Source organism: Streptomyces sp. NBC_00012, assembly GCF_045040875.1.
Classification (GTDB): domain Bacteria; phylum Actinomycetota; class Actinomycetes; order Streptomycetales; family Streptomycetaceae; genus Streptomyces.
This window is the reverse complement of record NZ_CP108309.1, coordinates 7,788,444-7,846,114: the sequence shown is the minus strand read 5'-3', so window position 1 is coordinate 7,846,114 and position 57,671 is coordinate 7,788,444. Positions and strand designations below refer to the sequence as shown.

Sequence of the window (57,671 nt, the reverse complement as noted above, 5' to 3'; positions counted from 1 at the left end):
GCGAGCTGTGCGCGAGCGTGCAGACAGACCCGCTCGCCGACCGGGCGGCGTTCGCTCTCGTAGCTGTCCAGCAGCCCCGGCGGGGCCCACCCGTTGATGTGCGCCGCAAGCTTCCAACCGAGGTTGACCGCGTCCTGGATGCCGGTGTTCAAGCCCGGTGTGCCGGACACGAACAGCACGTGCGCCGCGTCACCGGCGAGGAACACCCGGCCCTCGCGATAGCGGTCGGCCAGCCGGGTGTGGTTGCCGAATCGGACCGCCCAGTGCGGCGAGTGCGCCAGACGGGGCCGTTTTCCGGTCACACGTTCGACGCTCGCCAGGACCTCGCCGGGGTCTACCTCGCCCACCGGGCCGGGCCGCTCCCGGTCGAACTCGACGGTCATCAGACGAACGGTTCCCGCCTCGATCGGAATCGCGGCGAACATCCCGGCCGGGTGCAGGCCGGAATCGAACTGTGTGAACTCCTCGCTGTCCAGCTCCACATCGGCGATCGTGCCGTAGTAGGGGATACCTTGGGCGGGAAAGCCGACGCCGGTCAGCTCGCGCACCCGGCTGTCCTCCCCGTCACAGCCCACGACGTACCGGGCGCGAAGGTCGTAGGCGCCGTCCGTCCCGCTCACGCGCAGGTCCACGCCGTTCTCGTCCTGGCGCAGGCTCTGCACCTCGTGTCCTCGGCGGATCTCCACTCCGAGTTCCACCGCGCGTTCGGCCAGCAGCTGTTCGGTGCGCCATTGCGGGAAGACGAACATCGAGTTGTCCTCGCCGGCCGCGGACAAGTCCAGCCAGAACAGCGCAAACGGAGTACGCGGCCAGGGGAACATCTGCCCGTCCGGGATGCGCTCGGCCAGACCCCGGCTGGCCAGCGTGGCCAGGGTACGGGCGTGGATGCCCATGCCCTGGGACCGTTCGGCGGGCTGTCGGCGCCGTTCCAGCACCATGGTCCTGACACCGGCGAGCCCCAGTTCACAGGCGAGCATCAGTCCGGTCGGCCCGCCGCCGACGACAACCACCTGCTCCGTCATGACACCTCGTCGAGCTGGATCGCCCGGGTCGGACACATCGCCGCCGCCCTTCTCGCCGTGTCTCGCAGGATCTCGCCGACTTCGCCGGCCAAAGGCTCGGAGGTGCCGTCGTCGTCGTTCTGTGTGAAGACCTCGGGAGCCATCACGACACACTGGCCCGTAGCCACACAGCGCGTCGCGTCCACCGTCACCCGCATGAAATCCGTGCCGCCCCTCCGTCGTTGCGCGCCCGGCGACGTCACCATGCCACCGGGAGCTCGTACAGCCCGTTCAACAGTCCGTCGTGCTTGAAGGGCAGTTGATCGAATCCGACCGCCAGCCGCAGTGACGGAACGCGCCGGAACAGCGTCCGGTACACGATCTGCAGCTCCAACCGGGCCAGCGGGGCACCGACGCACTGATGGATGCCGTGGCCGAAGGCGAGATGCTGGCCCGTGTCCCGGCCGATGTCCAGGACGTCCGGGTCCGGGTAGACCGTGCTGTCACGGTTCGCGGTGGCGATGCTGATGATCACACCCTCGCCCTGCCGGACCGGGTGACCGTTCACGTCGGCGTCGACCAGTGCGGCCCGCCTGGCCCCCATCTGCGGCACGGTGAGATATCGCAGCAACTCGTCGACGGCGTTGGCGACGACCTTCGGGTCCTCCGTGTCGCGGAGGACCGCGAGCTGTTCCGGATGCTGGAGCAGCGCGACGATACCGAGCGCGATCATGTTCGCGGTGGTCTCGTACCCACCGGACAACAGCAGTTGGGTGAGGCCGACCAGTACCTCCCTGGTGATCTCGCCCTTCTCGAGCCGCTCGACCACCAGCCGCGACAGCAGATCGTCGCCCGGGTTCTCGGCCTTCTCCGTGACCAGTTGGTCCAGCCTGTCCAGCAGTTCCATCATGGCCGCCTTGGCCTGTTCCACCGTGGTGGACCTCATGACGAACGCCGAGGTGGTGCGCTGGAAGAACTCCCGGTCCTCGTAGGGCACACCGAGCAACTCACAGATCACCAGCGACGGTATCGGCAGCGCCAGCTTCTCCACGAGGTCGGTGGGGTTCGGTCCGGCCAGGATGCCGTCGATCAGATCGTCCGTGATCGCCTGGATCCTCTGCCGCATCGACTCCACGCGCCTGACAGTGAACTCCCGGGTCACCATCCGGCGCAGTCGGCCGTGCTCCGGATCGTCCATCCGGCTGATCATCCCCGGGCTGCCCATGATCTGCTTGGTCGCGGGGCTCGGGTGGGGATGACCCGGTTTATCGGTCTCCACACTGAACCGCGGGTCCGCCAGCAGGGCTCGGGCATCGGCGTGCCCGGTCACCAGCCACGGCGCCGCCCCGTCCCACTGCCGCACCCTGGCTATGGGCTGCTCGGCCTGCAATTGCCGGTATCCCGGCGCCGGATCGAAGGGGCAGCCAGTCGCACGCGGCATGGGAAAGGCCGCGGGCTCGGGCTGGGTTTCGGTCATCGTCACCCTCCTGGTTAGCCGTGCGAGTGGGGAGCGTGCCAAGGCCGCCTAAATCCAGGCTTGGTGGCCGGCCAAGGCCCTCTTTGGCGCGCGCTTAGCCAGGACCGAGAGGGTTGCGCGCAGTCGGCCGCCCGAGCAACGGCTGGGTTCGGCGCCGTGACCTTCCGAGATCCTGCGGCGTGCGACGGCCTGCGGCGCCAAAAACCGTCCAGAGCGAGGATCCTCGTCCATGTCCGAGACCGAAGACCAGCTCCCTCCGTTCCCCATGCCCCGCACACACCCGCTGCTGCCGCCGCCGGAGTACCAGGGGTTGCGCGAAGGAAAGTGTCCGATACGGGTCCAGTACCCGTGGGGCGAGCAGCCCTGGCTGCTGACCCGTTACGAAGACGTCCGCAGCGCTCTGGCGAGCCCGAAGCTCAGCTCGGACAACGCCAACCCGTCGCTCCCCCGGGTGCACCCGATGCCGCCGGGGCCGAGCACCGTGTCGTTCACGCACATGGACGACCCCGACCACGGCCGGCTGCGTCGCACGGTCACCTCCGAGTTCACCTTCCGCCGGATCGAAGCCATGCGCGAGAAGATTCAGGGCGTGGCCGACCAGCTGGTCGACGAGATGTCGGCCGTCGGCTCACCGGTCGACCTCATCTCCTCGTTCGCCCTGCCCTTCCCGTCACTCGTGATGTGCGACATCCTCGGTGTACCGCCGGACGACCAGGAGTTCTTCCAGGCGCGCAGCCACACCGTGGCAGGCAAGGCCTCGGAGGAGGAGGTCATGCAGGCGTTCGCCGAGCTGTCGCAGTACCTGGACGAGCTGGTGACGGCCAAGGAGAAGCAGCCCACCGACGATCTGATCAGCCGGGTCGCCACCAAGTACGTGCGGAATGAAGGAAGGATCTCCCATTTCGAACTGGTCGAGATGGTCCGGATCCTCCTGATCGCCGGGCACGAGACCACGGCGAGCATGATCGGCCTCAGTGTGGTGACACTGCTTCAGCATCCCGATCAGTTGCAGGACATGCTGACGGATCCGGCGCTGCTCAGGTCCGCCGTGGACGAGTTGCTCCGCATGCACTCGATCACGATCAGCGGGGTCGTCCGGGCGGCTGTCGAGGACCTCGATGTGGGAGGGCACACCATCAAGGCCGACGACGGTGTCGCGTTCTCCCTGCTTGCGGCCAACTACGACGAGAGGGTCTTCGCGGAGCCGGAGAAGTTCGACATCCGCCGCGACGCACGCCACCACCTGGCCTACGGACACGGTGTGCACCAGTGCATCGGCAGGACTTTGGCCAACGTGGAGTTGGAGATCGCGCTCGGCACGCTCTTCCGCCGGCTGCCGGAGCTGAAGATCGCCGTCCCGTTCGAAGAGATCGCGTTCCGGCCGGACACTCGCTTCATCTACGGCATCGAGACTCTGCCGGTCACGTGGTGACCCCGGCGCACGAAGGGAGAAAAGCGTGAGCGGGCTGCACGTCGAGTACTGGGGCGAGGGCGACCGGATCGCCGTACTGGGCCACATGCAGGCTTCGTCGGCGCGGGCCTGGTGGCGGCTCGGCCCCGCACTGGCCGATGCCGGCTACCGGGTGATCGCCCCGGAGCTGCCCGGGCACGGGCGCAGTCCGCGCATGGCCGAGTACTCGGTCGAGGCATCGACAGAAGCGCTGGTCGAGGCCATCCCATCCGCCCCCGAGCTGGTGATCGCGCACTCCTTCAGCGCCATCCTCGTGGCCAGGGCACTGGATCGCATCAGGCCGTCCCGGGTGGTCTACTCCGACCCGGCCTGGCTGAAAGTGGGCAGCCGGGAGCGGTTCGCGTACTACCGCAACCTCAAGAACTGGACGCTCGACGACGTGCGCGCCGAGGCGCCCGGCTGGGCACCGGAGGGCCACCGGGCCCGGTTCGACTCCATCGCCGACTGGGACGCCGAGGCGATCGAGCAGATCGACGGATACCCCGGTTACGAGCCCGCCCGGCCGACGGTACCCAGCCTGATCGTCACGGCCGACCCGAGCGTGGTGATCCCTGCGGAGCGCGCGGAGCGGCTGCGCGGCATCGGGTTCGAGGTCCGTCCCCTGCCTGGCACGGTACACGTGCTCCACGAGGACGACTTCGCCGGATTCTGGAAGTCCCTGGACGGCTGGGTATAGGGCCGTGCCGATGAGCCCTGACGGCGTTCTCGCCCTCAGGGCTCATCGGTGTGCCCGCGTCACCGCGGCCGCAGGCCGTCGAAGACCAGCGCCAGGGCCTTGTCCTGGACCTCCTCGTCCCAGCCGACCCGCTCGGCGGCCGCGGACACACCGGCCATCAGCGCCGTGAGCTCCTTGACGTCCACGTCTTCGCGGACCGCTCCTGCCTCCTGGGCACGCCGGAGCGGGACTTCGAGTGCGGCCTGGAGCTCCAGTCCCGCTCCCCTCGTCTGCGGTGCGATGTCGATGCCGGCGGCGGCCAGCGCATCGGAGAAGGTCCGCTTGGTACGGGACTGGGTGACCATTCTCGTGAAGAAGGCGAACAACGCCGGGCCCGGGTCCGGCGCCTCGCCCAGCACCGTCGCCTCGGCGACCAGGGAGCTCAGCCGGGCCCGCATGATCGCGGCGATCAGCGTCTCCTTGGTCTGGAAGTGTCGGTAGACCGTGCCGACACCGACGCCTGCCTGTTGGGCGATCTTCTCCATCTTCGCGGCCACTCCGTCGCGCGCGAGCACGATCTCGGCGGCCTCCAGGACACGTTGCCTGTTGCGGCGGGCATCCGCGCGCAACGGCACTTCCACAGGTTCACTTGACAACCGGATTTTCCATTCCGTATCGTTTCGGAATCACGGTTCCGATTATAACCAGCCCGAGGGAATCGCACAGCATGAGTGATACGCAATCTTCCGAGACCACCATGCCCGCCGGCGCGCTCCGGCTGGTGTTCAGCGGCATCCTGATCTGCCTCTTTCTCAGCACGCTGGATCAGACGATCGTGGCCACCGGCCTGTACCGGATCATCGGCGACATCGGTCAGCAGTCCGGCGGGTTAGGCGAGGCCTCCTGGATCATCACCGCCTATCTGCTCGCGTCGATCGCCTCGACGCCGCTGTACGGCAAGATCTCGGACATCTACGGACGCAAGCCGGTCTACCTGTTCTCCATCGCCGTCTTCACGCTCGGTTCGGTGCTCTGCGGCTTCGCCCAGGACCTCCCGCAGCTGATCGCTCTGCGCGCCCTGCAGGGCATCGGCGCAGGGGGACTCCAGTCGCTGGCGTTCGTGATCGTCGGAGATGTGGTGGCGCCTCGCGAACGGGCCCGCTACCAGACCCTGTTCTTCGCCGTGTTCACCGTCGGCGGTATCGCCGGGCCGCTGATCGGCGGCGCCTTCGTCGACGCGGGGACGATCCTCGGGGCCGAGGGCTGGCGCTGGATCTTCTTTGCCAACATCCCGTTCAGCGCGGGTGCCCTCGCCCTGATCGGCCTGTTCATGCGGCTGCCCAAGCCGGGCGTCAAACACAAGATCGACTTCGTGGGTGCGGTGCTGTCCGTGGCCGGAGTGGTGAGCCTGCTGCTCGTCACCGCCTGGGGCGGACGGGAGTACGCCTGGGGTTCGGCGACGATCCTCGGGCTGGCATCGGCCGGCGTGGTGCTGCTCGCCGTGTTCGTCTGGTGGGAGCGCCGCACGCCCGAGCCGATCCTGCCGCCCCATCTGTTCCGCAACTCCATCTTCACCGTGTCCTCAGCACTGGCCCTCATCATGGGCGTGACCAGCACCGGCGTCCTGGCCTTCCTCGCGCTCTACCTGGAGGGAGCCCGAGACACCTCGCCCACCGCGGCCGGTCTGGGCCTGCTGCCGCTGATGCTCGGCCTTCTGTTCAGCTCGTTCTTCTCCGCCCGGCTCATCGCCAGGACCGGCCGCTATCGGCTCTACCCGATCATCGGGTTCGCCGTGTCGGGCATCGGCATGCTGCTGCTGTCGCAGCTCGACGAGAACACCTCGGACGTGCTGCGAGCGCTGTACCTCGCGGTGGTCGGTGTCGGCATGGGCTTCGGTGTCCAAGTACTCACCGTCGCAGTACAGAACTCCGTGGAACGCAAGGACATGGGCGTGGCCACCGCGGCCAATCCGTTCTTCCGCGCGATGGGCGGTTCCTTCGGCACCGCGCTGTTCGGCGCGATCCTGACGTCCACACTGATCAGCACGCTGACCGACAGCCTGCACGGCCGGCCCCTGCCTGGCGGCGAGCCCCTGTCGTCCATCCCCTCCGTCACCCAGGTGCACACCTGGCCCACCGCGACCCAGGACGCCTTCAAGCACGCGCTCAGCGAGGGTTGGTCGCAGGTTTGCCTGGTGGCCGCCGGGTTCCTGGCGGCCGGTTTCATCCTGAGCTTCTTCCTCAAGGAAGTCGAGCTCGCCGGCGCCCCGGCGCCCAAGCCGCAGCAACAGCGTGAGAACACAGCCGCCGAGGCCTAGATTCAGCCATCCCATTGGCCGGTGGGCGTTCACTCCTTGCAAGAGCGAACGCCCACCGGCCAATACGGCCACCCGCTCATTCGCAATGCGACACATTTTCCCGGCAGGATTCACCTGCCAGGTGACCAAAACGGTGTCACCAGCAGTCCCCGATAGATCAGATACGTAATTTTACATATTGCCCGCCACCACTCCCCCTGCGAAGCTGGATCAGGCCATTAATGCAGACAACGGCGTCGCGGAGGCCACATCCGGATCCGCCCATCAATGGGGGAAATTGGTGCGCTACGAAATCTTGGGGCAATTCCGCATAGTCGACGCGAGAGGAAGTCACTCACTCAATTCTCGACGGCTGGAGGTGCTGCTCGCGACACTGGTCATCATGCCGGGCAGGGTCATATCGATGGACCAGCTGATCGACGAGCTCTGGCCGAACAACCCTCCGCGACGGGCCGTCGCCTCACTGCATGTGTACATCTCACAGCTCCGCAAGCTCCTGGCCAAATCGGGGCGACCAAACTCAATCCATACCAGGGCGCCTGGGTACATGTTCGAGTCCAGCGACATGGAAACCGACTTGGACGAATTCCAGGACCTGATGAAACAGGGCCGAGACCATATCGAGCAAGAACAGCACGTAGCGGCTGTCACCTGTTTTCAGTCTGCCCTTCGCCTGTGGCGCGGAACAGCGCTGAGCGAAATGCGCGAGGGCCCCATAGTCGGATCTTTCGGCGCCTGGCTCGACCAGCTGCGACTGGAGTGCATAGAAAAGCTGATTGCATCCAGCCTCAAGCTGGAAAGACACGGCGAGGTGGCCCCGTTTCTGTATTCGTTGCTGGCCGAACATCCCCTTCATGAAACGTTTTACCAGCAGCTCATGACGGCCCTGTACCGCTCCGGCCGACGGGCCGAGGCTCTGAAGGTGTACCAGACAGCTCGCACCACGCTGAGGACTGAGCTGGGGCTCGAACCGTGCCGGGCGCTGCGCGAGCTGCAGCACTCAATCCTGACGACGGAGGAGACAGCGGGACCGGACAGCCTGGACCTCCTGATGCTGCCGTCGAGCGGGCTCAACGCGGCGGCCATGCATCGTTGAGCCGCCCAGAGCACGCGGGCCGTATGCGCCGGTCGCGGATACGGCCCGACCGGCATCCGGCCGGCCCCGTCTCCTGCGGATCACGGCAGATTCAACTCCATCTCGGCAATCAGCCGGACCAGGGCAGCGCGCGAGGAAACGTTGAGCTTGCGGTATATCCGGCCCAGGTGCAGGTCCACCGTACGCGGGCTCAGCACCAGCTCATCGGCGATGCGCCGGGTCCGTTTCCCGGAGCCGGCGTGCAGCGCTATCTCCCGCTCCCGGTCGGTCAGCACCGCCAGTGTCCCTGCGTCCGCAGGAGACCCGGACAGCTGTTCTTCCCACTCCTCGGCCCTGTCGATCAGCCAGTGTGCGTCATGCCTGCGTGCGGTCTCCTTGGCAGTGTCCAGCAGCGCCGTCGCCTCGGCCACAGTGCCGTTCCGAGCGAGGCAGCCCGCGGCCAGCACCAGCATCCGCGCCTCCTCGCAGCCAATCCCCAGCGCCCGGAACGCTCCGGCCGCCTCCTGGTACAGCGCCGCGGCCCGAACGTGGTCGTCCGCCGCCCTGGCAGCGTGTGCCCGTGCTCCTATGACGTATCCCCGCTGCGTCGGCAGGCCGGACTGCGCGCGGTCGGCCCGGTCCGCCCACTGGCCTGCCCGTGGATCGTTCATGTCCGCGTACATCGCGGCGAACATCTCGAAACTGGATATCCGGCCGAACCTGCTGTCCGCCAGTGGTTCCTTGCCGCCGGTCATTTCGATCAGCCGCGTGAGCGACCACCGGGTCGCGGAGCGCCCGAACCACATCGCCCGGGCGAGTGCGCTGCCGATCCCACCGGGACACCAGGAGGGGGTGCTCCACGCGACGGCCGCCGCCGTCTTGGCCAGCTTCAGCGGTTCCCCCGCGTCGCCAGGCAAGGCCCACACAGCGCTGAGCGACTGCTCCGCCGTCGCGATGGCGTACAGCTGCTGTGACCCGATGCGCTCGGCGGTCTTCCCGGCCTCCTCGGCCATCCGCCATGCCCTGGTCACCGATCCCACATGCCTGTTCAGCTGGCTCAGGGCCGCGAGGAAGACGGGCAGCACGTGGACATGGCCGGCCTTCCGCGCGATCCGCAGACCTCGGGTGAGGTGCCGGTCCGCGGCAGCGAACCGGCCGAGGGCGGACTCCGCCCAGCCGATCACGGCCAGGTACTCGATGCTGCGGGTGGCGCTCAGGTCGTCCAGCGCGTCGAACGTCGCCGCGGACTCGGCGAGGGTCCGTGCCGCGACGGCGACGTCAGCCGTGCCGAGCCCACTGATCACCCGCAGCGCCGACAGGCCGGCCAGTTCGACATCGGCGCCCTGCCCCTGCGCGAGCTCGATGGCCTGGTCGACCCGCTGGTCCGCGCCCGGACATCCCGACAGCACGTCTACGAACGCGAGCGCGACAGCGATCCGGAGCCTTCCCGGCGTGTCCGGTGTGAGGTTCGCGAGATTGGTGACCAGCAGGGCCCGCGCTTCCGCGTGGTTGCCCAGCATCAGGCTGGCCGAGGAGCACGCCGCGACAGCGGTGCAGCGTAACTCCGCGGGCATCACCGTTGCATGGTCGAGAATCTCGTGGAACTTGTCGCGGGCGGCCACCAGCTCGCCCGAGCAGACCAGGGCCTGGCCCAGCAGGACAGTCGTCTTCACACGTACGGCGTGCCATGGCTCCTCGTCCGGCATGGCCTGCAGCGCGCGCCGCAACCAGCGGGCCGCGACGACCGGATCCGACCACATCTGTTGGGTCGCACCGCGGACCAGCAGCGCCACCTCCTCCTCATCCGGAAAGGTGAGGCTGCGTTCGATGTGCTCGGCCTGGTCCCGCGCGGGTGCGCGGCGCGCGACGAGCACCGCGAGCGCCCTCCGGTGGGCGGCGGCGCGCCAGGACGACTCGATGGCCCCGTACAACAGTTCGGCGAGCACCGGATGGCGCAGCCCCAGCCAGCCACCTGTACCTGTCGGCCGCAGCAGTTCTGCGCGCATCAGTCTGCTCACCGCATGCGTCACGTCCGCCGGAGACAGATCAGCGACCGCCATGACCGCGTCCAGGTCCGCATGCTCGCCCAGCAGGGCCACGGACCAGGCAACGGTCAGATCCGGCTGTGGCAGGGAGGCCAACTCGCTGAGAGCCAGCGCCACAACGTGCTCCGGCACAGTCCCCTGCGACCGGTCCGGACCGTGCATCCGGGCGAGGAGCAATAAGTAGAGCGGGACGCCTGAGGCCCGATCGTGCACTTCACGCACCCAGTCGTCGCCCGGGTCGGAACCGAGCAGTTGCGCGGACTCGGACAGGGACAGCGGCCCCAGTTCGATGGTGCCCGCCACACTCCGCTCGACGCCCTGGGCCAACGCGCTGCGCAGCCGGGACGAGGCCTGCCGGGGGCGGTGCGCGATCACCACCAGCATCGGCGCCGGCCAGGGCCGGTGCACCAGGAACTCGACCAGGTCCAGGACGCCGTCCTCGGCCCGGTGAGCGTCGTCGATGAGCACCACGCGGGTGCCGGCCTCGGCACACCGGTCCAGGAACGACCGCGCCGTCTGCGGGCTCTCCGCGCACAGGCCGTTGAGGATTCTCAAGCCACGTCTGTTCGCCTCGGCGGCAAGCTCGGCAAGCAGGTGTGTCTTGCCCGAGCCGGGCTCGCCCACCAGCTCGATCACTGTGCCCTTTCCATCCTCCAGGTCACCGATCGCTGCCAGTATTCGTTCATATTGCGAGACCCGCGCGCGCACCCATTACCCCCCGTGCTGTACCAACCGTTCAACGATTGGCTAGAACTGTCGCGTTGAGCGTCGGTCAGGCACCGGCGGCCTCCTGGCACTCAGCGGGGAAACTGGTGTCACATGCCGGGGCACCAACCCCGGGCCGATTCATCGGCGACGACACCACCGAGCAAAGGCAACCTCCCCACCTCGCGCTTCAGGCGCGGGCCTGCCCTTGACCATACGCGCTGCTATGGCCACGGCTCCCTCGGCTTGCCAAGTCTTTACGGAGCATGGGCCTTCCCCCGAGACCGGAAGGTTGACAAACTCGCTGGTCACGCAAGTGCGTTGAAGAGGCTCAGGCGTGGCGCAACGGGGCTCGTCGGCTCTCTCGGGACTGCAGGTCTTGAGGATCTGAGAACGGGCATCCCACGGTCATGAAGCACTGTCGGACAGGTGACGGACGCTCCCGAGGCACTTCCGTCGGTTTCGACGGCGCGGCGGTCACTGCGGATGGCCGGGAGCGCCGGGAGCGCCGGGAGCGCCGGGAGCAGGATCTCGTCCTCCATGCGGGCGAAGTCAGCGCCGTTCGGGATCGTGCTCGCCCCCGCCCGACCCGCGCCCGCTTCCCTGGCTCGGCACTCCCGCGTCCCACCCGGAGGAATGGCTGCTCCCGCCCAGGGCTCGCTCGTCGGCCGATCGGTCAGAGCGGGGGCTTGTCGGCCAGGTCATCGATCAGGGAACGCAGTCTGTCCAGCCCGGCGTCGATCTGCTCCGTATCGACCGCGCTCACGCACAGCCGCAATTGATTCTCTCCTCCGCTCCCCTGGTAGAAGTGACTCATAGGTGTCCACAGCAGCCGGTGTTCGCGAGCCGAATACTCGAGCGCCGCGTTGTCGGCCCGGAACGGAACGGTGACCACGACGAAGAATCCACCGCTCGGCCGGGTCCAGGAGACCCCGGGGCGTTCACCGAATCGCTCCTGCAGGCCGGTCAGCAGCCGGTCGAGATTGCGGCTGTATCCGGCGACGGTGCCGGCGTTGGCTTTCAGCAGGCTGCAGTCGCTCTCCAGCAGCTTGCCGCCGACGAGGGCCTGGGCCATGGGAGAGGTGTTCACCGTCAGCATGCTCTTGATCTTGGCGAGTTCGTCGGCCAGCAGAGAGCGACCGGTACCGGAGGAGCGGACGGTCTGGTCGGCCACTGCGTAGCCGACGCGCGCACCGGGGAATCCGGTTTTCGCCAGTGATCCCAGGTACACCACCTGCCCTGTGGCATCCAGGGCCTTGAGCGTGGGCAGGCGCTCGCCACCGTCCGCCCGGAAGAGCCCGTAGGGGTTGTCCTCCAGGAGGAGCAGACCGAGTTCCCGGGCAGTCGCCAGCAGATCGTGCCGGGCCTGCAGAGGCATGGTCAAGCCCGATGGGTTGGCGAAGTCCGGAACCAGGTACAGCGCCCGCGGGCGCAGGCCCGCGGCCCGAGCCGCCCGTACCTGTGCCACGAGATCGTCCAGAAGCACACCGTCCGTGCCCTCGCTCACGGGCAGCAGTTTCATGTCGACGAGTTGTGCCGCTCCGGCGATCCCCACATACGTGGGCGACACGGCCAGCAGGACGTCCCGCTCGTCACGGCGCAGGGCCCGCAGCGTGAGGAACATCGCCTCCTGGCATCCGACGGTGACGACGACCGCCTCCGGGTCGACATCGATCCCTTCGTCCAACCGGAGGTTGGCGGCGATCAGTTCGTGGATGACGCCCTTGGTCCTGCCGTACTGGAAGACGGTTCGCCGGACCTCGCTCTCCGTGGCGCCCTTCTCCTCGCGCAGATACCGGCAGAAGGTCTCCAGGTGGCGCGGAAGGTCGGCCAGGTCGAAGAATTCCTCGGTGGGGCGGCCCGCGGCCAGTGACAAGGCCTCGGGAAAGCGTTCGGCGACCTGGTTCAGAAAGTTCATCGCCTCCATCGCCGGATCGGCGAGGGAGGCGTGAAGTTCCGACAGGTGGAGCTCGTCCGGATGTGAGGTCACCTGTGTTCCTCCAGTCATCGCAATGGCTCGCCGACAGGACGCAGTCCGGCGGCGGCCTCGACATCGGCACAGCCGGACAACGCCAAGGCGTCCTCAAGCTCGTCCTTCAGCAGGTCGAGGACTCTGCCGACACCATTCTCGCCGCCGAGAGCGAGTCCCCACAGCACGGGGCGGCCGATCAAGGCCGCGGTCGCGCCCCGGGCCAGGGCCTTCAGCACGTCGGAGCCCGAGCGGAAGCCTCCGTCGACCCACACCTCGCATGCCTCGCTCACGGCCTCCCGGACCTCGCCCAGCATGCAGAACCCCGGCACGGCTCCGTCCAGCTGGCGTCCACCGTGGTTGGAGACGACGACGGCCTGGGCGCCGAGCGACTCGGCACGTACCGCGTCGCGTGGATCGAGAATCCCCTTGACCACGACAGGCAGGTCCGTGCGGCTGCGGAGCCACTCCAAGCAGGACCAGTCGAAGGCGGGGTCGAAGGCCTGGCGTGTGTGGGCAGCGACCGCGGACCGGCCGGGAACCCTGCGTCGGGCGGCGAGCGTGTCAGCATCGGTGAGATGGACGGCGCGTACGTCGTCGGGCAGGGCGAAAGCGTTGCGTACATCGCGCAACCGTCTCCCCATGCGCGGAACGTCGGCCGTCAGCATCAGCGCTGTGCAGCCGGCGGCCTTCGCACGGTCGATCAGCTCGGTGAGCAGCCCGCGGTCGCGCAGCCAGTAGAGCTGGAACCACAGGGTGCCGGCGCCCTCGGCGATCCGCTCGACAGGGACACTGCTTAGCATGGGCACGACAAACGGAACTCCCGCCGCCTTCGCCGCCCGGCCCGCGGCGAGTTCGCCGTCCGGGTGCACGAGCCGCTGATACGCCATGGGCGCCACTGCGACAGGAAGAGCGGTGGAGGTACCCAGGAGGCGCGTCCGGGTGTCCGGCCCGGCCGCGGCCCGAAGCACCCGCGGCACCAGGAACACCGAGTCCAGGGCGGCCCGGTTGGCGAGCAGCGAGCGTTCGCGGCCACTGCCGCCCTGGACGAAGTCCCAGACCGGCCGTGGCAGGCGCTCCTCGACGGCGCGCGCCACGTCCTCCAGGTCGTGCAGGGCCTCGAGGTCGGTGCTCACGAACGGTGGCCCCGGGCCTCGGAGGCCGTCATGGACTGCTCGACCGCCTCATAGAGCGCCTTGATGTTGCCGCTGCCGAACGTCTCGGCACCCTGGCGCTCGATGAATTCCAGGAAGAAGGTGCCGCGCGGGTGCGTGGACCGCGTGAATATCTGGAACAGCTGCCCCGCATGGTCACTGTCGGCGAGCAGCCCCAGGTCCTGCAACTGGCTCACATCGTACTTGCGGAGCGTGAGGCGCCCGGGGAGGTTCTCGTAGTAGGTGTCCGGCGTGCTCAGGAAGACAACGCCGCCGTCCCTCAGGGTGCGCACCGAGTCGACCACGTCATGGCAGGAGAAGGCGATGTGCTGGACGCCGGCGCCGCCGTGGTCGCGCACGAACTTGTCGATCTGCCCGGGATCCCGGGTGGTGTCGGGCTCGATGATGGTCAACGTGATGTCCCCCGCGGCGTTCTGCACCACCTGCGAGAGCATCGACTGGCGTCCGACGAGGATCTGCTCTTCGAAGATCTTCCGGAAACCCAGGACCCGCTCGTAGTGGGCGACGGTGTCGTCCAGCTCACCCGCGGGCACGCACACGGCGAAATGGTCCACTGCCAGCAGGCCCACGCCGTCATGCGGCAGGTCGTCCGTCGAGGCGACGATTCCCGGGGCGATACGTCTCATGTCCGCGTCGGGCAGCCACTGGAGGAAGGTGTGCCGAACGTCGCCGAAGGCGCGGATCGTCGCTGTGACGCACCCGGAGACAAGGTCCTCGACGGGCTCCTGGAGCGCCACCGCCCCGGCCGCCACCGCTTCCTGGAAGGCTGCACGGGCGTCGTCACAGGCCAGCCAGATCACGGCCGGCGCGTCGCCGTGCAGGTCGGTGTGCGTGTGAGCCGGATGCGCAGGGGTGAGAGCCTGGGTGTAGACGAAGGTGATGTCGCCCTGTCGTACAGCCACCGACCGGCGGTCCTCCGCGACCTTCCGGCCGGACACCCTGAAGTCGTAGACCTCGACCATCTCGGCGGCGCGAGCCTCCGCGTCGCACACATAGAACTCGACGTGGTGCAGCGTCGTACGTTGCGCGTATGTCATGGCTTGACCACTTCCACTAATCGCGAATGAACGGTTTCGATGACGCGTCACCCAGCGGTCGCCGGTCCGGCCCCCTCCGCGTCGGTCGAGACGGTCGTCATGATGTGCCTGCAGACATCGAGAACGTGCTCGACCCACGTGCCGGGACGGGCCTCCGAGTAGCCGCGCATGGTCTCGATGGCCCAGTAGTCGTCACTGCTCAGCAAGGCAGGCTTGGCCTCTTCGAGCCGCCGCGCATGCCATTTCGGGTTGCGGGAGAACTGCCCCTCGACGGTGAGCAGCGCATCGACCACGTAGGTGAAGGCGATCCGGGCAGCCAGTACGGCGCTGCGGTGGTCGCCGGTCCGCAGCATGCCCTCGGCGTCCTCGACGGATTCGCCGGCCAGCCTGACGGCGCGTCCCACCATGATCGCTTGGAAAGCCGACTGTTCGACCCGCTCGCGGTGCCGCTGCAACCAGTCGGCACCGTGGATCGGAACGGCGTACAGAACCCGCTCGAGGAAGTCGCGTTCGGCGACCGTGACCGGGCCCGCGGACGCCCCGTGCTGACGGTACTCGTCCCGGCTGACCCGGGCCAGCAGCGCTTCCACCTGCTGGGACATCCAGTATTCGAGGTCCCAGGAACGCTCCGCGACCCTGGTCGACTCCAGGGCGAGGGGATGACGGCCGTTCGTGCCCTTCACATAGTCGGCGGTGTCGCTCTGCCAGGGCCGGTCCGAGATCACGTACAGGTCGTAGTCGCTGCCGGCATTGCCCCAGCCGCGGATGATGGAACCCGTGACATAGACGCAGTCGTACGTCTGCGGAAGCAGTCCACGTTGCTCCAGAGTGCCGATGTCCGGGAACTGCTCGTCAGCTGTCACGTCGGTCCACTGCTCCTTCCGCATCCTCCGGCACCGCCGTGAGTTCGGCGATCCGGCTGTTCAGGTAGTCGGCCACGAGAATGCGGCCGCGCCCGTCGAACGCCGCGTACTTCGGCACCCTCAGTTCGGGAACCGCCGCGGGAAGGGCCTCGATGTCGAGCACAGGCCCCACGGACCAGAGACGTTCACCGCTCCGGGTCGCGGCCGTCAAGCGGCAGGCGTCCGTGTCCACGACGAAGAGCGCCCCGCTGCCGTCGGGCATCGGCATCGCGAACCGGGGGTAGAGCAGGGGCCGACGGTCCTTCGCGCCGGCGGCAGAGGTGTCGGCGATCCGGTGGCGCACCGCGCCCTCGGCGTCGAACTCGATGACGCGGTCGTTGGCGGAGTCGGCGACGAGTACGCCGCCGTCGGCCATCAGGCATGCCTGGTGCGGGTCGGACAGCCGCTCCGCACCGTCGCCCCACTGTCTGAGAACCGTGTCGTCCTCGCCGATGAGCAGGACCCTTTCCAGGTCCGAGTCGACCACCAGCAGCTCACCGTCCGGGAGCAGTTCGACGTAGTGCGGGTCCATCAGGCGCACCGGCAGGCCGTGGGACGACGCCTTGTCCACCTCGCGTGTCACCCGGCCGGTGCGGTCAAGGACCAGAACACGTCCGTTCAGACCGTCCGACAGAGCGATCCGGCCGTCGTACCCCGGCCGCGCCGAGCGGGGCAGATTGAGCCCGGCGCCTTCGCCGAAGGCCCACCGTTCAGCCCCCGAGGGGTCGATGGCCACGATTCTGTCCGCATAGGTGTCGCAGACCAGCAGGCCATCCGATGCCGGCAGCGGCTCGACGGTGCGTGGGAAGGAAAGCGTATGGTCCGCAAGAGTGCTCGGCCCGTACTCCCAGCGCACCTCGCCCTCGATCGAACGCACGAGGAGGCGCCGATGCACCGTCTCCGTCACCAGCAGGTCGCCGTCAGGAAGTTGGCGGACATAGGAGGGCCCCGCTGTCGAACCACGCCCGGTGCCCGGAAGGTCGCGCAGCCAGCGGCCGTCGGAGTCGAACTCGGCGAGCCGGCTGCCACGCCAGTCCGCGACAACGGTCCGCCCGTCATGAAGCCGGCAGGCCGAGTAAGGTGCCCCGACCCGGCCGTGGTGCAGCCCCGGACGCCGCCATTGCCCGAAGATCTGTACGCGCCGCCCGTATTCGTCCAGCTCGATCGCGCAACAGGTGAGCGCGTCCGACATCAGGATGTTCCCCGATGGCAGCAACTGCACGTCCGAGGGTTCGATGAAACTGTCCTCGCTGGGCCTCAGATGGCGCAGGAGCCGCCCGTCCAGGGTGAGGAGGAGAATTCCGTCGTCCCCGGCGAGCAGGAGCCGGTCCCCCAGTACGGAACCGCAGTTGAAGGCCCTGGTCACCGGAAGCGGTCGGTGAAGCGTGCGGCGACCGGAACGGTCGGCCCAGTACAGATCGGTCCCCTGGCAGAAGAGGACGGTCTCGGCGTCGATGCGGTGGGCGAAGTTCATCCGCGGCGGGGCGCTCAGGCTCCACACCGTCTCCCCGTCGGCGGACACCTCGATCAGCCGGTTCTCGGGGAGTTTGCGGTCAACGATCAGATACGTTCCGTCCGCGGTGCGTTGGCCCAGGAACGGGAACGTCAGGGGCGAGGCGTCACTGCCCTCGGGATGGACCACACCCCATTGCCGACTCAGCCGGTAGGGGTCGGGGTTTCCCCGATTCACAGCGCCTCTCGCAGCAGGACCGCCGCTGACTCGACGTCGTCGACGAGGCTGATGCGCGCCCCGAGTCGTCGCCCCTTGCCCAGTGCGTCGAGCAGGTCCCAGGCCGGCAGCTTCGCCGTCCAGTGCTCCTTGCCCACCAGGATGATCGGCCTGATCGGACCGTCGGTGTAGTAGCTGGGCATGGCGGCCTCGAAGATCTCCTGTACGGTGCCGGCCGCGCCGGGCAGGAAGACCAGTCCGGCGTTGGCCAGACCCAGCACGCCGAAGTCCTCCAGCGTGCGGGTGAGGAACTTGGCCATCACCGTGACGAAGGCGTTGGCCGGGTCCTCGCCGTAGACGTTCGTCCAGGGCGCCACGCCCAGGGAAGCAGTGCTGTGCACGCCGGCCGGGTGCAGGCCTCGCACCTCGAACGCGGAGCGGGCCCAGTCAGTGACAGCGGCCTCCACGTCGGGGACAGCGGCAAGGATGCCGAGCGCCTTGTCCAGTACCTCGTCGTCCGCGTCGGCAAGGTAGGCACCGAGGTTGGCGGCCTCCATGGCACCGGGCCCGCCCTCCGTCCCGACCACCAGTCCGCCCCGGGCCAGTGTGCGGCCCAAGCGCGCCGCGTCGGCAAATCCATCGGTTCCGCGCATGAGCGAGTGTCCGCCCATGATGCCTACGATCCTTTTTCCGGCCACGTACTCGTGCAGGGCGGCCGTCATCGCACTGTCGTGCAGGCCCTTGAGGATGCCGTCGCGCACGCCGACCGCGTCGGCGGCTTCGCGGGCCCAGTCACGAACCCGCGCGTCCATCGTCTGCTCGTACGGCAACTCACCGACACCGTCGAGGAGTTCGGCCGATGTGTAGAGGCCGAGCCGGTACGGATCGAACGGAAGCTCCGGAGCGACGGAGAGCACCAGCGCTCCGGCCTTGCGCAGCTCGCTCTCGGCTCGCTCATCCATCACGCAGCCGAGGAAGGCGGCCCGATGACACGGCCGCGTGGCTATCTGCAGCAGTACCTCCGTCCGCCCGCCTAAGTCCACCTTGTGCACGCGCAGTTCGTCACCCTGGTCCGATGGGTCCCAGCGGTCGAACGCGTCAAGGGATGCGATAGTGGGCATGCCTGGAAGTCCTCACTCTCAGGTTTGCGATATCGCGCGCCAAGTGAGCGACGCGCGGCCTACAACGGTCTGCGAAGACGGATATGTGGCGGCGTCGAACGAGCAGATTCAGGAGGGGTCGAACAGTGCGCTCACCGACTCGCCGTTGTGAATACGCCGCATGGCCTCGGCAAGTGCGGGGGCTACGGAGAGCACCCGAAGCTTCTCGGTGACCTGCGCCGCGGGAATGGGCACCGTGTTGGTGCACACGATCTCCAGGACGTCCTTCTGCTCCGACAGCCGCTTGAGGGCACCGGCGGCGAACAGGCCGTGGGTGCAGGCGACCCGGATGGAACGCGGCCCCAACTCCCGGAGCTTGGCAAGCAGTTCCAGCACAGTGCTGCCCTTGGCGATCTCGTCGTCCAGGACGATGACATCCTGGCCCGCGACTTCACCGATCACATGGCTGATGCTGACCCGGTCATCGGGGAAGCGCTGCTTGGCGCCGGCGGCCACCTTGGCCCCCAGCAGACGCGCGAAGGCGGCTGCCTCCTTCGCGTTCCCGAGGTCGGGGGAGACCACGGTGGTCCTCGACAGGTCGTACTGCCGGAAGTGCGCGGCCAGTTCCCGCAGAGCGTGGAGGTGGTCGACGGGGACCGAGAAGAATCCGTGCACCTGGGGCGAGTGCAGGGTCATCGCCAGGACCCGGTCCGCACCCGCCGACGTCAGCAGGTCGGCAACCAGGCGGCCACCGATCGAGATGCGCGGAGCGTCCTTCTTGTCGGAGCGGGCGTAGGCGTAGTGGGGCATGACGACCGTGATGCGGCCGGCGGACGCCCCACGGGCGGCATCGCACATGAGAAGCAGCTCGAAGAGATGCTCCTGCACGGGCGCGACGAGCGGCTGCACCAGGTATACGTCCCGCTCACGGCAGTTGGCCTGCAGCTGGACCTCGAGGCAATCATTGGCGAAACGGCTCACCGAGACAGGACTCTGAGCGACTTCCAGGTGGGCACACACTTCAGCCGTCAGCTCGGGGTGGGCACTGCCACCGAATACAACGATGTCCTTCACCAACGACTCCCTCAGCGATCACTTCGGCGACGCCATGCTGACACAGAGATGATCGCCTGGCCATTCCGACTCGCACTCCTGAACTGCCGCAGCCCCTGCCGCACTTGATAAAACCACTACTGACCTGGGTCTTCTCATGGAGTGCATGTTCGACCACCGACACACCACCAGGCACCTGTGACCTGCTTCACAGACCGGTCGCGCGACCGTTCCGGCCAGCGCTTCCGATTCGAGCCGGTCCCGCGCGTCGGTCCCGTGCGTGTGAGCCGCCCGCAGAATGTGAAGGCAGAATGTGACGGCCGATCCTGGGCTGTCGCGGTGCCCTCCACGCCCGCACCGTCGGCCGTCGACCTGCCCCTCAGCGTCGCGCCGTCGAGATCCTCGGCACGACCGGACATCGTCCAGAAGGAGAGATCCCATGGTGTCCCCCGACCATCACTTCGATGCCCGTACCCCCGGCTCGCAGCTGTCGTCCGATGAACTGCCGGTGCTGGTGGTGGTGTTCGACAAGGGCGCCGCCTCTGCAGCCGAACTGGCGGTCGGCCTCGGTGATGCCGCACACCTGGTCTTCGCGGTGCCGCAGTCCGACTACATCGAGCCCCTCCTGCCCACGCTCGGCGAGCTGGGGGCCGTGGTGGAACTGTCGGATGACGAGGAACGCGATGCCGAGGTGCTCAGGCCGCTCTCGCCGTCCGGCATCGTGACCTTCTCCGAGTCCCGGCTGCGGCTCGCCGCCGGAATCGCCGAACGGCTCGGGCTGCCCTTCCACTCGCCTTCGACCGCCCTCGCGTTGACCGACAAATACCGCCAGCGTTCCGCGCTGAACGCCGCGGGGGTGAGCCCGGTACGCACGGCCGTCGTCCGTGAACCGGCGGAATGGGACGACGCATGGGCAACGGTGGGGCTTCCGGCGGTGGTCAAGCCGGTGCGCGGCGAGGGGAGCAGGGACACCTTCTTCGTGGAGTCCACGGCCGAGGCCGCGCGCGTACAGGAGAGGGTGACGGACCGCGGACGGCTGACCGGCCCGGTCGTGGTCGAGGAATTCCTGCGCGGCAGGCCGTCGACGCCTTACGGCGACTTCGTGTCCGTGGAAAGCGTGTCCGGTCCGCAAGGAGTGAGGCACATCGCGGTGACCGGAAAGTTCCCGCAGGAGTACCCGTTCCGTGAGCGCGGTCAATTCTGGCCCTCCACGCTCACGTCGGAAGAAGAGCAGGAGGTCTGCCTGCTGGCCGGCGAGGCGCTGGCGGCTCTACGGGTCCAACGGGGTATGACCCACACCGAGATCAAACTGACGCCCGACGGCCCCCGCGTCATCGAGGTGAACGGGCGGCTGGGCGGGAACATCCAAGACCTGTCGGTGCGTTCGGGCACAGGCAATCCGGTCCGGGCCGGCGGTCTGCTGGCCCTGGACGCCCCGGACGGGCTGGCGACCGCCCGACCGGACCGGGTGTTCTTCCAGTACATCTACCTGGCACCGACTCAGCCCTGCACGATGACGACTGCCCATGGTCTCGCCGAGGTACGCAGACTGCCGGGCGTGGTCCGCTACCTCACCTATGTGCAACCGGGTGACCTGCTGCCGGGCGGCGTCGGTACCCAACGCCTGGGGCACCTCCGGGGCGAGGCTCCGGATCACGAGTCGATGTTCGGCATACTCGACAAGGCGCTCACGATGCTGTCGTACGACTTCAAGGGACCGGACGGCTCCGTGTTCACTCTGCGCCGGTCCCTGCCGTCCTCATGACGGCGAGACGACCAGCCCCTGCCGGTCGAACCGGATGGAACGCACCTGCGGCATACAGATGACGACGAGGCAGGGCAGAGCGAGCACAGCGGCAGCGAAGCTCAGAGTGGCCTCGGCGCCGACCCAGGTGGACAGCGGACCGGACACCGCCATTCCCAGCGGCAGCGCGACCATGCTCAGCATGGAGTCATAGGAATTGACACGGCCCATCACCTCCATGGGGAACGACTGGCTGACGACCGCCGTCCACACTTCGTTGAGGACGGCCAGTCCGAGGCTGCTGACCCCGCAGCACACGACGATGACCGGCAGCGGCAGCCCGTGCCCCAGGCTGAGCAGGGGCAACGCGCCGGGGATCAGCGCCGCGTTGGCCACGACCAGCGGCCTGCGCGGCACCCATGTCAGCGAGATGAGGCAACCCAGCACCGCGCCGACGCCGAGCCCGGCGGACATCATGCCCCAGGCCCTGGCCCCGCCGAACTCGGATCGGCTCAGCACCGGAGCGAGGACGAGAAACGCGGAGAAGCCCATGTTCCAGCAGGCGTGCGCGATGATGTTCACCAGGAACCAACCGCGGTCGCGCACCTCGGTCCAGCCGGCCCGCAGATCCGCGATGAAGTCCTGCCGCTTCCCCCGGGCCACCTCGGTCGTGTAGAGGCAGAGAAATACCGCGGCGAGCACGAAAGTCGCACCGTCCACGAGGTACGCGAGGGAAACCCCGACGTACGCGAGCAGTACACCGCCGGCTGCCGGACCTACGACGTCCGCGATGCTCCTGGTCAGACTGTTCAGTGAACTCGCGGCCTGGATCTGGGCAGCGGGCACGCTCTCTCGGAGCATCGCCGTCAGGGCCGGCCGGGAGAAGGCGAAACCAGCACCGAGAACCGCTGCCGCCAGGACCAGGTGCCACATTCGGCAATGGCCGGTGTAGAGAAGCAGGGCCACCAGCAGTTGGACGGCGGCTCCGAGCGCGAAGGTGGACAGCGCGACCAGGCGCCGGGGCAGACGGTCCGACCAGACTCCGCCCACCAGCACGAGCACGAGCCGTACCAGGGCCTTCACGGCGAGGACCATGCCCACCTCACTCACCGAGCCACCGACCTCGAGAACGGCGAAGGGTACGGCTACGGAGGCCACGGCATCGCCGGCGCTGGACAGTGACTGAGCGGCCCAGAGCAGCCGGAAATCACGTTGCCGTATCGCGCCGCCGGCGCGCTCGAACTTGAACACGAGTGAACACTCCTCAGGCATGAAGGACATCTCGGGCAAGCGGGCTTCGCGGTCTCACCGCGGATGCGGGACTCGTGCGAGCGCCGGTCTTTCACAGCTCAATTCGACCGCCAGGAAGGCTCGTTGTCCGCTTCGACGTTTGGCCTTACAGTTCGTACGGCCATCATGATCACACGCGAGCGCAGCAGTCCGGGAGCAGGCGGCGCACTTCGTGCCCGAGCAGGTTCATCCCGCCCGTGGAGTCGTTCGAGCCGCGTCCGTTTCGGTACCGCCTCCGGCGTGGCCGGGATTCCACTGTGTGCACCCTGGTCCCCGGACGGCACTGCAGAGCCGGAGTCATCTTGTCCTCAGCGACGAACGCCGTCGAATCCTGGCTGTCCGCGCGGCTTCCCGCGCACCTGGCGCAGCGCCGCGGCGCTGCCGTTCCGGTCCACGAACGTCCCTGGGCCACGGTCTTTCGCGTGCCGGTCGACGGCGACGACCTGTGGCTGAAGTGCACCACTGGTCTGGCCCGCCACGAGGCGTCGCTCGTAGAGCTCCTGCGCGCCCGTCTGGGGCCGGTCGTCCCCGAGGTGGTCGTCCGGGACGAGACCAACGGGTGGTTCGTGACCTGCGGCGCTCCGGCCCTGCCGAGCGCGGAGGGGGACCCCGACCGTGCCCGGCGCCTCTGGGAGGCGGTTCTGGAGCAGTACGGCGCGATGCAGCGCGAGATCGCGAAGGAGAGCGACGCAGTCGTCGCCCTGGGCACCCTTGATCTGCGTGCCGAACGGCTGATGGACCACCTCGACATGCTCCTCGACGGGCCGGGCATGGACGGTCATGACGAGCTGCGCAGCGGGATCGCCGGCATACGGCCGCAGCTCGAAAAGTGGTGCGCTCTGCTTCAGGAGAGTTCTGTTCCGGCCAGCATCCAGCATGACGATCTGCATCTGGGCAATGTGTTCGGCGGGCACGGCGGGCACGGCTTCGTGATCATTGACTGGGCCGACGCCGTCGTGACCCATCCTTTCGGCAGCCTGCTCTACCCGTTGTACGCGGCCCGTCGCAGAGGAGACACACCGGCCCAGATCGATCGGCTGGTGGATGCCTACCTGTCCGGCCTGGGCCTGCCGGGGCGGACCGCGCAGACCGATGCGACGATCACGGCGGCGCTGCGGCTGGCCGGGATTCCCCGGGCTCTGATGTGGCAGTCCTTGGCCGACCTCGTCGGCCGGGCGGCATTGACGGACTACTACGGCACAGGCGCGCCACGCTGGCTGGGCCGCATGGCGGACGGCACCTGGGCTCTTCTGTGACAAGCATTGGAGAACATCTGTGAAGGGGATCGGCGCATGACTGACCCAGCATCCGTCCGGGCGGCACTGGACACCATATGGAAGGAGGTGCTGGGCGACGCCTACACCTCGGGCACGCATGACACGCCCTTCTTCGAGTTCGGAGGAAGCTCGATCCAACTGCTGGAACTGTCACGAAGGATCACGGCGACCTTCGAGGTGAAGTTCCCGCTGCGGCAGCTCTTCGAGTACTCCACACTCGAGCAGCAGGTGACGCTGGTCGGCAAGTCGGGAGCAGCCGGAACCGATGTGCCGGCGCCGGCGGAGGGCCGTGCCCGGCCGGTCGTTCCCGGGGACCGGCCGCTGGTGCCGCAGCAGGCGGTGAAGCTGAGGCGGCTGCGGGCCTCCGGCGGCGGTGGACGACGCGTGTTCGCGGCACTGCGGGTGGACGGGGTCTTCGATCCGCACCGTCTGTTCGACGCCTTCCGCGCCGTGGTGACTTCCCGCGACACCCTGCGCGGCACCTTCGCGTGGCAGGACGAGGAGCCTGTCTGGCGCCCCTTGTCCCCGCAGGAAATGCCGTTCGAGGCGGACCACGTCGAAACGGTGGCCGACGAGGTCGAGGCCTTGGCCTACCTGGCCCGTCAGGCCGACCGGCCGCTGGCCCCCTGGGACGGACGACTGGCCCGGCTCGCTGTCGCACGGGTCGACGCGACCACCCACTACGTCCTCGTGGTGGTCTCCCACCTGGCGGTGGACGGCTGGTCCCTGGGCCTCCTGCTGGACCAGCTCGCCGACGAACACAACGCCGTCGCGGCGGATCCTGCGGGCCTTCCGTCCTTCTACGACTGGGCCGACCGCTACAACAAGCAGATCGCCGACCGCGGTGGGATGGAAGGCGTTGTCCGGGACTGGCGGGAGTACCTGGGCTCGCCCCCCTACCAGCGGGGGACGCCGATGCCTGCGGCGGTGCCCGGGGCCGAACGCGGTTGTGCCATGGCGTTCACCCGTCTCGACGCCACCACCACCCGACTCCTCCGGCGCGCGGCTGCTCGTCACGACGCCACGGTGTTCAGCCTCCTGGTGGCTGCTCTGCACCGTCAGGAGGCCGACGACTCACGCCACGACCTGCAGTACTCCACCGCCACAAGTGTGCGGCACGAGTTGGGGTCCGACCGCGTCGTCGGCCTGTTGTCGGACGCCCGGGTCCTGCTGCGCTGCGTCTCCGCTCCGCACACGCCCGCACCTGATGCACTCCGGGAAGCCGAGCGGTCGCGGCGGCAGGCACTGGGGCTGCTGGCGCCGCCCTTCCGGACGCTGCGTGCCCACATCGGGGACGACGTCCTCGACGAGACGACGACGCCGTACGTCGCCCTGAACCCGGCGTGGCTGAGCACGCCCCGGCGGCTGGGATCCGCGACCGCGACGTCGGCCCCGTTGGCGGCTCCCGAGGACTACCCGAAGTACGTCCAGTACTGGTGGACCGACCAGGGCGACGAGCTCGTCTGCACTCTGCGAGTGCCGTCCGACCGCTTCACCGCCGACCAGGCCGATGCGCTGCTGCGCAGGACGGTGGAGTCCACGATCGGCTTCGCCCGCGGCTGCGACGTCTGATCCGCAACGTCGTCGGTGAGGAGACCGCGGCCATGGCGGTCTCCTCACCGACGACGCGCTTCAGCCCTTGACGACCGGCACACCGAGCTGGGGAAGGCGCTCGATCACATTGCGGGTGTCGACTACGAGGGTCGCGCCCGCCATGAACTGCTCCCAGTCGATGTCCGAATGGTCCACCAGGATCAGCACCGCGTCGTACTCGGCGGCCAGTCCTGCGTAGCAGGTCCTCGACTTCACCGGATCGGGGCCGACCGCCCTCTCGGGCAACTGGGGCACATGGGGGTCGTAGTAGTCGACGTCGGCGCCCTGCCGCCCGAGCAGACGGATGATCTCCAGCGACGGGCTCTCCCGGATGTCGTCCACATCCCGCTTGTAGGCGACACCGGCGACAAGCACCCGGGCACCCGTAAGTTCCTTGTCACGCTCCCGTAATGCCTCGGCCGTCCGCTGGACGACGTAGCCCGGCATGCTGGAGTTGACCTGACCGGCCAGTGACACGAACCGTGCTTCCATCCCGACCTGCCGGGCGTTCCAGGCCAGGTAGTACGGGTCGACCGGGATGCAGTGGCCACCGACCCCGGGCCCCGGGGAGAACGGAAGGAAGCCGAAGGGCTTGGTGCCCGCCGCGTCGAGGATCTCCCAGACATCCAGCCCCATGCGATCGCACATCGTCTTCAGCTCATTGACCAGACCGATGTTGACCCATCGGAAGGTGTTCTCGAAGAGCTTGCTCACCTCGGCCGCGCGGATCGAGGAGACCGGACGCACGCTGTCGAAGACCTGGGAGTACAGCGCGTGGACGGCTTCCCGGCAGCCAGGGCCGCTGCCGCTGACGACACGCGGTATGGCTGACACGGCGAACTGCCGGTTGCCGGGGTCGATGCGCTCCGGCGCATAACTGAGCAGGAAGTCCCTCCCGGCCACCAGGCCACCGGTTTCGAGCAGTGGGCGCAGCACGTCCTCGGTGGTACCGGCGTACGTGGTCGACTCCAGCACGACGAGGCAGCCGGGACGCAGCCCGGGAGCGATCGCCTCGGCGGCGGCCCGCACATGGCTCAGGTCGGGCTGCGGCTCCGCGCCGCCGTGCCGTACCGGCGTCGGTACGCAGACCAGGACGCAGTCCAGGGAGGAGACTGCGGCGAAGTCGGTCGTCGCGGTCAGTCTCTGCGCTCGAACCTGTTCCGCCACCGCCGCACCGGAGACGTGCTCCAGGTGGCTCTCACCGCGGTTGATCAACGCCACCCGGTCGGGCTCGATGTCCAGCCCGACGACCCGGAACCCGGCCTCGGCGAACACCAGGGCGTTCGACAGGCCCACGTACCCGAGTCCCACAACACCGATGACAGCGGTGCGGTGTGTGATTGCGTTGATCAGTGTGTCGGTTCCGGTTTCGGGTTTCATATCAGTGCTCCCCGCACCTCACGCATGGCACGGATCACCGAGTCCACGCCGGCCTCCAGGCCGACCTCGGGCCGGAAGCCGAGCAGTCGTCGCGCCTTGCTGATGTCGGGTGCCCGGTCCAGGACGTCCGGGGTGGCGTCGCCGAGGAGGCGCACGGCCGAACGGGATCCGCTCAACTCGACCACGAGGTACGCGAGTTCCTGGATACCCAGCGTCGCGGAGTCGTTGCCGATGTTGAAGGTCTCACCGATTGCGGCGTCCTGGGCCAGGCACCGGTGGATTCCGTCGACGAAGTCGGTGATGTAGCACCAGGACCTGCGCTGTCTGCCGTCGCCGGTGACGGTGATCTCCTCGTGTCGAAGGGCCCGGCTGACGAAGGTGGTCATCGCGTTGCCCAACGACCGATGGGGCCCGTAGACGTTGAAGGGGCGGACGATGGTGGTCGGGACCCCGTGCTCCGCCTGGTACGCCATGGCCAGGAACTCCGCGGCGACCTTGCTCGCCGCATAGCTCCAGCGGAGCGAGTCGGTGTCGAGCCGGAGCGAGGCGGTCTCCGGAGTGCCGTTGGCGTGACGGCCGTAGACCTCGCTGGTGCTCAGCACCAGCGCACGACGCAGATCGCGTTGGCGCGCGGCGAATTCCAGGCACATCTGCGTGCCCCGGATGTTGACATCGAGAGTGAGCAGACTCTCCCGGGCGACTCGCTGCACCCCGAGTACGGCTGCCGCGTGCACGATGTGCGTGTAGTCGTCCGCCAGCTGCTCGAACGTCTTCGGGTCGGTGACGTCACCCTGCACACAGGTGACCAAGGGATCCTCGACGAGCCCCAGCGCTTCAGCGGTGGAGCCCGCGGGCGTGACAGAGTCCAGGAGTGTGACGGAATTTCCGGCCTCGACAAGGCTCTTGGCCAGCGTGGCACCTACGAATCCCAATCCGCCCGTGATCAGGACACATCCGTCGGCTATGCGGCTAGGAATGGTTGTGTTCCCCTCGTTCCGATGTGGATATCCGGGATTGCCGGATATCCCTTGCGGTGTCCCAGTGTCCGACCTGTCCCTCAACGAACTGTGTCCACCGCGCGCTCGACACAACGACGCACCGCGTCGCGAACCGCCCTCGTGCGCAGATGACGGAGACGCCGCAGATAGTCGTTCTGCTCGATCGGCTCGCCTTCCTGCTGCTGTAGCTGCGCCGTGTAGCAGAGGAATTTGCAGCACAGGAACAGCAGAGCCTGCGGGAAGACGTCCGCATCGGGGCGCGGACCACCGGCATTGGCATAGGCACGCAGCAGCGCGGTGGCCAGATCGAGATCGATCACGTTGTCGGTCGGGGTGGCGAACTCCATGACCACCAAGGCCAGATCGAGCTGTGACGATCCCAGATAGGCGTCGTCGAAGTCAATGAACCCCACCAGATTGCCGTGGTCGTCGATCACGGTGTTCGCGAAGTACAGGTCGCCGTGCACCACATGCCGCTCGGTGGGCGGCGTGAACAGACTCGAGACCTCCGACCAGACGTCACCGACCTCGGCGGCAACGCCCGGGTCCTCGTCCGCGAGCTGCTTCAGCAACTCCGCCATCAGGCCGTCGGCCAGAGCCTCCTCGGCGTTCTCCTTGCGTCCGGCCGGGGTGAACCCGTTCAGCAGCAGGCGCATCCTGGCGTAGGCCGCACCGACCTGGGTGACGATCTCGTGGCCGAGTTCGTCCTGAGCCAGGGTTCTGCCGGGGAGATAGGTCAGCACCGTGAAAAGGCGTCCTGCCAGTTCCCCGACCGACTGCCCGGTGAGCGCGGGCACGCACCGAGGGACGGGGAAGCCGGCGTCATGAAGGTGGCTCAGTACGGACAGTTCGAGATCGATCTCCTCCCGCCGGCGTTCCGTGGCGTACAGCCGCAGCAGGTATGTGCCGGATGCCGTGACCAGACGGTAGTTGGAGTTGACCATGCCTTCACCACACTCGTGGAACTCCACGACGTGGCCGAGACCATGGGTGTCTGCCACCGAGTTCACCTCGGCGGCTCCCACGACGGTCGGGCGGTTCAGTCTTGTGACCATGGGCCTGTTTCTGTCGGTGAATGAACTCGTCGGGCCGGTCACCCGCGAGGGGCCGTCGGAGCGTCCACAGCGACGAACTGCGCAGACGTACCGGACCAGGTTCGTTTGAATTCCTCGAGGCTCTGCCGGTGCGAATAACCCAGGTCCATCCGGTGGTCGCCGAGGTCCCCGAAACGGCTGAGTGCCTCGTGCATGAGCAGGTAGTTCGGCGCCACCGCTGCGGCGTCCTGCCGCCAGCCGTTGAAGAGGTACACGGCCTGTCCCGCGAAGCGGATGAACCCGCTGACCGCCACCAGTTCGGCACCCTGACGGCAGCCGAGCAGCCATCCGAAATCCTGTCCGTCGTCGGCCAGGGAGGCGATCAGGGGCCGGGGCGTACGGTAGGCGGCACCGACGCGAGCCTGGGTCTGCCAGATCAACTCGGCCGCCCGGTCGAGTTCCCCGGCGGCCAGCGGGGCGGCGGTCAGTGCCGCTCGCACCCCCTTGGCCACCGCGCGTCGGGCCCGGCTGCGGTAGCTGGGCAACCGCTGGTCGGCCCGGGCGGTCAGGGGTACCAGCCGGGTCTCGCGGACATCGGCGCCGGACGCCGGCTCAGCCGCCGTTCCGGGGCCGGTCACCAGGCGGCGGCAGGGTCTGCCTAGGGCGCGCTCCACCACCGCGATGGTGCGGATCTGGTCCGCGCGGGAAAGCGGCGCGCCATCGGCGTCGAACACCCCGCCGTAGCCGAGGTGTCCGCAGCAGAAACCATCACCGCCGAGCTGTCCGCCCTCCAGGATCGGCACATACCGCGGTGTCGGGTCGGTCACCCGCAGGACGCGGAAGGTCCCGCCGAACGCGTCGGCGACCACCGAGCCCCACCGCCGGGTCTGGTAGGGGCCGACCCCCGGCAGACCCGCGGCCAGCTCGTCCCAGTCGGCTGTCGCATCGGTCGGCGACGCCGATGTGACGCTAGGCATGCGGACTCCACAGGGTGAGCAGGGTCTGCGCCAGCACCTGGCAGTAGTCGGCGAGGTCCTTCCGGGTCACGTACTCGTCCGAGCTGTGGGCGCGGGTGAGGCTGCCGGGACCGTAGACAAGGGTGGGGATGCCGGCGCTCTCCAGGAGGCGCGCGTCGCAGGCGCTAGGGAAGTCACCCCGCGCCAGCGGAACCTCGCAGCTGCGGCCACTGCCCAGGACGGTGTCGCACCAGCGCGGGTCGTCGTGCGAACTTCCCGGGAACGACAGCCCGTAGGACTCCAGCACCGGAGGCCTGCGCGGACCGGTGAGCCGGGACAGCTTGGCCGCAAGCCTGTCCATGGCTTCGTCGGGCGAGATCATGGGTGGCAGCGCCAGCGTCACCTGCACGTCGCACGTCTCCGCCGGCACGGCGGCGTCGCTGCCTCCCGTGATCACGCCGTACATGACATGGCGGGTGCGGCTCGGGGCTCCCGTCCGGCCGGCGATCCACTCGTCCAGCTCCTCCAGTTCGGGAATGAGATCCGCAAGCACCCGGTGGGCGTTGTCGTACCCGCCGGCGAAGGCCATATGGACGGGATCGCCGAAGCAGCGCACCAGGAACTGGTGGAAGCCGTAGGTACGGTTGCACACGACACCGCCGGTGGGTTCCGCGATGAGCCCCACGTCGAAGCGGCGGCCGTTCTCGCCCAGCAGGGCGGCGAGAGTCCCGTTGCCGCCGATCTCCTCGTCGAGCACCAGGTGCACGGTGACGGCTCCCCGGGCGTCGGCGAGATGGGGAGCCAGTACCGTCAGAACGTGCACGTAGGCCGCGACACCACCCAGCATGTCGCATGCGCCGCGTCCGACGATCCTGCCGTCCCGCTCGACCCCCGACCGCCACAGGCCGGGCTCCGCCCAGTCCTGGGGCGCGGTCACGAAGTCGACGTCGACATGGCCGTTGAGCAGTACGTGCGGCCCGCCGGGGCCGAATTCGCGCTCGGCCGTGAGGAACCAGCGCTCACGCGCCGGGTAGTCCGCGAACTCGTCGCCGAGGGCCGGTACGTCGACGTACTCGGGCGACGGCTGCAGATCCTTGGGACTGTGGCTGCGCAGCCGCACCGAGAAGCCGGCGGCCGTGAGCCGGGTGCGCAGCAGCTCAAGTGCCGTGATCTGACCGTCGGTTCCGTAGACCGGATGGTGGCGGATCAGGTCGGTCAGCAGACCGGTCAGCTCCTCCTCACGGTCCCGCAGCGCGGACAGCACGCTCTGGCTCACCGCGTCAGCGGATGGCATCGGACTCTCCCTCCTCGATCACCCCGCGGCACCAGCGCGCCACGGCGAACACGTTCTCTCTCTGTGTGTAGTCCCGCTCGGCTATCTCCAGCGTGATCGCCTTCACGTGCCGCACGGCGGCCATGGACCGCAGCGCCGCGGCGTACACCGCCTCGGGGACATCCGCCTGCCAGGGTGGTTGCCCCTCGGCGCAGACCGAGCCGCGCAGTGGGTCGGCGAATCCGGCGAACGCGCTGAAGTGGAAGTGCCGCAGCGCCGGTCCGAGAGCCGTGAAGTCCTGGAATCCGGGCCGGCCGACGTCCGGGTACCAGGGTTGCGGCTCCAGGGACCGGGCGGCGATCCGCCGGGTCACCTCGACGGTGTAGCTGTAGTGGCAGAAGTCCCAGGTGATGCCGATGTTGCCGCCGACGAGCCCGGTGTAGTCGGCGGGTACGAGCAGCAGGGGATCGAGGTCCGTCCCGTCGTTGCCCGTCAGTGGCATGTTCTCCAGACCGACCCACAGGCTGGTGCCGGCGAGCCGGTCGCGCAGATCCGCCACGCGCTCGGCGAAGCGTTCCCGCTCCGCCGGCAGATCGCGCCGCTGCCAGTCGGCGACCGGCAGCCACTTGTTGGAGTGGAGCACGATACCGTCCAGTGCGAGCTCCCCGGCTCGTTCGACGGTCTCGTCGAGACGCTCGCTCGCCCACGGGTCGGCGGTCCAGTCGCAGTCGTTCACAGGAAAGTGGAAGGTGAACGACGGCGGTCGGTCGTCGCGGGCGATACGGCCGACCGTCTGCCACACCTGGCGCCAGGTCTCCTCGTCCTCGATGTCGGCGCGGTCGAACAGAGATGCTTCCGTGCCGAATCCCTCGTCGGCCCAGCGCGGGTCGTACTGCTCCGCACGCGAGGCGAGGAACGGTATGGACAGCAGCGTGGTCATCCGCGGGCCTTCCGCGCGAGATCCCGCACCGCGTCGATCACACGCCGCTGGTCGTCCTCGCCCAGTCCGTAGTACATCGGAATGCTGAACATGCCACGCATGACCTCGTCGCAGACCGGGAAGCGGCTGCCCTTGACGGTGGGCAGGTCCGCGAAGGCCAGTAGGCGGTGCAGTGGCGTGTAGTGGACCTGAAGGCGGATGCCCGCGGCAAGGAAGAACTCGTACACGTCGGCCTTGGTCATGCCGAGCCGGTCCACGTCGAACTCGACCGGGAACAGATGTAGTGCGGACAGTTCATGCGGGTCGGCCGGGAGGCCGCGCACCGCGGGCAGCGCCGGCAGCTCCGCCCGGTACCGTCGGGCGAGCATACGGCGGTGGGCGAGGCTCTCCGGAAGTCGGCGCAGTTGCACCAGGCCTATGGCGGCGTGAACGTCGGAGAGTCTCAGGTTCATCCCGGGCTCATGGATCTCGTAGACCCAGGGTTCGGCAGGGGCGGCACCGGACGCGTCCGGGCGCCGCATGTTGTGGTTCCGGAAGGCCCTCAGCCTGTCCGCCAGTTCGTCGTCGCGCAGCGTCAGCGCACCGCCCTCAGCAGCGGCCACCGGCTTGGTCGGGTGGAAACTGAACGCTGCCGCGGTGCTCCCGGGATGCCCGCCCACCGGGCGTCCGTCCGGCTCGTAGCGGGCACCGGCAGCATGACAGGCATCTTCGGCGAGCACCGCGCCGAAGCGGTCGGCCACCGTGCGCAGAGCGGTCATGTCGGCGGGCAGCCCCGCGAAGTGCACCGGGAAGACGACGATCTGTTCGTACCGCGGGCCCAGGTCCTGCAGCAGGAGCTCCAGTGACTCCGGTGCCATGTTGAGCGTGGCCCGGTCGATGTCGGTGAAAGCCACGTCGTATCCGAGCAGTCGGGCGCTGGCGGCGACGGCGGCGAAGTTCAGGGTGGATGTCACCACCAGGCCGGATACTGCGGGCTTGCGGACCATGGCGAGCATCGCGTGGATGGCCGCGGTGCCGCTGGCGAAGGTCACGGCGTGCGGGGCGTCCATCGTCTCGGCCAGCGCCTGTTCGAAGGCGGCCAGGGACGCCCCGTTCGTCCACATGCCCGACTCGATGACCCGGGCGATCCCTTCGCGCTCCTCGGCCGTCGAGTACGGCCTGCTGTAGGGGATGATCTCGGAGGAGGTCGTCATGATCGGTCTCCGTCGTGTCGTTCCGGCCCGGCGCCACCGGCTCGGCTCTCCAGGTACTGGGTCCGTCCCTCGAGCAGCCCGGCATTTCGCCACCAGGCATCGGTGCCGGAATCGCCGACCAGGTTCTCGTCACGGCCCGCGTACGCGGCAGGCAGGGAGCCGAAGTGCCGCAGCAGCGTCCAGCGGTCCAGGGGTGTGTTCTCGTCGCCCGGCCATTCCCTGGCCAGGAGGGGGGACAGTTCCTCGCGCCGGATCGCACGTCCGGGATGGCCCGACTTGATCTCCGCGGCGAGTTCGCGGATACGCGTCCGCGTACTGGGCCCGGTCCGGTCGCGCAGCGCGGCGGCCAGGCCCTGGGGCCCGAGGCAGATGCCACCGTCGCGCAGCACGTCGGCCGGCTCGTCCGCCGTGTGGAAGAAGACTTCGATGCGATTGACGCTGCCCAGGTGGGAGCGCAGTTCCCAGCCCTGCCGGTCGCGTGGGTCCGCCTCCCCCTTGGCGTCGGCCATCAGTACGGAGCAGGGCACCGGCGTTTCGGCCGGATCCGTACGGAACAGCGCGAGGACCGCGGGTGACGCCTCGTAGAGCAGGTCGAACATCTTGAGCAGCTCACCGGTAGCGGCATTGAGCTGATAGCGCCAGATCTCCCGGACGACTGTTCTCGTCATCGTCAGCGGAGCGGCGAAGAAGGGTTCCATCCCCAGACGCGCGTAGTAGTCCAGGATGGTGTCCACCTTTCCCGCCGCTATGGCGTCCGGGCGGAATATTCCCAGGCCGACAGTGTGCAGAGCCGCTGCCAGCTTCTCGCCGTCGAGACCCAGACCGGTGGCCGATTCGTACAGCGTTTCCCGGTACTGGGGCTCCCATGCGTAGAACTGTGCTTTGTCGAGCCGACTGGTCAGGTTGCCCCAGGAGAAGTGGATGCCGGGGTCTCGCTCCAGGAGACGCTCGGCGTCGGTTCGTGTCATATCCGTCATCCTTTTCGAGCGGGGCCCGGGGCGGACGAGGTGCCCGGGCGAACGCGGGGTCCCTCGCATGCCGTTCCGATGGCCCTGGGCGCGGCAGTGATCAGTGGAGGGCGATGTCAGCGGCAGGACCGCGTTGCTCCGGCCTGCCGCCGGTCGCCATGACGCCTTCGATGAACGGGTGCACGGCCTGCCAGACGGATGCGGGCAGTTCGGCGGCCACGAAGTGTCCGCCCGGCACCTCGGTGCCGGTCACCGCGGTGCCCCAGTCACGCCACCGCTCGATGTCTGCCGCGCCGACGTGCTCGTCGTCCTCGCCGTGGACGACGAGGACGGGCACACCGGGGTCCTCGCGTCGCGCGGGCAGCGCGGAGAGGACCTCGCAGTCGGCCCGCAGCTGGGGCAGGAGCAGATCCAGCATCTCCTCGTCCTCGAACAGCCCTGGTGGGATCCGCCAGGTGGTCCTCAGCCAGTCGACGAACTGTGCGTCCGTCATGCCCTGCGGGAGCACCGGTGGCGGCTCCACGGGAGCCGGCGCGCTGACCGCGACCAGTCCGGCCACACTGACGCCGAGGTCCGTCAGCGCCCGGCCGGCCGCGAGCGCAAGAGACGCACCGCTGCAGTTCCCCAGGAGGAACAGCGGCCCCGAGCCGGTCAGTTCGGCCGCGCTGCGGGCGATCTCCTCTAGGTAGGCGTCGGCGCTGGAGACGGTGCCGTCCATGAAGCGGGTCTCACGGCCGGCGAAGCGTACGACTCCCGTTCTCACCCATGGCGGGGACAGCTGCTGGAACGCGTAGAGCGAGGAGACTCCGGCACCGGCATGCGGAACGCACAGCAGTGCGGCCCGGTCCAAGGACTCGTCGAGACCGCGCGCCGAAACGATCTTGTTGATCGCGGCACCGTGATCCTGCATCACGCGTTCCTTCCGTCTGCGTATGGTGCGACCAGCTGCCGCAGGGCCTTGACATGTTCGGCAGCGAGCTGTTCCAGCAACGAGGGCGCGGCCGCGCCCTTCGCCCGTACCTGGCACCGGGTGGATCCGGATGCCTCGTCCGTGCGGCTGACCACCTCGATGGTCAGCGGGAAGTTGTTCTCGTCGAACGCTTCGCTCGACCTGATCACCGAGTTCACCGAGTTCAGCACGTGGAAGTCGACGTAGTTGAAGAGGACTGGAGGCAAGGTGCCCTGTTCCTCTGCCAGTTCCACGGACAGCGGCGCGAAACGTGTGCGCAGAAGCATCCGCTCGGCGTCCCACACACGACGCACGAACTTCTCCGCCGGGTCGTCCTTCCGCTGGGCGAGTTCGAGCAGCCGCAGGCGCACGAAGTAGCCGACGCAGGTGTCGCCCCCCGGCAGATCGGGACGGCCCGAGACCGGGACGCAGGCGCTCTGCACCTCGGCGTTCTCCGTCTGGGTGGCCTTCAGATGGGCCGCCACGAACACGGACTTCAGCGGCACACCGGCGGCGGCCGCGAACGCCCTGGCGGCGTCGATCAGCTGATCGTCCACAGGTACGCAGCTCTCCTGCGTGGCGCCGGTCGTCGTCACCGCCCAGGCGAACACCGGGCGCAGGCTCGGACGGGCGGGGGTGCCCGCCCCGGCCGACGCGGTGAGGGCGGCGATGTCGCGCGCCTCCAGGTCCGGCAGTGCCGCCAGCACCGCCTGGTGACCGCTGTATTGGGCCGTCGGATCGTCCGGCCGGCGTACTCCCAGGCACAGGTCGTACAGGTCGCGGAGGAGCACGCTGAGGCTCCAGCCGTCGGTGACGACGTGATGGGCGACCAGGGCCACGGTGCAGGAGGCGTCCCGAAGCCTGCCCACCCGGAAGTGGAACAGTGGCCCTGCGGTGAGATCCATGGGCTCGGCCCGCCGTTGCCCGATCCATCGGCGCGCCCGCAGCAGGGCCGCCTCGACGCTCTCCGTCGAATCGTCGCAGCCGATCGCGCTCACCGACGCGTCCCCGGTCAGGTCGAGTTCGCCCTCGTTCCCCTCCAGCCGCAGCCGGGCCCGCAGCACCGGATGGACCCTGGACAGGAACGCGATGCCGTCGAGGATGTCGTCCGGTGTGCAGGGGAGGGCGACGTGGTGGAGCAGTCCGTCCTGGTAGGCGCCGGATGGCGACTGCGCCCACTCGTACACGATGCCCTGCTGGGCACGTGTCAGGGGCAGTACGTCAGCGGTCCGCCCCTGCACGGTGGCAGGCCGGGGCGACCTCCCGGAGCCGTCCGGCTCGGAGGAACGCCGGTGCCACAGCTCGGCAAGGCCGCGAACCGTCGTCGTGGTGAACAGGTCCCTGAGGGTGAGCCGTTCCCGCAGACACGGAGTGCTGGTGAAGACGGTGGTAGCCAGAATGCTGTCTCCGCCCAGGGCGAAGAAGTCCGCGTCCGGATCGATCTCGTCGGCCGTCAGCGACAGGACCTGCGCGAAAGCAGTGGTGAGGGTCTCCTCCACGCTCCGCGCCGCGGGCGGTGTCCCGGTATCCGAAACGTCCGCCGGCTCGCTCCAGGGTGAAGGCAGCCGGGAGCGGTCCAGCTTGCCGTTGGCCGTCAGGGGCAGGTCGTCGACCCGGACGAAGTGGGACGGAACGAGATAGGACGGCAGCAGTGCGCGGGTCCGCTCCAGGAAGTACTGGGTCCGCTGCTGGGCGGCGTCCTCGTCGGACCGTACGTAGACGACCAGCCGGGGTTCCCGCAGCACAGGGTGGTCCAGCGCGAGCACGACGCAGTCGCGCACCCCGTCGATACGAGAAATGGCCGCCGCCACTTCCTCCGGGGCGACACGATGACCACGGATCTTCACCTGGTGGTCGGCTCGTCCGCAGTGGTACAGCAGGCCGGTACGGGGATCCACCCGGCCGAGATCTCCGGAGCGGTAGAAGCGCTCGGGTTCACCGCTCTCGCCGGGCAGGGTCACGAAGACCCGGTCGGTCGCCTCCGGGTCGTCGAGATATCCGACAGCCAGGCCCAGCCCTCCGACGAACAGCTCGCCCGTCTCCCCCGCCGCCATCGGACGGCCCTCGGCGTCCCGCACGGTGACGCTCCTGCCGCTCAGGGGCCGGCCGACGGGCACCTGCGCCTCGGTGAGGGAGTCCTCGCCGAGGACGTGGACGGTCGAGTGCACCGACGTCTCGGTGATGCCGTACATGTTTGCCAGCCGTGGTACCGCGAGGCCATGGCGGCGCACCCAGGGTTCGACGGTGGCCGTGGGAAGACCTTCACCGCCGAAGACGACATGGGTGAGGTGCCCGCCCGACGCCGCCATGTCGAGCAGGCGGGCGTCGGCAGTGATGCGTCGGAAGGAGGACGGTGTCTGGCTGAACACGTTCACCCGCTGCTCGGTCAGGAACCGGCTCAGCGCCTCCGGATCGGTGGCCGTGCCCGGCTCCGGAACGGCGACGCACCCTCCGGTGAGCAGGGCTCCCCACGTTTCCCAGGTGGAGTAGTCGAAGGCCGGCGAGTGGGTCCAGCTCCACACCGCGCCGCCCGGGATGGCCAGGTCGGTGGTGGCTGCCGTGACGAGCTGGGCGACCGCGGCGTGATCGATGAGCACGCCCTTGGGCTCTCCCGTCGATCCCGAGGTGAACATCGCGTACAGGACCGCGTCATCCGTTCCGCAGGCCGTGTCCCCGGACACCGGCGCAATGCCGTCGACGGGCTCGACGTGGTCGAGGTGCAGCGTCTCGGCACCCGTGTCGAGTACGGCGGTTCCGGCGTCGTCGGCCACCACACACACGCAGGAGGCACGCCGCACAATGGCCCGGAGCCGCTCGGACGTGTGCCGCACGTCGAGGGGCACATAGGCAGCCCCCAAGCCTGCGGCCGCGATCATCGCGCTGAGGAATCCGGCACCCGGGAGTGCCACGATGGCTAATCGGTCACCGGCCCCCACCCCGCGCTGCCGCAGTGTCGCCTCGACCGCCCGGGCCGCCCGGGCCAGCTCCGCGTAGGACGTCGTGCCCTGCGGCGTACACACCGCCGGGGCGTGCGGTGACGTGGTCGCACGGGCATGGAACATGGCACTGAGAGTGCGCAAGTCAAAGAACCTTTCGGTTGGGGGCTCAGGCGGCCTGACACGACTGCGCCAGCAGGGCGGCGGTCTGGTGGCGGTAGAGGTCACGCACCGAGCAGCGCAGGCCCGAGTCGCGCAGCATCGCTGCGAGCCGCATGGCGTCCAGGGACGAGCCACCGAAGTCGAAGAAGTTGTCCTCCTCGCGCAGCGTCGGCACACCGAGGACTTCACGCATGCACGTGAGGACGGCACCGGCCGCGCCCGAGGAGCCCTCCGGCTCCGCGAGGCCCGCTCGCGGCCCGGCGCCCTCGGTAGCCGACGGCTCCCGCAGCACACCGGTGTCGACCTTGCCGTTGCGGGTCATGGGCAGCGCGGGCAGGACGACGGTGCGGGAAGGCACGAGGTAGTCGGGCAGCTGGGCGGCAAGAGAGGCGTGCAGGGCCTGTGGGGTGAGGGAGACGCCCTCGTCCGAGACCACGATCGCGCCGAGGTACTTGCCCCGCTCGCCGCCGTCCAGGACGCATACGGCCACGTCAGCCACCCCGGACTGCTTGCGGATGGCGTGATCGACCTCGCCGGGTTCGACCCGGAAGCCGCGGATCTTCACCTGCTGGTCGGCCCGGCCGGCGAAGTTCAGTCCGGCGTCCGACCAGTAGCCGTTGTCTCCGGTGCGGTACATGCGTGCGCCCGGGGCCCCGAACGGATCGGCGACGAAGTTCTCGTGGGCCGTCCGGTCGGCGGACCGGTAGCCCAGGGCCACGCCGTCGCCGGCGATGCAGATCTCACCGGTGCAGCCGGGCGGCACCGGATTGAGGTTGCGGTCCAGCACGTGGACGCGGGTGCCGGCGGTCGGCCCGCCGAGCGGCAGCCGCTCGACACCGCTCAGGTCGGTCGATGCGTCGATGCGCAGGGTGGTGGCGAACGTGGTCGTCTCCGTGGGTCCGTACTGGTGCCGGACGACGAGGTCCGGGCAGGCGCTCAGCACGTCCCGCACGGACTCGACGGTCACCACGTCACCGCCGGTGAGCACCGTCTTCAGACCTGCGAAGCAGGACGGATCCGCCTGGGCGAGAACGCGGAAGAGGCCGGCCGTGACGGCCATCGCCGTGGCCCGGGACGTCTCGATCAGCCACCTGTAGTCCATCAGATCGAACTGCCGGTCGGGGGCGACGAAGACGGTGTTGCCTCGCGTGAGCGGCACCCAGATCTCGTAGGCGGCCGCATCGAAGCTGTGGGGCGCGTGGAAGACGACGACCTCGTGTCCCTCGTCGAAGTCGGGGTCCGCGGTGAAGGACAGGAGGTTCGTGTGGGTCAGGCCGATGGCTTTGGGTGTACCGGTCGTGCCCGAGGTCGTCATGACGCAGAGCAGGTCGTCGGTCCGCGGTCCGCGGCTCGGACCGGCCGCCTCGGGCGCGGCCCCCGTGACCGTGCCGCCGAGGGCGTCCACCAGTTCGGGCAGCGACAGGTGAACCACTGCGTCGACAGCGGGTGCGTCACCGTCGGTGAGAAGCCACTTGGTCCCCGAGGCGGCCAGCAGGCTTCGCAGGCGCTCCCCCGATGTGCCTGCGGGCAGGGGCATGTAGGCGGCGCCCAGACCGGCCACGGCGAGCATCGCCTCGATGACGGCGACGCCGCGGGGCAGGCCCATGGCGACGACGTCCCCGGCCCGGACACCACGGGAGTGCAGTTCCGCTCGCAGAGCACGTGCGCGCCGCATCAGCTCCGTGTAGGTCGTGGCGGAGTCGCTCGTCCGCAGCGCGACGGCCGACGGAGACTCACGCTCCCACCGCGCGACCGCGTCCCACAACGTCGCCGCGGAGGGCCGGCTCCGCCGCCCCGTCCCGCGCCGGAGGAGAGCCTCCTGGTCGGTGTCCGACATCAGGGTGAGGGATCCGATCGGCTTCTCGGGGGCGTCGTGCAGGGAGTCGAGCAGCCCGTACCAGGAATCGACCAGCGAGGTGACCAGATGCTCCGGGACCGCCTCGTGGGCGAACTCCGCCGTACCGATGAGGCGGCCGTCCGACACTCCGAAGGAGACGGCGAGGTCGAACCGGGCGACCCCGAGGTCGATCGGCATCGCGGCGCACCGCACCCCGTCCACCGACGTGAACCAGTCGTCGGCCTCCTCGTTGACGACAAGCATCGTCTGCGCCAACGGTACGCGGGCGGCGTCACGGTCGGCACCGGCGAGCGCGACGATGCGGTCGAAGCCGCAGTCGGAGTGCTCGAGGGCCTCCAGCAGCAGGCGCTGTGCCGACCTGACGAAGTGGCCGCCCGGCATTGCCGGGTCCACGTTCATGCGCAGGGGCAGTGTGCGCACGTGCATGCCGATGGCGTCGGCCGAGTCGTTGCGGTGGCGACCGGAGAAGGCGGTGGCCACCACCACGTCGTCCTGGCGGGCGAAACGGCCCAGGACGATCGCGAAGCCTGCGAGCAGAACGGAGGTGAGGGTGCCTCCGGTGCGGTCGGCCACGGACTCGACACGCGCGAGCAGGTCGGACCAGTCGAACCGGTAGGTACGGCCCGCTCCGCTGAACGTCTCCGGCCGCCGCTCCGGGGAGAGATCCAGCACCGGTGGCGGGCTGCTGAAGACCGCCCGCCAGTATTCCTCGGCCGCCGGGCCCGATTCCCGCTGCACGGGCGCGGTGAAGGGGTATCGCGACGCCTGGAGGGGACGACCGGCATATGCGGCTTCGAGGCGGCGCATGAACAGCGTACGTGACGCCCCGTCGAAGACGACGTGATGCGCGACCGCTGCGAGCACGACACGGCCCCCGGGGTGGCGCAGCACCACGCACCGGAACAGCGCCTCGCCCTCGGCGAAGGCACGGGAGCACACGTCCGCCACGATGGCATCGGCCTGCTGTTCGGCATCGGCAGGCGACTCACTGCCGAGGTCGAGGAACATGGCCCTGGGCCGATCCGCGACCGGGACGCTCCAGTAGGTGCCTTCCCGGCGGGTGAGCGTGCTCCTGAGCGCCACATCGTCCGCCGCCACATCGTCCACCGCCCGGCACAGGCGTTCGGGGTCGACGTCCCCGGTCAGTTCGAACAGAAGCGGCACGTGGTAGACCGGCTTGCCGTCACCGAACAATTCCTGCATGAAGAGGAGAGAGGACTGTTCCGGTGTCAGCCGATGGCCGTCCCCGCTCGAAGCGTCGGCCTGTTGTTCCGTCGGACCGGCGTCGCGCGCCGCCTCCACCGCGAGAGCCAGCTTGCGGGGGGTACGGTGCCGGAAGGCAGCGCTCGGGGGCAGCGCGACGGACACCGCCTTCTCGATCGCCGCCATCACCCGCAGTGCGGCCAATGAGGAGCCGCCCACTGTGAAGAAGTCGTCGTCGCGAGCGATGCGATCGCAGTCGAGCACCTGCTGCCAGATCTCGCCCACCAGTTGCTCGGTCGGCGTGACCAGATCGCCGCCGCCGTGCCGCGTCGCAAGCGGCACCAAGGGACCCACCGTAAGAGCTTTGCGGTCGACCTTGTCGTTCCTGTTGAGCGGGATGGCCTCGGCAGACCAGTAACGTGACGGAACCATGTAGTCCGGAAGGTGATGGCGAGCGTAGTCCTGTACGTCCTCCGCAGTGAGGCCCGGATCGCGTGGCGTGACCCATGCGTGCACCTGCAAGCGGCCCAGACTGTCGGGAACGGCTGCCACGGCGACGTCGGTGACTGCCGGGTAGCGGCGTAGCAGGACTTCCACCTCGTCCAGCTCGATCCGGAAGCCACCGGCCTTGATCTGGGAATCGACGCGACCCAGGAATTCGAATTCGCCAGTGCCCCCCAGGCGTACCACGTCTCCGGTGCGGTACATCCGCTCTGCCCGTGAACTCCAGGTACACGGGGTGAACTTGGCGGAGGAGGCCTGCTGATTGTCCAGGTAGCCGGCGGAGACGGGCAGGCCGGCGACACACAGTTCGCCCGGCACACCCGGTGGCAGCCGGCGGCCGAGCGGATCCAGCACCTGGATCAGGGCGCCCTGGATCGGCGCCCCCAGAGGCATCCACGCGGGAACGTCCGTCGCCTTCTCGTAGCGCCGGGTGGTCACCCAGATCGTCGTTTCAGTGGGACCGTACGCGACCGTGACGGATCGCCCTTCGACCGCCTCCAGAGTGGTACGTATGACCGCGGGGTCGACGACATCGCCCCCGGTGTAGATCTCCACAGGCCCGTCGATCAGGCTGATGTCGTCGGCCGCGAGCGCCTGGAGCAGACCGATGGTGACCCACAAGGTGGTCACGCCGTGCCGCCTCATGAGTGTCCCCAGGGCCCGGGGTGTGACTCGGCCGGGGGGCGCGACCACCACGCGGTCGCCTCTGATCAGCGGCGTCCAGATCTCGAAGGTGGCCGCGTCGAAGGACATGGACGAGTAGTGGACGAACACCCGGCGATGCTCGCCGGGCAGGAAGTCCGATTCGAGCGAGAAGTTGAGCACACTCTCGTGTCTGATTCCCACGGCCTTGGGCATACCCGTGGACCCCGAAGTGTGGATCACGTGGGTGAGCCGGTGCGCGGGGACCGCGTCGGACAACGCCGGCACCTGGCTCACGGATTGTCCCGGCAGGTCATCGGCGACGTGACCGCGAATCACGCGCCGGTCGCGGAAGTGCCGGGACAGCGGCCCCTCCGTGGCATCGTCGGCGTCCTCGACGCGGTCCGCTTCGCCGTCGACCAGTACCCAGTCCGGCCCCAGCGCGGAAAGCGCCTGCACGTCACGCTGATTGAGCTGCTCGGCGTCGAAACAGCTGTAGGCAGCACCGACCCGCATGACGGCGAGCATCGCAACGATGTGGAAGAGACCGCGCCGGGTCACGATCGGGACGACGGCTCCGGTGCCGATTCCCGCGGCGCGCAGCTGCTCCGCCAGCGCACCGGAGAAGCGTTCCAGCTCTCCGTACGTGGTGTCGCCCTGTTCCGTCGTCACCGCGACCAGGTGAGGGTGCTCGGCGGCGTGCGCGAGCACCTGAGCGGGGATGCCGGAGTCGTCGAACTTCCGTGAGAGATCCCGGTCCAAGCCGTCCTGCACCGCCGCGTCGGCCCGCCGCAGAAGCTCTATGCGGCCGATCGGGTGGTCCGACACCTCCGTCCAGCGGGCACACCACTCCTCGATCTCCTGCCTGACGGATTCCAGCGGCACTCGGGCCGCGTACGGCTCCGACGCCTGCAGAAGGAGGGACGGCGCGCCCGGGCCGGAGAACCGGCACGACACGACCAGCCCCTTGTCCGGTACATCGGCATCGCCGGTGAACACCGTCGACAACCTGAAACCCAACGGCTCGGAGGAACAGATGTCGCCCTGCATCACCCAGTCGGTGTCTCCGCGCAGGAAGGTCGCGAGCCGCTCGGCCCGCTCGGAGGGCGTCTCGCCGTTGTGCGAAGTGAAAGAACACCCCGGACGGTCGAGCTCGAAATCGTCACCACGGCCGGTACGCCATTGCAGGACGGTGAGTACGACACTCAGGAGCCGTGCGGATTCCTCGCACCCCCACCCGAGCTTTTCGGCCGACGTCGATACGTTCGTGTGCCGGCGTCTGCCAGAGACCTCACGGAAGCAGTCGGGAACCGGGACCACTTCAGTCACATGCAACGTCATCTCCCCCACCGCGACCTTCCGTTTGGGTCACCACTCAGGCCCGACTGCTGCCATCCCGGCAGCCGTCAGACCGCCATGGAGCAATGATCATACGCACGAGCGATCGCTCCTTGGCGAGCGAATCCAGCCCAACTAGGCGTCTCTGCCTGCCAATTGGCCAGGCCTGCAACATGATGAAGTTTTGATGGGAAGTGCCACGACCAACATCCGGCGTGCCCCACCACGAACTCAGTTCGCTTGTCTATCCGGTGGTGATCGATCTGTCCACCGAGCTCCTGCGCACCCTCACCGGCCGCCTGGCAACGCGGCGCCGACAGCTCGGCGCACGACCACGGCAGCCGACCGTGAGGAGCCAGGCTCCCACTCGCTTACTCACCCGCTGCACAGCGGCACATACGCACAACCGCCCGCCAGGTTCGGCAAGGGGATCCCGACCGCGCACCGCTCGTCCGCGAGTCGATCAACGCCTTGGCCTCCATCGCGCCGACGCCCGGCAATGCCCGACGACCGGATCTCCGCCGGCCGTACGAATCGGCAACGACCGGCCTGCGGGAATCCGATCAGCCGGCCGACGGCACGGCGCCCGAGAACCAGGCATGCGGCTGAAATTCAGAATGTGAACCCGGGCGCTCGGGCGAATTCACCGCCCCAGCAGATTCCACCCGTCCACCACGGTCAACACCTCTTTCAGGTTCCCGACCACGGCATCCGGCGCCGCCCCGTACGCACCCAACTCCTCCTCCGGAATGCTGCTGTGCGGCACCAGAATCGTCCGCATCCCGGCCTGTTGAGCCCCGTACACATCCTCGAAAGCCCGGTCCCCGACGAATGCACAGGTATCGGCCGAAGCCGCACCCAGCCCTGCCACCGCCGCCGCGAAGATGTCGGGATGCGGTTTGGTCCATGGCGTCTCACTGGAGTAGACGGCGTCGTCGACGTAGCCGAGCACCCCGTCGCGCTCGAAGATCTCCTCGTGCCAGTCGGCCGGCCACAAGGTGTTGGAGAGCACACCGATGCCCAGGCCGCGCTCGCGCAGTCCGCCCAGTGTCTCCAGGGCGTGCGGGTCGGTGACGGTGTGCCCCTGCCACGCCCGGCGGTGCGCCGCGAGCGCCCGGGCCCCGGGCGTCACCCCGGCGAGCTCGAAGACCTCGTCGAGCCGGGCCGAGCACTGGGTCTCGCGGCAGCGCGCCATCAGATCCCGCTCGGCCCGCAGCAGTCGCCCGCCGACCTCGGCCGTCTCGTGCGCGCCGATGCCGTCCAGGGCGGCCGCGGTCTCCAGCCAGATGCCCGGCAGGTCCACCGTGTGCCAGGGGGTGAGGGTTCCCGCCCAGTCGAAGATCACGAACTCAATGGTCATACCGTCTCCTCCGTACTCGTCCCGCCGTGCGATGGCCGCCGGACTGCGATCTGCAACAGCACCACGCCTGCCACGCACACCGCCAGCAGACAGGGCCCCACGGCCCACCAGCCGTCCACCGCGGTCACCGCGAGCCCCATCAGGGGTGGCATGGCCAGCGCTCCGATGCTGCCGAACTGCGCGACCAGGCCGTTGGCGGCACCCAGGTCCGCGGCCGCGCGCACCGCCAGCGGGACGGCTGCGAACACGGTCGCCACGACCAGCTCGTTGGCGAGGGCGACGACCAGCGCGCTGCCCACCGACATCCCGAGTCCGCCTGTCCCGGCGAAGGCGGCGAATGCCCCGGCCGGCATCAACAGCGCGGCGGCGAACAGGTACTTCACGCCGATGCCCCGCACCAGCAGCCAACTGGCCAGGAACCCGCCGACCACTCCGATCAGGGACACCACGCCGGTGAGGGTGCCGGCCGACTCGGTGGAGAGGCCGAACTCCTCGTGCAGATAGGGAGGGTAGAGAGTGACGCAGGCGACGATCGAACCGCTGATGGTGGCGAACCCTGCGCCCAGCGCGACGGGCCGCGCGAGCCGCCGCACGGCCGCCGCACGATCCGTGTGCGGCGCCCTCTTCTCCGCCTTGGTCCCGGCGACCGCGGGCAGCCGCGTGGCCAGCAGGGCGACCACCAGCGTCGCGGCCGCGGCCACCGTCAGCCATCCCCGCCAGTCGAGCCACGTCGAGAGCAGCCCGCCCGCGAAGGAGCCGAGCGCCAGACCCACCGGCATGAACGTCCCCCAGATCGCGAGCGCTCCGGTCAGCCGCTTGCCGTCGCCGAGCGTGAACAGCAGCACCGGGGCGACGATCACCACGACGACGTAGCCCACGCTCTCCATCAACCGGCCGCCCAGCATCGCGCCGAAGCTGTCGGCCCGGGCGCAGAACAACCCGGCCAGCCCCATGACAGCGAGCCCTGCGACCAGCATGCGGTGCGGCGGCAGCGGACGGATCAGATAGCTCACGAACAGGCCGAGCGCGGCGGCCACCGCGGTCACCAGCGAGGTGAGCAGGGCGACTTGGGTAAGGGAGAGAGAAAGGTCTTCACGCAATGCCACCGAGATCGGCGTCATTTTTCCCATGCTTGTAGCGGCGAAGAGGCCAGCCAGATAGATTAGGCAGAACTTCCATCGGAACGCGCGCGCCTCGCGCCTTTCCGCGAGTTCTTCCGATGTCGATCCGTTTCCCTTGTCACGCCGGATGACTTCGGTCTCCTCTGACATGAACCATCTCCTCGCGCTGTGATTTTCGGGGGTAATTCCGTGGGATACGACGTGCTTGTGATGGGCTCGCTCGTGATGGACCGAAAGTATTTCTCCACCGGCACGATGGGCGGGGCCGATCCGGTCTGGGGCGTGCAGCGGCACCACGGCGGCGTCGGTCGCAACATCGCGGTCAACAGCGCTCGGCTCGGCGCCCGTACGGTCTTCGCCGGCCTGTCCGGGTTCGGGCGGGATGCAGTGGATCTGGAGGCAGAGCTGACAGTTCTCGGCGTCCGACCGCTCCATGTGCTGCGCACCGACGACGGAATAGGCCACTGGGACGTCCTGCTCGACGAGCGGGGACGGCAGATCACCTCCCGCATCACGTTGCCCGACCCGGCCACCGCACGGCCGCTGGCGGGACCCGAGCTCGCCGGCACGGTCGCGGCGGCAAAGGCCGTGGTCACCGAGGGCGGGCTCGACGAGGACCTGCTCACCTGGCTGTCACGGGCAGCACGGGCGAAGGGGATAGCGATGTGCGGTCTGCCCACCCGGCAGCAGGACTTCGGCCCGCGCGCCCATCTGCTGCCGTTGTACGACGTGTTACTGCTCAACAACCGCGAGGCACAGACCCTCACCGGCCTGCCCGGCACGCCGGCCGAGCAGGCGCGACGACTGCTCGAACGCGGCCCCCGCGTGGTCGTGGTGACCGCAGGTGCGGACGGCGCCGCCGTCGCCTCCACCGAACAGCCCGTGCCTCTCGCCCTGCCCGCCGAGGCAGGGCCCTGCACCGACGACACCGGGGCCGGGGACGCGCTGGCGTCCGCGTTCGTCGTCCACCTCGTACGCGGTGCGAGCCCCGGGGCGGCTCTGGCCCTGGGGCTGCGCGCGGCGCGGCTGACGATCGGCTGCGGGCAGAGCACCTGCCGAACTCTGGCAACGGATCCGGCGCTCACGGCGCGCCGCACCGGGCGGTGGACGCCACCCGGTGCGCGTGCATCGTGATGCCGTCAGCCGCCAGTGCCCGGGCGATGGTCTGCTCGTCGTAGCAGGCCAGCCCGGCATCGGTGAGGATCTGCAGATCAGTGGAGTGCATGTCGATCTCCCCGATCCGGGCCTGCCTGATCGCCCCGACGTTGTCCCCGGCGAACCCGGGCCGCAACGCGTACTCACCGTCGGCGAGGAAGGCGAACATCAGCAGGTGGTAGCCGCCCTGCTCCCAGGTGCCGGTGAACTCGTAGACGGCGAAAAGTGAACAGGAGCGCACCGCGATGCCGGTCTCCTCGCGTGCCTCCCGCAGCGCCGCTTCCCCGGCCGGCTCACCCGGCTCGATGCCGCCGCCGGGCAGCAGCCAGTTGTTCGCGTACGGGCCCTTGAGCTGACGGATGAAGGTGACGGTGTCGTCCGGCCCGGGAATCACCAACAGGGCGGCGGGCAGCGCTCGCGCGAATCGGTCCATGGTCGTGCGGTCCTCGCTAGGTGCAGTGTCGGTACGCGTATCTCAGTACTCGGTCGGCCAGCCGTCCGGCGGGATCACCAGGGCCAGCCCGATCCGTTCCCCCTCCACCCGGCCCTTGCGATAATAGGGCTCGGTCCGGGTGGTGAAGCCATAAGTGGCCAGTGCCTGACCCGGGTTGGCGAGGTCGGGACCGCAGATGACCACCTTGGAGCGTACGTCGAAGGCCATCGCCTCGCGCACCAGTTCCTGGCTGGGTTCGTCCGTCTCGATGTACGCCAGGAACTCGCCCCGCGCCCTGATCGAGTAGTGCACCGACCTGACCGGATGGCCGAGGCCTCGCAGATGGGCGTACATGAGGTACTCGTTCTGGAAACTCATCAGGGTCAGCCCCGACCGGGCGCCCGCCACGATCGTCGGCCACGGCGCGCCGGGCGTGGCCGAAACCCCGGTCACGGTGAGGACGTTGCTGCGCCGGGCCTCGGCGTAGTAGCCCTTGAACTCCCCGAACGGCCCCTCGACCGCGTCCCGTTCCTCGACGAACCCGGTGATGACATGGGTGGCGTCGTCCGGCACCGGCGGAAAGCCGCGGATGCCCACCGGGCGGCCCAGCAGGCGGGCCGCGATCTCGTAGTCGTCGCCTTCGGCCGGCAGCCGCGACGCGGCCACCACGGTCAGCGCCGGGTCGGCGCCCAGGAACAGGGAGATCGGCATGGGGCGGCCGGTCTCCAGCCAGGCCAGCAGATTGCGGTGTCCGTCGGTGCGCGGGTCCAGGAAGATCCGCGCCTCGTCGGGCCCGACCACCTGGGTGCGGTAGAAGCCCATGTTGACGCCGCTGCCGTCGGGGCGGGTCGTCACGCCTACGCCGGCGGTGACGTACGGCCCGGCGTCGGCGGGGCGGTGCTGGACAATCGGCAGGTCGCTCAGAAGCCCCGGCAAATCACTTCGCGCGACGGCGAGTTGCGCGGAGGAGTCGGCGCGGGGGACGGGGCCCGCCAGACGCCGGGACATCTCCGCAAGGTGTTTCTCCTCCGTCGTGCCCAGCGCCGAGAGCAGCACCTGCCGCGGATAGGGATGGCACAGCACCCGGTCCCCCGGCCGCTCGGCGATGTCCGTGAACACCACCGTCGGCCGGGCGCCGTGCTCCTTCTCGATTCCGGCGAGGGTCCGAGCCACCTCGAGCCGGCTGCTGATCCGGGCATCGTAGGTGTACAGGTCGACGGCGTCGTAGCAGCCCGGCAGCCCGAGCACGGCGGCGTCCGCGGCCCGGGCCAGCCCGCTGTCGGGAAAACCACGGCTCACCGGCGTACCCGCGCCACGGTCGGGAACGGACGGCAGTCGTCGGTGGACTCCCGGGCCGTCTCCCAGGGGAAGACGATCCAGTCGTCGACGACGGCCGGACAATGGTCGGGGACGTAACCGCTGCGGTGATTACGGACGACGGCGGCGAACCGCACGTCCCCGGGCGTGACTCCCGCGGCGTCCAGGAACTCGAGCACCGCGTCGGCGGTCGCTCCCGTGCCCACGATGTCGTCGACGACCAGCACCTTGTCGCCCGGCGCGAGCCCCAGCGGGCCCGAGGTGTCGACGACCGGCCGCTGCTTGGCGGCGTACCGGGTGTCGTCGGCCGTACGCCGCACCCGCACGGTGTGCATCACCGGCACGTCCAGCGCACAGGTCAGATACCCGCCTGCCGCGAGCCCGCCCCGGGCCACGGCGAGCACTGCGTCCGGCACGAAGCCCGCCGCCCGCACCTCATCGGCGATGTCCTCGACCAGCTGCCCGAAGGTCGCCATGTCGAGGAGGTACGGCCCCTGCCGGGTCCACATGCCGGGCTGCTCGCCCGCCACGGCGCCCTGTTCGGTGCCCTGGCTCATTCCGCCACCGCCCTCGCGACATGGTCCATGTCGATCTGTACCGACCGCTCACGGGCGTGCGGCACATTCTCAGCACGGCCCGCGGCAGTCACCTGGATGAACTCGGCTTGTGCACGGAAGGTGTCCAGGTCACGGGCGCCCGAGTAGCTCATCGCGGACTGCACACCACCGACCAGCTGACGCAGCGTCCGCGACAGCGGGCCGGAAGCGGGGAAGGTCGCCTCGACGCCCTCCGGGACGTAATCGTCGACCTCCTCCTGGGTGACCGTGCCACCGGCCGCCTTGCGCAGGGTGAGCTCCATGCCGAGCGAGACGAAGCCGTTGCTGATCCGGTAGTGGCGTCCGTCCCGCTCCACGGGGGTGGCCTCGCTCTCGTCGGCGCCCGCGAGCGCCGAACCCAGCATGACCGCTCGGGCTCCGGCCGCGAGCGCCTTGGCGATGTCGCCGGCCTGCCGGATGCCGCCGTCGGCGATGATGGTCACCCCGGCCTCCTCGGCCGCGTCGGCACAGTCCATGACGGCGGTCAGTTGCGGCACGCCGGTACCCGCCACCAACCGTGTGGTGCACACACCACCCGGCCCGATCCCGACCTTCACCGCTTGCGCACCGGCCGCGGCCAGGTCGCGCACGCCCTCCGCCGTGGCCACGTTACCCGCGATGAGCGGGGTGCCGGGGTAGGCGGAGCGCAGCTCCTTCACCGTGTCGATGACCTGGTCGCTGTGCCCGTGCGCGACATCCACCAGCAGGATGTCCACACCGTGCGCGACCAGCTGGGCCGCCCGCTCCCGCCAGTCGCCGGTGACGCCGACGGCCGCGCCGGCCAGCAGCCGTCCCTCGGCATCGAGTGTGGCCCGCCCTGCCTGCGCGTTGTCGACCTGCGCGGCCTTGACCACGTCCAGCTGGGCCACCTGCTGCTCGGCCGTCTGCATCCGGTGCAGGATGCCGAGGCCCCCCAGCAGCGCCATCGCCATCGCCATCCGGTCGCCGGTGCACCACTGGGTGTTGGCCGAGACGACCGGCACCCGCAGGGGCAGGCCGGGCAGCAGCTCGGTGCCGGGGTCGGCCTGCCGCCTGCTGGTCAGCGAGGTGCGCCGGGGCACGAACAGGACATCGTCGAAACTCAGTCCGGTCCGAATCGGTGCGGAGATCCGCATGCGCTCTGTCCTGCCCTTCAGTTGCGGTTGTCGTTGGTGAGCGCGATCAGCTCGCCGCGCAGGGCGGAGGCCTGGAGCGCGCCCCGCCACACGGCGGTGGTCATCGTGGCGGGCGTACGGACCCCGCGCATCGCCATGCACAGGTGCTCGCCGCGGCCGATGACCGCCACGTCGGGGGAGCCGGTCAGCCGCTCGACTTCGTCGGCGATCTGCTGCGACAGCTGCTCCTGGGACTGCAGCTTGTGGGCGTGCTTGTGCGCGATCCGGGCGAACTTGCTCAGGCCCAGCATCTCCTTCCGTGGGAGATAGCCGATGGTGACCCGGCAGGAGAACGGCAGCAGATGGTGCTCACAGAGCGACCACACGCTGATGCCGGAGACAGCGACCAGGCTGCCACTGGCCGTCGTCTCGAAAAGGGTGTCGACGGCCCCGGGCTCGTACTGGGTGAACTCGCGCCACCAGCGCGCGTAGCGGGCCGGAGTGTCCCGCAGACCCTCACGGTCGGGGTCCTCCCCTATCTCCACGAGCAGCTGACGGGCGATCGCCTCCAATGGGTCCTTCTGTTCGCCCCCGTTCAGCACGTCCAGGTCCTCGGTCAACACTTCCATGCCGCTGGTCATCAGACTCCCCGCCTGCTTCCCCACACGTTCACGTGCAGCCGTCCCGACAGATTCCATTTGCGCGCGATCACGTCGTCGGCCAGGGCACGCATGCCCCGGTCGATCTCCTCGGAGGACTGTCCCCGTGGCATGATCCAGACATTGCTCAGGCCGAACGTCTCGACCAGATCGTCGACCTCGGCCAGATCAGCCGGGTCACCGCAGACGAACTTGAAGGCGGTGCCCGGAAGTTGACCGAACTGGAGCAGCGCCTCGGGAACGATGCGCCGCTCCTCGGCGACCCCGGAGTGCGCGAGCTTCGGCGACACGTTGAACCGTGCCCCGGCCGCCACCAGCGCGTCGCTCGGCACCACGGTGCCGTTGGTCTCGAACTCGACCCGAACCTGATGCTCCGCCAGGGCCCGGACCACGGGCAGTGCCCGGTCCTGCTGGCTGAGCGGTTCGCCGCCCGAGACGACGATCAGGTCCACACCGAAGGAGAGCAGCCGCTCAGTGACCTCGGTGACGGTCAGCGCGTGCAACTCGTCCGCCGCACGGAAGGCGATACCGGTGTCCGACTCGCCCTTCCAGTCCCATGTGTACGGTGTGTCACACCAGCGGCAGGTGAGGTTGCAACCGCCGAGCCGGAGGAACGCACACGACCTTCCGGTGGAAGGCCCTTCGCCTTGTACGGCGTTAGGTAGGTCCGAATATCTCGTTGACCACGAGCTTCGGAACCGCCATTTTCACCACCTCCTCGAGCCCGCAACGGGCTTGTCGTCATGCGTATTCGCCGACCGCCCGGTCAGGCAGCGGGCCGGTACGTCGCCCAGGTCTTCGGCGTCTCCGAGACACGTACGGCGGTCAGCTCCGGCAGGTCCGGAGCCCATGTGCGGTGGATCCACATGGCGAGGTGCTCGGCCGTCGGGTTCAGGTCGGGCAGCACGTCGTTCAGATGCCGGTGGTCAATGGTGTCGTCCAGCCATTTCTTGAAGACGCTCAGTTCGCCGTAGTCCCGCACGAAGCCGGGCCCGGTCAGCTGGTCGGGGCGGGCGCTCAGTTCGAGCACCACGATGTAATTGTGGCCGTGCAGGCGTCCGCACTGATGGTCCGGCGGAAGGCCCGCCAGCCGGTGGCTGGCCGAGAAGTGGAACTCCTTGGTGATGGAAAGCACGATCTGGATCCTCTCTCTGATGTCACCAAAATGAAGTCGCTCGAAGCGCCGCCGGGCGGGCGCTCGGTCCTTTTCATATGGACTTCGAATCCAGCCCGGTTGATCGGCGGTACCGCTATTGCCTGGACTCCGCCACGGGCTGCGTCCCAAAATCCATCACTGGCTCGAAAGGTAAACCGATCGATCGGCGAGGAGACCTGCCCGGTCCCACCAGGCATCTGTTCCGGAATGGCTGATGATGTTTTCCCTGGGGCCCGCAATCATGGTGCAGGCGGCGCCGAGCGAACGCAGGACGTGCCAGCGGTCCAGAGTGCCCTCACTCCTCTCCCCTATCCGGGCGAGTTCGCTGCCCAGCAGTCCCCCGGACAGCTCGCAGTCCCGCGCCGCCTCCCCGTACTCCTTGTCGATCCGTTCGCCGAGCCCGATGACTTCCGCCGTGAGGTCGGCGCTCCGATCGGCGAGCATCGCGGCGGCGAACCCGTCGGGCCCCAGGACGATCCCGCCGTCGCGGACGACATCCGCGGGTTCGTCCGCGATGTGCATGTACACCTCGATGCGATTCGGGCTGTCCAAGTGGGAGCGCAGTTCCCACCCTTCGCGATCGTCAGGATTCGCCTCACCCTTGGAATCGGCCATCAACGCCGAACAGGGCACCGGAAGTTCGGTGTCCGCTGCGAACACCACCAGAATGGACGGACTCGCCTCGAAGAGCAGGTCAAGCAGCCTGATGCGCTCGCCGGAGGCCGGCTTCAGCTGGTATCGCCAAACCTCACGGACCGCGTGCCCTGTCACCTGGGTGGTCGTGCAATGTACGGGCCGAATCCCCAGGAGGGCAAAGTAGGCGAGTGCGTCGGGAATCTTGCCGTGGGCTATGGCGTCTGGTCGGAAAATTCCGATGGAGGTAGTTCGTACGAGAGAACCCAGCGCTGCGCTGTCCAGTTTCCCGGCATCGGCGAGGGCGTGCAGGCTCTCTCGGAAGGCAGGCTCCGCCGAGTACAGTCGGGCCTTGTCCTCATAAGTGGTCAACTCTTGGTTACAGAAGTCCTGGGTATATTTCCAGTCGAAGAAGCGCCTTTGATCCTGTGTCATGGCTGGTGCCCCGCTTCGATAGAGGTTTTCGGCGCGTAGCAGCTCGCGCGATCATCGTCGTTCGACTCGCGCGTCGTAGCCCTTCAACGCGTCGCGCCGGCCGGCCTCCGGAGCCCGCCGCCACGTGAGCATCCACACCACACAGGCCGGAGCGAGGACCGGTCGGCCGATGCGCAAGAGACCGAGCAGATCGTGCCGCACCTCCCAAGGGCTGAAGTACGTGGTGCGCGGCCGCAGTAGCCCCGGCGCGTCCGGGGCCGGCTCTCAATCGGGACGCCACCGCACAGCTCCGGACAGTGCGGTACCCCGAATCGACGCTGCTGGACGTTCGGGATGCGGCAGGAGGCGGTGCAACTCGCCTGCTGCAGGCGGCTCCTCTTCGAGCCGGAGTTGAACTTGCAATCGCCTGGAACCAGTTGTGAACGGAGAACGCCGGCCGACACCGGCGTCGCAAGTCATCCCAACGTGATTGACGTAACCCGAACTTGGCATGACGAAGGACTGAACAATCATTCCGCGGCAGACCGAAGGAATTGACTGAAGAACGCTCCGATAAAGGACCTTCTGCTGAAACTCGCGACCACGTCACTGCTGGTTGACGCCCCCCTTGCTGCTGCTTGGCCGCTGGCAGACAAAGATCGTCTGGGTTCCCGCAGGCCGACTCTAACGCAGCGCCGAATCCCCGGCAAGACGACTATTGAAGGGGGTTGGTACCTGGCCACGACGCTGGGACAACAGCGAAATGCTCGCCTGACTTGAGGGTTTACGCCGGAACTCAATATTCCCCGTGATCTTACCCACGATGGTTATGCCCCGAGGGCATGTTGATGCCGCTGCCTGTTCGCGGCCGGGATTCGGAAGCCGAAGATCTTGTGTTTCCGCAGGCGACGGCGGTTGTGAAAGATCTCGACGAAGGAAGGTGCGGACGCCGGCGCGGGCGGTGGCGCGGCCGGGGCAGGCTCGGGTGCCGATCTCCTCCTTGGACGGGGCACCGAGGCTCCGTGGCGGCGGTACCTGACCCGATCGGCACCGTCGAGTCGACGGTGGGCGTCCTGGATGCCGCGGTCGCGCATGAGCCGGGCGACGCGCTTGCCCTTCACCCACCGTCCCGGACGACTCAGTTCGGGATCTGCACGCGGGACGCCGTAGGTTCCGCGCGAGACAGGTGGCGGACGGTGACACCATCGGTCAGGGCCGCGCCGACGGCCTGGCGGGAGGCGCGGGGTCCGCTGCACTGCGAGCCAGGCACAGAGGGGCGAGTGGGCCGCAGTCGGCAGCCGACAGAATGGATACGAGGCGCCCTCGACATCCGTTGTGTCCGTGGTGACACACCGGGCACGCCGCCAGGTCACACGATCCCCCGGGGGAATCCCAGAATTTAACTGCACAGTCGCGTGACGACATTCATCAGTGTGCGGAGCCTGTCGCTGTCCAGCTGCTCGATGGTCGTCACCCCACCCCCGGGAGTGTGCAGGACGGTTCCAGGAGGAGAGACGACTATGCCGATGTGATGAATCGGCTTTTCGGGCTCCCGGAAGACGTAGAAGTCACCCTCAGCCGCATTTTCGATGGGAACGGCGTTGCCTGCGCCGGCGATATCGTGCGCCTCACGCGGGAGTTGAACACCGAGCACTCGGCACGCCAGGTGTACGAGTCCGGAACAGTCCAGCGCTGCTTCGGTCATTCCTCCCAGGACATGCGGAATTCCCAGCATGGTCATGGCGGTGACCAGGAGTTCCTCGGCCTTGATGTCGAAGGAGCTCAGGTAGGCGGAGTCGCGAATCACGCACGCGTCTCTGTTAAGAGTTGCCTGAGTGCCACCGGGAAGCATGACCCGCACTGTGGTTCCGAGGATCTCGCGCACCGGCAATATGGTCGCCCACGGGGCAAAGAGTGCACATGCACTGCCCTGTTGTTCGACAAGTTCGGCCCGCCTTGCCGTGACCACTGCAAATTGCGGCTCGGGAGGACAAACGGAAGCTAGATCACGGCTTGGAATCCAGCCCGGATATCCCCTGGAATCCTTGCGCGAGGGCTGCCAAGGAGCACAGATCCTGCTCCAGTCTTTGTACTCCTCGACGACCGTGACCGGTTCACCCAGTAGGACCTGGGTTTCAACCATCTTTCGTCGAAATAACGGGTCCAGGTCCCCAATGAATGGGATTTCTGCGGGATCGCAGTCGAGAGGAGCATGCCAGACTGTGGATACGGGTAAGCACGTCGCGCGTTCGGCGGCATTTGGCAAGGTGCACAGCCCTTCTTGATGAATTGGATGACATGACTCATTTTTGACGGATACCTTGCGGGCGGTACGGACAGCGATGGCTCGCCCCAGTCATGTCACCAGGCAGGGACTCGAAGTGCCGGCCCTGGCGGGGGGCCTCCATGCTTGCCGTCAACCGCGGCACAACCTTCCGAGTTCACAGCAGGTACCGTCATGGAGCCACGCGATGAGCACGTCGATGTGTTGTCGGGCCGGGCAAAGGGCTGTCCTGCAATCCCCGGCGGGCGAGCGGCATCAGACGCGGCATGCCGCGGCGAACGCGGAGAGGGAAAACGCACATTCGGCTTCGTGATGGGGAAGTCGGTGCCGACGGCGATGGCACCGATGCAGCGGTGACAGCCCTGACCGCGATTCCCGGCATCGAGATGAGCATCTCGAAAGAACGGCGCCCCTCCATCAGGACGAGGATCTCAGCTTCTGCCGATCGGCGCTGTCTGTGCACAGCTCCGATCCCATGGGCCGGCTGATGGGATCACAACTGGGATTAAATACCCAGACCCTCAAATCAGGCCTTTGGCACGCAGGTCGGAGAGAGCGGACGTGACGTACTCGGCAGCATCCGCTGAATTCAGTCCGAAATCACGAGCAAGGCACCGGGCGATGTCCGCTTCGGCGTGAATTCCATCGCATAGGGACCAAATGTACCCTCCGACGGCATTGGTGCGGCATTTCGTTACATCAGCGATGATCGTGTCGCCTTCGATGCGGTAGGTCCGGACCCCGAGGCGCCGCTCGATGCCGTGGTGGGACTCGGTGGTCCCGCAACGGGAATGGCCCGAGATCTCCTGCTCAACGGTGAGAAAGATGCGGTGAGCGCGGCGCGCGGTAGCCATCGGCCAGTCAGGCTCGGTGCAGTCGCGCATAGTGAGGACAGCCCAAGCTTCTTCGATCGACGGGTGCCCGAGCTTGGCCTGTGCCAGCCGATGGGCAATCCACTTTCCACTGGGGGATACATCACCCTGAAAAGCAAGTATCGCCTGGAGCGCGCTCGTGTATGAATCACGAGCCATGAGGGTGGCGGACTTGATGTCATTCGATGCATACATGCCGACAAGGTCTTCGAGTTGGTTCTCGCCGTGGACCTTGTGGTTTTCGGCGATCCAGATCGGGTAGTCGGATTCCTGGATCTGACGCTTTCGCTCGGTCAGCCAATCGTGGCCGGACAGAGCCCGCCCGATCGAGAGTCGGTAGAGGAGATCCTGCTCCTCGTAAGTCGGGTGCCCCTTGCGTCCGAGGTATCGTTCGCTTCTCGGCCTTGTCTGTGAAATCAACCCGTCGATGTACTCTGCGGTCCAGAACTCGATATCGGCCCGGACTCCGCCCACGGAACCCATCGCGACGACGAAACCAGCCTGCTCAATATCCTGATCGGTTCGGCCTACCTTGACCACCGAGTCAGGTATCACATCTCGCACATGGCCTTCGTTCGCGATGACGAAAATATCGAGGTCGCTCCGCTCGTTTCCCCATCCGGACACGAGTGACCCACTCACGAAGACGCATTTGGCATTTGCCAGATCGGGGTATCGAGCGACGATA

The 57,671-nt window shown here is 68.3% G+C and carries 43 protein-coding genes and 1 pseudogene (2 of these 44 cut by a window edge); 8 read left to right on the top strand and 36 right to left on the bottom strand.

The window, feature by feature from the left end:
• The 3 genes in view from OHA19_RS35565 to OHA19_RS35555 are tightly spaced (each overlapping or abutting the next) and all read right to left on the bottom strand, a layout consistent with a single transcriptional unit that may run on beyond the window.
• Positions 1-1,022 carry the 5' portion of an FAD-dependent monooxygenase gene (locus OHA19_RS35565; protein ID WP_405709597.1) on the bottom strand. 445 nt of this gene lie to the left of the window's left edge, so 1,022 of the gene's 1,467 nt are visible here — the first part of the coding sequence; the start codon lies at positions 1,020-1,022; its stop codon lies off the left edge, out of view.
• Positions 1,019-1,267, bottom strand: coding sequence for a ferredoxin (locus OHA19_RS35560; protein ID WP_405709599.1), 249 nt, complete (start codon positions 1,265-1,267; stop codon positions 1,019-1,021). Before OHA19_RS35560 ends, OHA19_RS35565 begins: the two co-directional genes overlap by 4 nt.
• Positions 1,261-2,478: a cytochrome P450 gene (locus tag OHA19_RS35555; protein ID WP_405709602.1), complete on the bottom strand. Its 1,218-nt coding sequence runs from the start codon at positions 2,476-2,478 to the stop codon at positions 1,261-1,263. Before OHA19_RS35555 ends, OHA19_RS35560 begins: the two co-directional genes overlap by 7 nt.
• 229 nt (positions 2,479-2,707) lie before the next feature.
• Between OHA19_RS35555 and OHA19_RS35550 the strand changes: the two genes are divergently transcribed.
• A complete protein-coding gene (locus OHA19_RS35550) occupies positions 2,708-3,910 on the top strand; it encodes a cytochrome P450 (protein ID WP_405709605.1) in 1,203 nt (400 codons plus the stop codon).
• Positions 3,911-3,935: 25 nt separating this feature from the next.
• Positions 3,936-4,625 carry an alpha/beta fold hydrolase gene (locus OHA19_RS35545; protein WP_405709608.1) on the top strand — a complete coding sequence of 230 codons (690 nt, stop codon included), beginning with the start codon at positions 3,936-3,938 and terminating at the stop codon, positions 4,623-4,625.
• 59 nt (positions 4,626-4,684) lie between these two features.
• Here OHA19_RS35545 and OHA19_RS35540 read toward each other — a convergent pair whose 3' ends face one another.
• Positions 4,685-5,239, bottom strand: a complete 555-nt coding sequence (locus OHA19_RS35540; RefSeq protein ID WP_405709611.1) for a TetR/AcrR family transcriptional regulator — start codon at positions 5,237-5,239, stop codon at positions 4,685-4,687.
• A gap of 14 nt (positions 5,240-5,253) precedes the next feature.
• Between OHA19_RS35540 and OHA19_RS35535 the strand changes: the two genes are divergently transcribed.
• Both OHA19_RS35535 and OHA19_RS35530 read left to right on the top strand, forming a co-directional pair.
• The gene (locus OHA19_RS35535) at positions 5,254-6,921 is read left to right on the top strand and encodes an MDR family MFS transporter (protein ID WP_405709613.1); all 1,668 of its coding nucleotides are present in this window, start codon (positions 5,254-5,256) and stop codon (positions 6,919-6,921) included.
• A gap of 178 nt (positions 6,922-7,099) precedes the next feature.
• Positions 7,100-8,017, top strand: a complete 918-nt coding sequence (locus OHA19_RS35530; protein WP_405709615.1) for a BTAD domain-containing putative transcriptional regulator — start codon at positions 7,100-7,102, stop codon at positions 8,015-8,017.
• Positions 8,018-8,097: 80 nt separating this feature from the next.
• Here the strand turns inward: OHA19_RS35530 and OHA19_RS35525 are convergent, their stop codons facing one another.
• The 8 genes from OHA19_RS35525 to OHA19_RS35490 all read right to left on the bottom strand — a co-directional run bounded on the left by OHA19_RS35525 (position 8,098) and on the right by OHA19_RS35490 (position 19,672).
• Positions 8,098-10,677 (bottom strand): LuxR C-terminal-related transcriptional regulator, encoded by a 2,580-nt coding sequence (locus tag OHA19_RS35525; RefSeq protein ID WP_405709618.1) that lies wholly within the window; start codon positions 10,675-10,677, stop codon positions 8,098-8,100.
• A gap of 745 nt (positions 10,678-11,422) precedes the next feature.
• Positions 11,423-12,736, bottom strand: coding sequence for a PLP-dependent aminotransferase family protein (locus OHA19_RS35520; protein ID WP_405709621.1), 1,314 nt, complete (start codon positions 12,734-12,736; stop codon positions 11,423-11,425).
• Between the two features lie 14 nt (positions 12,737-12,750).
• Positions 12,751-13,851, bottom strand: a complete 1,101-nt coding sequence (locus tag OHA19_RS35515) for an alpha-hydroxy acid oxidase (protein WP_405709624.1) — start codon at positions 13,849-13,851, stop codon at positions 12,751-12,753.
• Positions 13,848-14,927, bottom strand: a complete 1,080-nt coding sequence (gene hppD, locus OHA19_RS35510) for a 4-hydroxyphenylpyruvate dioxygenase (RefSeq protein WP_405709627.1) — start codon at positions 14,925-14,927, stop codon at positions 13,848-13,850. The genes OHA19_RS35515 and hppD overlap by 4 nt, the downstream gene beginning before the upstream one ends.
• 47 nt (positions 14,928-14,974) lie before the next feature.
• Positions 14,975-15,790 (bottom strand): hypothetical protein, encoded by an 816-nt coding sequence (locus tag OHA19_RS35505; protein ID WP_405709630.1) that lies wholly within the window; start codon positions 15,788-15,790, stop codon positions 14,975-14,977.
• A complete protein-coding gene (locus OHA19_RS35500; protein WP_405709633.1) occupies positions 15,780-17,519 on the bottom strand; it encodes an NHL repeat-containing protein in 1,740 nt (579 codons plus the stop codon). The genes OHA19_RS35505 and OHA19_RS35500 overlap by 11 nt, the downstream gene beginning before the upstream one ends.
• The gene (locus OHA19_RS35495; protein ID WP_405709636.1) at positions 17,516-18,619 is read right to left on the bottom strand and encodes a Rossmann fold nucleotide-binding protein; all 1,104 of its coding nucleotides are present in this window, start codon (positions 18,617-18,619) and stop codon (positions 17,516-17,518) included. Before OHA19_RS35495 ends, OHA19_RS35500 begins: the two co-directional genes overlap by 4 nt.
• 108 nt (positions 18,620-18,727) lie before the next feature.
• A complete protein-coding gene (locus OHA19_RS35490) occupies positions 18,728-19,672 on the bottom strand; it encodes a ribose-phosphate diphosphokinase (RefSeq protein ID WP_405709639.1) in 945 nt (314 codons plus the stop codon).
• 418 nt (positions 19,673-20,090) lie between these two features.
• Between OHA19_RS35490 and OHA19_RS35485 the strand changes: the two genes are divergently transcribed.
• Positions 20,091-21,416 (top strand): ATP-grasp domain-containing protein, encoded by a 1,326-nt coding sequence (locus OHA19_RS35485; protein ID WP_405709642.1) that lies wholly within the window; start codon positions 20,091-20,093, stop codon positions 21,414-21,416.
• Here the strand turns inward: OHA19_RS35485 and OHA19_RS35480 are convergent.
• Positions 21,411-22,646, bottom strand: coding sequence for an MFS transporter (locus tag OHA19_RS35480; protein WP_405709645.1), 1,236 nt, complete (start codon positions 22,644-22,646; stop codon positions 21,411-21,413). The two genes, OHA19_RS35485 and OHA19_RS35480, sit on opposite strands and share 6 nt — an antisense overlap.
• Before the next feature lie 341 nt (positions 22,647-22,987).
• Between OHA19_RS35480 and OHA19_RS35475 the strand changes: the two genes are divergently transcribed.
• Both OHA19_RS35475 and OHA19_RS35470 read left to right on the top strand, forming a co-directional pair.
• Entirely contained in the window at positions 22,988-23,941 is a 954-nt protein-coding gene (locus OHA19_RS35475; RefSeq protein WP_405709649.1) for a phosphotransferase, read from the top strand.
• Positions 23,942-23,977: 36 nt separating this feature from the next.
• Positions 23,978-25,534 (top strand): condensation domain-containing protein, encoded by a 1,557-nt coding sequence (locus OHA19_RS35470; protein WP_405709653.1) that lies wholly within the window; start codon positions 23,978-23,980, stop codon positions 25,532-25,534.
• Positions 25,535-25,594: 60 nt separating this feature from the next.
• On the opposite strand, the gene OHA19_RS35465 is transcribed toward OHA19_RS35470, so the two are convergent.
• From OHA19_RS35465 to OHA19_RS35405, 13 genes are all read right to left on the bottom strand, one after another.
• Positions 25,595-26,935, bottom strand: coding sequence for a nucleotide sugar dehydrogenase (locus OHA19_RS35465; protein WP_405709656.1), 1,341 nt, complete (start codon positions 26,933-26,935; stop codon positions 25,595-25,597).
• On the bottom strand, positions 26,932-27,996 hold the full coding sequence (locus OHA19_RS35460) for an NAD-dependent epimerase/dehydratase family protein (RefSeq protein ID WP_405752892.1): 1,065 nt from the start codon (positions 27,994-27,996) through the stop codon (positions 26,932-26,934). Before OHA19_RS35460 ends, OHA19_RS35465 begins: the two co-directional genes overlap by 4 nt.
• Positions 27,993-28,988 (bottom strand): phosphotransferase, encoded by a 996-nt coding sequence (locus tag OHA19_RS35455; protein WP_405752890.1) that lies wholly within the window; start codon positions 28,986-28,988, stop codon positions 27,993-27,995. Before OHA19_RS35455 ends, OHA19_RS35460 begins: the two co-directional genes overlap by 4 nt.
• Positions 28,989-29,026: 38 nt before the next feature.
• Positions 29,027-29,944 (bottom strand): GNAT family N-acetyltransferase, encoded by a 918-nt coding sequence (locus OHA19_RS35450; protein WP_405752887.1) that lies wholly within the window; start codon positions 29,942-29,944, stop codon positions 29,027-29,029.
• Positions 29,937-31,217, bottom strand: coding sequence for a M20 family metallopeptidase (locus OHA19_RS35445; protein ID WP_405709667.1), 1,281 nt, complete (start codon positions 31,215-31,217; stop codon positions 29,937-29,939). Before OHA19_RS35445 ends, OHA19_RS35450 begins: the two co-directional genes overlap by 8 nt.
• Positions 31,204-32,136: a hypothetical protein gene (locus tag OHA19_RS35440; protein WP_405709670.1), complete on the bottom strand. Its 933-nt coding sequence runs from the start codon at positions 32,134-32,136 to the stop codon at positions 31,204-31,206. Before OHA19_RS35440 ends, OHA19_RS35445 begins: the two co-directional genes overlap by 14 nt.
• A complete protein-coding gene (locus tag OHA19_RS35435) occupies positions 32,133-33,329 on the bottom strand; it encodes a DegT/DnrJ/EryC1/StrS family aminotransferase (RefSeq protein ID WP_405709672.1) in 1,197 nt (398 codons plus the stop codon). The genes OHA19_RS35440 and OHA19_RS35435 overlap by 4 nt, the downstream gene beginning before the upstream one ends.
• Positions 33,326-34,297, bottom strand: coding sequence for a hypothetical protein (locus tag OHA19_RS35430; protein WP_405709675.1), 972 nt, complete (start codon positions 34,295-34,297; stop codon positions 33,326-33,328). The genes OHA19_RS35435 and OHA19_RS35430 overlap by 4 nt, the downstream gene beginning before the upstream one ends.
• Before the next feature lie 100 nt (positions 34,298-34,397).
• Complete coding sequence (locus tag OHA19_RS35425; protein ID WP_405752885.1) at positions 34,398-35,207, bottom strand: thioesterase II family protein; 810 nt, start codon at positions 35,205-35,207, stop codon at positions 34,398-34,400.
• The gene (locus tag OHA19_RS35420; protein ID WP_405752883.1) at positions 35,207-38,308 is read right to left on the bottom strand and encodes an amino acid adenylation domain-containing protein; all 3,102 of its coding nucleotides are present in this window, start codon (positions 38,306-38,308) and stop codon (positions 35,207-35,209) included. The genes OHA19_RS35425 and OHA19_RS35420 overlap by 1 nt, the downstream gene beginning before the upstream one ends.
• Positions 38,309-38,351: 43 nt before the next feature.
• On the bottom strand, positions 38,352-43,892 hold the full coding sequence (locus tag OHA19_RS35415; RefSeq protein WP_405752880.1) for an amino acid adenylation domain-containing protein: 5,541 nt from the start codon (positions 43,890-43,892) through the stop codon (positions 38,352-38,354).
• Positions 43,893-44,532: 640 nt separating this feature from the next.
• Entirely contained in the window at positions 44,533-45,249 is a 717-nt protein-coding gene (locus OHA19_RS35410) for an HAD family hydrolase (RefSeq protein ID WP_405709686.1), read from the bottom strand.
• Positions 45,246-46,520, bottom strand: coding sequence for a CynX/NimT family MFS transporter (locus OHA19_RS35405; RefSeq protein WP_405709689.1), 1,275 nt, complete (start codon positions 46,518-46,520; stop codon positions 45,246-45,248). Before OHA19_RS35405 ends, OHA19_RS35410 begins: the two co-directional genes overlap by 4 nt.
• A gap of 60 nt (positions 46,521-46,580) precedes the next feature.
• On the opposite strand from OHA19_RS35405, the gene OHA19_RS35400 reads away from it, so the two are divergent.
• Positions 46,581-47,504 carry a PfkB family carbohydrate kinase gene (locus OHA19_RS35400; RefSeq protein ID WP_405753356.1) on the top strand — a complete coding sequence of 308 codons (924 nt, stop codon included), beginning with the start codon at positions 46,581-46,583 and terminating at the stop codon, positions 47,502-47,504.
• Here OHA19_RS35400 and OHA19_RS35395 read toward each other — a convergent pair.
• The 10 genes and pseudogenes from OHA19_RS35395 to OHA19_RS35350 form a co-directional block, all read right to left on the bottom strand.
• The gene (locus OHA19_RS35395; RefSeq protein ID WP_405709694.1) at positions 47,452-47,958 is read right to left on the bottom strand and encodes an NUDIX hydrolase; all 507 of its coding nucleotides are present in this window, start codon (positions 47,956-47,958) and stop codon (positions 47,452-47,454) included. The two genes, OHA19_RS35400 and OHA19_RS35395, sit on opposite strands and share 53 nt — an antisense overlap.
• Before the next feature lie 42 nt (positions 47,959-48,000).
• Positions 48,001-49,257, bottom strand: coding sequence for a UbiD family decarboxylase (locus OHA19_RS35390; RefSeq protein WP_405752878.1), 1,257 nt, complete (start codon positions 49,255-49,257; stop codon positions 48,001-48,003).
• Positions 49,254-49,832 (bottom strand): phosphoribosyltransferase, encoded by a 579-nt coding sequence (locus OHA19_RS35385; protein ID WP_405752876.1) that lies wholly within the window; start codon positions 49,830-49,832, stop codon positions 49,254-49,256. The genes OHA19_RS35390 and OHA19_RS35385 overlap by 4 nt, the downstream gene beginning before the upstream one ends.
• Complete coding sequence (locus OHA19_RS35380) at positions 49,829-50,986, bottom strand: IMP dehydrogenase (protein WP_405709702.1); 1,158 nt, start codon at positions 50,984-50,986, stop codon at positions 49,829-49,831. The genes OHA19_RS35385 and OHA19_RS35380 overlap by 4 nt, the downstream gene beginning before the upstream one ends.
• Before the next feature lie 17 nt (positions 50,987-51,003).
• Positions 51,004-51,606 carry a GTP cyclohydrolase I gene (gene folE, locus OHA19_RS35375; protein ID WP_405752873.1) on the bottom strand — a complete coding sequence of 201 codons (603 nt, stop codon included), beginning with the start codon at positions 51,604-51,606 and terminating at the stop codon, positions 51,004-51,006.
• Positions 51,606-52,217 (bottom strand): annotated as a pseudogene (locus tag OHA19_RS35370) (radical SAM protein); the annotation flags it as partial. The gene folE and the pseudogene OHA19_RS35370, both read right to left, overlap by 1 nt.
• Positions 52,218-52,390: 173 nt before the next feature.
• Positions 52,391-52,759, bottom strand: coding sequence for a 6-pyruvoyl trahydropterin synthase family protein (locus tag OHA19_RS35365; protein WP_405709708.1), 369 nt, complete (start codon positions 52,757-52,759; stop codon positions 52,391-52,393).
• Positions 52,760-52,915: 156 nt separating this feature from the next.
• Complete coding sequence (locus OHA19_RS35360) at positions 52,916-53,848, bottom strand: hypothetical protein (protein WP_405752870.1); 933 nt, start codon at positions 53,846-53,848, stop codon at positions 52,916-52,918.
• 1,378 nt (positions 53,849-55,226) lie between these two features.
• The gene (locus OHA19_RS35355) at positions 55,227-55,970 is read right to left on the bottom strand and encodes an NlpC/P60 family protein (RefSeq protein WP_405752867.1); all 744 of its coding nucleotides are present in this window, start codon (positions 55,968-55,970) and stop codon (positions 55,227-55,229) included.
• A gap of 662 nt (positions 55,971-56,632) precedes the next feature.
• On the bottom strand, positions 56,633-57,671 hold the 3' portion of the coding sequence (locus OHA19_RS35350; protein ID WP_405709716.1) for a PqqD family protein. Its footprint extends 116 nt past the window's final position; the window shows 1,039 of its 1,155 coding nt (coding positions 117-1,155); its start codon lies beyond the right edge, outside the window — the gene reads right to left on this strand; the stop codon is at positions 56,633-56,635.

Excerpts from the sequence above, each read along its gene's own strand:
- OHA19_RS35415 (WP_405752880.1), bottom strand. The coding sequence starts at position 43,892 with ATGACGTTGCATGTGACTGAAGTGGTCCCGGTTCCCGACTGCTTCCGT.
- OHA19_RS35360 (WP_405752870.1), bottom strand. The coding sequence starts at position 53,848 with ATGACACAGGATCAAAGGCGCTTCTTCGACTGGAAATATACCCAGGAC.
- OHA19_RS35445 (WP_405709667.1), bottom strand. The coding sequence starts at position 31,217 with ATGCCATCCGCTGACGCGGTGAGCCAGAGCGTGCTGTCCGCGCTGCGG.
- hppD (WP_405709627.1), bottom strand. The coding sequence starts at position 14,927 with ATGACATACGCGCAACGTACGACGCTGCACCACGTCGAGTTCTATGTG.
- OHA19_RS35435 (WP_405709672.1), bottom strand. The coding sequence starts at position 33,329 with ATGACGACCTCCTCCGAGATCATCCCCTACAGCAGGCCGTACTCGACG.
- OHA19_RS35450 (WP_405752887.1), bottom strand. The coding sequence starts at position 29,944 with ATGCCTAGCGTCACATCGGCGTCGCCGACCGATGCGACAGCCGACTGG.
- OHA19_RS35355 (WP_405752867.1), bottom strand. The coding sequence starts at position 55,970 with ATGGTTGAAACCCAGGTCCTACTGGGTGAACCGGTCACGGTCGTCGAG.
- OHA19_RS35380 (WP_405709702.1), bottom strand. The coding sequence starts at position 50,986 with ATGCGGATCTCCGCACCGATTCGGACCGGACTGAGTTTCGACGATGTC.
- OHA19_RS35430 (WP_405709675.1), bottom strand. The coding sequence starts at position 34,297 with ATGACACGAACCGACGCCGAGCGTCTCCTGGAGCGAGACCCCGGCATC.
- OHA19_RS35560 (WP_405709599.1), bottom strand. The coding sequence starts at position 1,267 with ATGGTGACGTCGCCGGGCGCGCAACGACGGAGGGGCGGCACGGATTTC.
- OHA19_RS35465 (WP_405709656.1), bottom strand. The coding sequence starts at position 26,935 with ATGAAACCCGAAACCGGAACCGACACACTGATCAACGCAATCACACAC.
- OHA19_RS35470 (WP_405709653.1), top strand. The coding sequence starts at position 23,978 with ATGACTGACCCAGCATCCGTCCGGGCGGCACTGGACACCATATGGAAG.
- OHA19_RS35385 (WP_405752876.1), bottom strand. The coding sequence starts at position 49,832 with ATGAGCCAGGGCACCGAACAGGGCGCCGTGGCGGGCGAGCAGCCCGGC.
- OHA19_RS35485 (WP_405709642.1), top strand. The coding sequence starts at position 20,091 with ATGGTGTCCCCCGACCATCACTTCGATGCCCGTACCCCCGGCTCGCAG.
- OHA19_RS35405 (WP_405709689.1), bottom strand. The coding sequence starts at position 46,520 with ATGTCAGAGGAGACCGAAGTCATCCGGCGTGACAAGGGAAACGGATCG.
- OHA19_RS35555 (WP_405709602.1), bottom strand. The coding sequence starts at position 2,478 with ATGACCGAAACCCAGCCCGAGCCCGCGGCCTTTCCCATGCCGCGTGCG.
- OHA19_RS35400 (WP_405753356.1), top strand. The coding sequence starts at position 46,581 with ATGGGCTCGCTCGTGATGGACCGAAAGTATTTCTCCACCGGCACGATG.
- OHA19_RS35455 (WP_405752890.1), bottom strand. The coding sequence starts at position 28,988 with ATGGTCACAAGACTGAACCGCCCGACCGTCGTGGGAGCCGCCGAGGTG.
- OHA19_RS35410 (WP_405709686.1), bottom strand. The coding sequence starts at position 45,249 with ATGACCATTGAGTTCGTGATCTTCGACTGGGCGGGAACCCTCACCCCC.
- OHA19_RS35550 (WP_405709605.1), top strand. The coding sequence starts at position 2,708 with ATGTCCGAGACCGAAGACCAGCTCCCTCCGTTCCCCATGCCCCGCACA.
- OHA19_RS35425 (WP_405752885.1), bottom strand. The coding sequence starts at position 35,207 with ATGCAGGATCACGGTGCCGCGATCAACAAGATCGTTTCGGCGCGCGGT.
- OHA19_RS35395 (WP_405709694.1), bottom strand. The coding sequence starts at position 47,958 with ATGGACCGATTCGCGCGAGCGCTGCCCGCCGCCCTGTTGGTGATTCCC.
- OHA19_RS35495 (WP_405709636.1), bottom strand. The coding sequence starts at position 18,619 with ATGCCCACTATCGCATCCCTTGACGCGTTCGACCGCTGGGACCCATCG.
- OHA19_RS35420 (WP_405752883.1), bottom strand. The coding sequence starts at position 38,308 with ATGTTCCATGCCCGTGCGACCACGTCACCGCACGCCCCGGCGGTGTGT.
- folE (WP_405752873.1), bottom strand. The coding sequence starts at position 51,606 with ATGACCAGCGGCATGGAAGTGTTGACCGAGGACCTGGACGTGCTGAAC.
- OHA19_RS35440 (WP_405709670.1), bottom strand. The coding sequence starts at position 32,136 with ATGACCACGCTGCTGTCCATACCGTTCCTCGCCTCGCGTGCGGAGCAG.